The organism is Desulfosporosinus fructosivorans, assembly GCF_004766045.1.
Classification (GTDB): Bacteria; Bacillota; Desulfitobacteriia; order Desulfitobacteriales; family Desulfitobacteriaceae; genus Desulfosporosinus; species Desulfosporosinus fructosivorans.
On the sequence record NZ_SPQQ01000019.1, the window covers coordinates 1 to 57,671 of the forward strand.

General features: G+C 40.9%; 49 protein-coding genes, 5 pseudogenes and 1 riboswitch (1 of these 55 running past the window's edge). Of the genes and pseudogenes, 22 read left to right on the forward strand and 32 right to left on the reverse strand.

Going from position 1 to position 57,671, the window contains the following annotated elements; translation table 11 throughout:
• Positions 1 to 478: 478 nt before the first annotated feature.
• The 4 genes and pseudogenes from E4K67_RS26800 to E4K67_RS31750 all read right to left on the reverse strand — a co-directional run.
• Complete coding sequence (locus E4K67_RS26800; RefSeq protein ID WP_135552400.1) at positions 479 to 1,099, reverse strand: sigma-70 family RNA polymerase sigma factor; 621 nt, start codon at positions 1,097 to 1,099, stop codon at positions 479 to 481.
• A 101-nt stretch (positions 1,100 to 1,200) separates the two neighbouring features.
• On the reverse strand, positions 1,201 to 1,575 hold the full coding sequence (locus E4K67_RS26805) for a DUF6951 family protein (protein WP_135552402.1): 375 nt from the start codon (positions 1,573 to 1,575) through the stop codon (positions 1,201 to 1,203).
• 176 nt (positions 1,576 to 1,751) lie between these two features.
• Positions 1,752 to 3,422 (reverse strand): formate--tetrahydrofolate ligase, encoded by a 1,671-nt coding sequence (locus E4K67_RS26810; protein WP_135552404.1) that lies wholly within the window; start codon positions 3,420 to 3,422, stop codon positions 1,752 to 1,754.
• A 127-nt stretch (positions 3,423 to 3,549) separates the two neighbouring features.
• Positions 3,550 to 4,049 (reverse strand): annotated as a pseudogene (locus E4K67_RS31750) (ASKHA domain-containing protein); the annotation flags it as partial.
• Between the two features lie 757 nt (positions 4,050 to 4,806).
• Here E4K67_RS31750 and E4K67_RS26820 point away from each other — a divergent pair.
• Entirely contained in the window at positions 4,807 to 5,709 is a 903-nt protein-coding gene (locus E4K67_RS26820; protein WP_135552406.1) for a LysR family transcriptional regulator, read from the forward strand.
• 109 nt (positions 5,710 to 5,818) lie between these two features.
• On the opposite strand, the pseudogene E4K67_RS30890 reads toward E4K67_RS26820, so the two are convergent.
• The 6 genes and pseudogenes from E4K67_RS30890 to E4K67_RS26850 form a co-directional block, all read right to left on the reverse strand.
• Positions 5,819 to 5,970, reverse strand: a pseudogene (locus E4K67_RS30890) (pyridine nucleotide-disulfide oxidoreductase); the annotation flags it as partial.
• A 7-nt stretch (positions 5,971 to 5,977) separates the two neighbouring features.
• Complete coding sequence (locus tag E4K67_RS26830; RefSeq protein ID WP_135552408.1) at positions 5,978 to 7,174, reverse strand: MFS transporter; 1,197 nt, start codon at positions 7,172 to 7,174, stop codon at positions 5,978 to 5,980.
• Positions 7,175 to 7,392: 218 nt separating this feature from the next.
• Positions 7,393 to 8,607, reverse strand: a complete 1,215-nt coding sequence (locus tag E4K67_RS26835; RefSeq protein WP_135552410.1) for an FAD-dependent oxidoreductase — start codon at positions 8,605 to 8,607, stop codon at positions 7,393 to 7,395.
• Between the two features lie 43 nt (positions 8,608 to 8,650).
• Positions 8,651 to 8,983 (reverse strand): thioredoxin family protein, encoded by a 333-nt coding sequence (locus tag E4K67_RS26840; protein ID WP_135552412.1) that lies wholly within the window; start codon positions 8,981 to 8,983, stop codon positions 8,651 to 8,653.
• Between the two features lie 42 nt (positions 8,984 to 9,025).
• Entirely contained in the window at positions 9,026 to 10,912 is a 1,887-nt protein-coding gene (locus E4K67_RS26845) for an aryl-sulfate sulfotransferase (RefSeq protein ID WP_135552414.1), read from the reverse strand.
• Positions 10,913 to 10,936: 24 nt separating this feature from the next.
• A complete protein-coding gene (locus tag E4K67_RS26850) occupies positions 10,937 to 11,515 on the reverse strand; it encodes an MFS transporter (protein ID WP_158408587.1) in 579 nt (192 codons plus the stop codon).
• A gap of 510 nt (positions 11,516 to 12,025) precedes the next feature.
• Here E4K67_RS26850 and E4K67_RS30895 point away from each other — a divergent pair.
• Positions 12,026 to 12,173 (forward strand): annotated as a pseudogene (locus tag E4K67_RS30895) (IS5/IS1182 family transposase); the annotation flags it as partial.
• 183 nt (positions 12,174 to 12,356) lie between these two features.
• Here E4K67_RS30895 and E4K67_RS26855 read toward each other — a convergent pair.
• The 9 genes from E4K67_RS26855 to E4K67_RS26885 form a co-directional block, all read right to left on the reverse strand.
• Positions 12,357 to 13,736, reverse strand: a complete 1,380-nt coding sequence (locus E4K67_RS26855; RefSeq protein ID WP_135552417.1) for an aminomethyltransferase family protein — start codon at positions 13,734 to 13,736, stop codon at positions 12,357 to 12,359.
• A gap of 197 nt (positions 13,737 to 13,933) precedes the next feature.
• Positions 13,934 to 14,065: a hypothetical protein gene (locus tag E4K67_RS31225; protein WP_274594917.1), complete on the reverse strand. Its 132-nt coding sequence runs from the start codon at positions 14,063 to 14,065 to the stop codon at positions 13,934 to 13,936.
• Positions 14,066 to 14,128: 63 nt separating this feature from the next.
• Positions 14,129 to 15,295 (reverse strand): uroporphyrinogen decarboxylase family protein, encoded by a 1,167-nt coding sequence (locus tag E4K67_RS26860; RefSeq protein WP_135552419.1) that lies wholly within the window; start codon positions 15,293 to 15,295, stop codon positions 14,129 to 14,131.
• Positions 15,296 to 15,311: 16 nt separating this feature from the next.
• Positions 15,312 to 16,499 carry an MFS transporter gene (locus E4K67_RS26865; protein WP_158408588.1) on the reverse strand — a complete coding sequence of 396 codons (1,188 nt, stop codon included), beginning with the start codon at positions 16,497 to 16,499 and terminating at the stop codon, positions 15,312 to 15,314.
• 521 nt (positions 16,500 to 17,020) lie between these two features.
• Entirely contained in the window at positions 17,021 to 17,656 is a 636-nt protein-coding gene (locus E4K67_RS26870; RefSeq protein WP_135552423.1) for a cobalamin B12-binding domain-containing protein, read from the reverse strand.
• A 127-nt stretch (positions 17,657 to 17,783) separates the two neighbouring features.
• Positions 17,784 to 18,593, reverse strand: coding sequence for a methyltetrahydrofolate cobalamin methyltransferase (locus E4K67_RS26875; protein ID WP_135552424.1), 810 nt, complete (start codon positions 18,591 to 18,593; stop codon positions 17,784 to 17,786).
• 164 nt (positions 18,594 to 18,757) lie between these two features.
• Positions 18,758 to 18,904: a hypothetical protein gene (locus E4K67_RS29970; RefSeq protein WP_158408589.1), complete on the reverse strand. Its 147-nt coding sequence runs from the start codon at positions 18,902 to 18,904 to the stop codon at positions 18,758 to 18,760.
• Positions 18,905 to 18,921: 17 nt separating this feature from the next.
• On the reverse strand, positions 18,922 to 20,067 hold the full coding sequence (locus E4K67_RS26880) for a uroporphyrinogen decarboxylase family protein (protein WP_135552426.1): 1,146 nt from the start codon (positions 20,065 to 20,067) through the stop codon (positions 18,922 to 18,924).
• A 434-nt stretch (positions 20,068 to 20,501) separates the two neighbouring features.
• Positions 20,502 to 21,548: an amidohydrolase family protein gene (locus tag E4K67_RS26885; protein ID WP_135552428.1), complete on the reverse strand. Its 1,047-nt coding sequence runs from the start codon at positions 21,546 to 21,548 to the stop codon at positions 20,502 to 20,504.
• Positions 21,549 to 21,744: 196 nt separating this feature from the next.
• Between E4K67_RS26885 and E4K67_RS26890 the strand changes: the two genes are divergently transcribed.
• On the forward strand, positions 21,745 to 22,218 hold the full coding sequence (locus tag E4K67_RS26890; protein ID WP_135552430.1) for a MarR family winged helix-turn-helix transcriptional regulator: 474 nt from the start codon (positions 21,745 to 21,747) through the stop codon (positions 22,216 to 22,218).
• A 469-nt stretch (positions 22,219 to 22,687) separates the two neighbouring features.
• On the opposite strand, the gene E4K67_RS26895 is transcribed toward E4K67_RS26890, so the two are convergent.
• Together E4K67_RS26895 and E4K67_RS26900 are read right to left on the reverse strand one after the other, a co-directional pair.
• Positions 22,688 to 23,356 (reverse strand): pentapeptide repeat-containing protein, encoded by a 669-nt coding sequence (locus E4K67_RS26895; protein ID WP_243454646.1) that lies wholly within the window; start codon positions 23,354 to 23,356, stop codon positions 22,688 to 22,690.
• Between the two features lie 146 nt (positions 23,357 to 23,502).
• The gene (locus E4K67_RS26900) at positions 23,503 to 24,711 is read right to left on the reverse strand and encodes an MFS transporter (protein ID WP_158408591.1); all 1,209 of its coding nucleotides are present in this window, start codon (positions 24,709 to 24,711) and stop codon (positions 23,503 to 23,505) included.
• 488 nt (positions 24,712 to 25,199) lie between these two features.
• Between E4K67_RS26900 and E4K67_RS26905 the strand changes: the two are divergent.
• Positions 25,200 to 25,394: pseudogene (locus tag E4K67_RS26905) on the forward strand (dihydroxy-acid dehydratase); the annotation flags it as partial.
• 214 nt (positions 25,395 to 25,608) lie between these two features.
• On the opposite strand, the gene E4K67_RS26910 reads toward E4K67_RS26905, so the two are convergent.
• The 11 genes from E4K67_RS26910 to E4K67_RS26960 form a co-directional block, all read right to left on the reverse strand.
• The gene (locus E4K67_RS26910) at positions 25,609 to 26,253 is read right to left on the reverse strand and encodes a flavodoxin family protein (RefSeq protein ID WP_135552434.1); all 645 of its coding nucleotides are present in this window, start codon (positions 26,251 to 26,253) and stop codon (positions 25,609 to 25,611) included.
• A gap of 135 nt (positions 26,254 to 26,388) precedes the next feature.
• Entirely contained in the window at positions 26,389 to 27,597 is a 1,209-nt protein-coding gene (locus E4K67_RS26915; protein WP_135552436.1) for a lysozyme family protein, read from the reverse strand.
• A gap of 336 nt (positions 27,598 to 27,933) precedes the next feature.
• Complete coding sequence (locus tag E4K67_RS26920) at positions 27,934 to 29,010, reverse strand: uroporphyrinogen decarboxylase family protein (RefSeq protein WP_476728674.1); 1,077 nt, start codon at positions 29,008 to 29,010, stop codon at positions 27,934 to 27,936.
• Positions 29,007 to 29,663: a corrinoid protein gene (locus tag E4K67_RS26925; protein ID WP_135552438.1), complete on the reverse strand. Its 657-nt coding sequence runs from the start codon at positions 29,661 to 29,663 to the stop codon at positions 29,007 to 29,009. Before E4K67_RS26925 ends, E4K67_RS26920 begins: the two co-directional genes overlap by 4 nt.
• 23 nt (positions 29,664 to 29,686) lie before the next feature.
• A complete protein-coding gene (locus E4K67_RS26930) occupies positions 29,687 to 30,829 on the reverse strand; it encodes a double-cubane-cluster-containing anaerobic reductase (protein WP_135552441.1) in 1,143 nt (380 codons plus the stop codon).
• A gap of 16 nt (positions 30,830 to 30,845) precedes the next feature.
• Complete coding sequence (locus E4K67_RS26935; RefSeq protein WP_135552443.1) at positions 30,846 to 31,610, reverse strand: acyl-CoA dehydratase activase; 765 nt, start codon at positions 31,608 to 31,610, stop codon at positions 30,846 to 30,848.
• 22 nt (positions 31,611 to 31,632) lie between these two features.
• The gene (locus tag E4K67_RS26940) at positions 31,633 to 32,391 is read right to left on the reverse strand and encodes an ABC transporter permease (protein ID WP_135552445.1); all 759 of its coding nucleotides are present in this window, start codon (positions 32,389 to 32,391) and stop codon (positions 31,633 to 31,635) included.
• Positions 32,392 to 32,506: 115 nt separating this feature from the next.
• Positions 32,507 to 33,580, reverse strand: a complete 1,074-nt coding sequence (locus E4K67_RS26945) for an ABC transporter substrate-binding protein (RefSeq protein WP_135552447.1) — start codon at positions 33,578 to 33,580, stop codon at positions 32,507 to 32,509.
• Positions 33,581 to 33,616: 36 nt separating this feature from the next.
• The gene (locus tag E4K67_RS26950; RefSeq protein ID WP_135552449.1) at positions 33,617 to 34,405 is read right to left on the reverse strand and encodes an ABC transporter ATP-binding protein; all 789 of its coding nucleotides are present in this window, start codon (positions 34,403 to 34,405) and stop codon (positions 33,617 to 33,619) included.
• Between the two features lie 516 nt (positions 34,406 to 34,921).
• Positions 34,922 to 35,425, reverse strand: coding sequence for a hypothetical protein (locus tag E4K67_RS26955; RefSeq protein ID WP_135552451.1), 504 nt, complete (start codon positions 35,423 to 35,425; stop codon positions 34,922 to 34,924).
• A gap of 198 nt (positions 35,426 to 35,623) precedes the next feature.
• Entirely contained in the window at positions 35,624 to 37,573 is a 1,950-nt protein-coding gene (locus E4K67_RS26960) for an APC family permease (protein WP_135552453.1), read from the reverse strand.
• A 1,121-nt stretch (positions 37,574 to 38,694) separates the two neighbouring features.
• Here E4K67_RS26960 and E4K67_RS26970 point away from each other — a divergent pair.
• The 18 genes and pseudogenes from E4K67_RS26970 to E4K67_RS27050 all read left to right on the forward strand — a co-directional run.
• Positions 38,695 to 39,378 (forward strand): response regulator, encoded by a 684-nt coding sequence (locus tag E4K67_RS26970; protein WP_135552456.1) that lies wholly within the window; start codon positions 38,695 to 38,697, stop codon positions 39,376 to 39,378.
• A 24-nt stretch (positions 39,379 to 39,402) separates the two neighbouring features.
• Positions 39,403 to 40,737, forward strand: coding sequence for a TrkH family potassium uptake protein (locus tag E4K67_RS26975; RefSeq protein ID WP_199242665.1), 1,335 nt, complete (start codon positions 39,403 to 39,405; stop codon positions 40,735 to 40,737).
• Between the two features lie 12 nt (positions 40,738 to 40,749).
• Positions 40,750 to 41,400: a potassium channel family protein gene (locus E4K67_RS26980; protein ID WP_135552458.1), complete on the forward strand. Its 651-nt coding sequence runs from the start codon at positions 40,750 to 40,752 to the stop codon at positions 41,398 to 41,400.
• 22 nt (positions 41,401 to 41,422) lie between these two features.
• The gene (locus tag E4K67_RS26985) at positions 41,423 to 43,024 is read left to right on the forward strand and encodes an ATP-binding protein (protein WP_135552460.1); all 1,602 of its coding nucleotides are present in this window, start codon (positions 41,423 to 41,425) and stop codon (positions 43,022 to 43,024) included.
• Positions 43,017 to 43,718, forward strand: coding sequence for a response regulator (locus tag E4K67_RS26990; protein WP_135552461.1), 702 nt, complete (start codon positions 43,017 to 43,019; stop codon positions 43,716 to 43,718). Before E4K67_RS26985 ends, E4K67_RS26990 begins: the two co-directional genes overlap by 8 nt.
• Positions 43,719 to 44,010: 292 nt before the next feature.
• Positions 44,011 to 44,301, forward strand: a complete 291-nt coding sequence (locus E4K67_RS26995) for a tetratricopeptide repeat protein (RefSeq protein ID WP_135552463.1) — start codon at positions 44,011 to 44,013, stop codon at positions 44,299 to 44,301.
• Positions 44,302 to 44,553: 252 nt separating this feature from the next.
• Positions 44,554 to 44,784 carry a hypothetical protein gene (locus tag E4K67_RS27000; RefSeq protein WP_135552465.1) on the forward strand — a complete coding sequence of 77 codons (231 nt, stop codon included), beginning with the start codon at positions 44,554 to 44,556 and terminating at the stop codon, positions 44,782 to 44,784.
• Between the two features lie 13 nt (positions 44,785 to 44,797).
• Positions 44,798 to 45,007: a potassium-transporting ATPase subunit F gene (locus E4K67_RS31680; RefSeq protein WP_199242666.1), complete on the forward strand. Its 210-nt coding sequence runs from the start codon at positions 44,798 to 44,800 to the stop codon at positions 45,005 to 45,007.
• Positions 45,004 to 46,689 (forward strand): potassium-transporting ATPase subunit KdpA, encoded by a 1,686-nt coding sequence (kdpA, locus tag E4K67_RS27010; protein ID WP_135552467.1) that lies wholly within the window; start codon positions 45,004 to 45,006, stop codon positions 46,687 to 46,689. The genes E4K67_RS31680 and kdpA overlap by 4 nt, the downstream gene beginning before the upstream one ends.
• Before the next feature lie 16 nt (positions 46,690 to 46,705).
• Complete coding sequence (gene kdpB / locus E4K67_RS27015; protein ID WP_135552469.1) at positions 46,706 to 48,763, forward strand: potassium-transporting ATPase subunit KdpB; 2,058 nt, start codon at positions 46,706 to 46,708, stop codon at positions 48,761 to 48,763.
• An 11-nt stretch (positions 48,764 to 48,774) separates the two neighbouring features.
• Positions 48,775 to 49,335 (forward strand): potassium-transporting ATPase subunit KdpC, encoded by a 561-nt coding sequence (kdpC, locus tag E4K67_RS27020; protein ID WP_135552471.1) that lies wholly within the window; start codon positions 48,775 to 48,777, stop codon positions 49,333 to 49,335.
• A gap of 35 nt (positions 49,336 to 49,370) precedes the next feature.
• The gene (locus E4K67_RS27025) at positions 49,371 to 52,070 is read left to right on the forward strand and encodes a sensor histidine kinase (RefSeq protein WP_135552473.1); all 2,700 of its coding nucleotides are present in this window, start codon (positions 49,371 to 49,373) and stop codon (positions 52,068 to 52,070) included.
• An 82-nt stretch (positions 52,071 to 52,152) separates the two neighbouring features.
• Positions 52,153 to 52,367 (forward strand): annotated as a pseudogene (locus E4K67_RS30900) (winged helix-turn-helix domain-containing protein); the annotation flags it as partial.
• Positions 52,368 to 52,531: 164 nt separating this feature from the next.
• Positions 52,532 to 52,942, forward strand: coding sequence for a tetratricopeptide repeat protein (locus tag E4K67_RS27030; protein ID WP_135552475.1), 411 nt, complete (start codon positions 52,532 to 52,534; stop codon positions 52,940 to 52,942).
• Between the two features lies 1 nt (position 52,943).
• Complete coding sequence (locus E4K67_RS27035; protein ID WP_243454647.1) at positions 52,944 to 53,381, forward strand: potassium channel family protein; 438 nt, start codon at positions 52,944 to 52,946, stop codon at positions 53,379 to 53,381.
• A complete protein-coding gene (locus E4K67_RS27040) occupies positions 53,378 to 54,043 on the forward strand; it encodes a potassium channel family protein (protein ID WP_135552476.1) in 666 nt (221 codons plus the stop codon). Before E4K67_RS27035 ends, E4K67_RS27040 begins: the two co-directional genes overlap by 4 nt.
• On the forward strand, positions 54,043 to 55,524 hold the full coding sequence (locus tag E4K67_RS27045; RefSeq protein ID WP_135552477.1) for a TrkH family potassium uptake protein: 1,482 nt from the start codon (positions 54,043 to 54,045) through the stop codon (positions 55,522 to 55,524). The genes E4K67_RS27040 and E4K67_RS27045 overlap by 1 nt, the downstream gene beginning before the upstream one ends.
• Positions 55,525 to 55,903: 379 nt before the next feature.
• Positions 55,904 to 55,988, forward strand: a riboswitch (cyclic di-GMP riboswitch).
• Positions 55,989 to 56,101: 113 nt separating this feature from the next.
• Positions 56,102 to 57,671 carry the 5' portion of a methyl-accepting chemotaxis protein gene (locus tag E4K67_RS27050; RefSeq protein WP_243454648.1) on the forward strand. The gene runs 362 nt beyond the window's last position, so 1,570 of the gene's 1,932 nt are visible here — the first part of the coding sequence; the start codon lies at positions 56,102 to 56,104; the stop codon falls past the right edge of the window.

Below are 57,671 nucleotides of genomic sequence, written 5' to 3' on the forward strand. Positions count from 1 at the left end.
GATTAAGGCTGCTAAAATTACATATCAAGAACTATATAGCAACACATCATCATAATAATCTTGTCTTCGGTGACAACAGACTATCCACATCAAGAAGACAGCTGACTGTACCAGTCAGTACCATCAACATTAATAGCATACTTTCGTTGCTAGCCCTCTCTTTATCAAATTCAACAATATAGTCATTTATATTTTTAAAATATCTTGCATTGCAAATCATCTATTGGAGCAGTAACTTAAAAGCTGGGACAAGCCGATGTGTGCACACTTTATATCTGAAACAGTTTATCCAAAGCGCGAAACTGCAATGCCTCAGCTAAATGCTCTGGAAGAATATCCGAGAAACCTCCCCAGTCGCTGCAAGAATCCCAATGGCAATCAGCAGATCAAGGCCTGAACCCTCTGAACTCTCATATGCTAATCCTGCGGTTTGCAATTTTTACAAAAATTTATACTGCTTCCATATCAATTGCCTCCTTTAAACTGCCATTTTTCGAGAGCGATAAAGGATTGTTTTACGCCGAATTCGTTGAATCGTGTTGTCTAAAGACTTCGGATGAAGTCCTAATCGTTCAGCAACTTCACGCTGCTTGAACCCTTGAATAAAATAATAGTCAAACACTAAACGTTCGAGATTTGTTAAGCCGTTACTTAAGGCTTGAATTATTGATTGGGCCTCATCATTGGCGATTACCATCGATGCAGGGTCCTCGGCGTTAGGCAAACGTTCTAAGAAGCTGGTTTCCTCTGACTCTGAAATCACATTGTTAAGGGAGTATGCTTCATTCAAGTTGACATGTTTTTGGCATGTGTATTTACGTATATTATCAATCAGTTTTCTTTTAACAACCATTCTTAAAAAATGTAAAAAAGGGATGTTTAATTTTGTGTCATAAGATAATATGGCCCTATAAATTGCGATTCGCCCTTCTTGAATTAGGTCATCATATTCAGCTCGCGGGAAAAAATATTTACACGCAATCTTACGCACTTCCGGTTCATAATGTTGAATAATCTCGTTTAATGCTTCTTCATCACCAGAGCGCGCTACTTCAAGCAAGGCCCTTTCTTTATCTATGGCATTTATGTTAGAAGTCATGGCACTCAACTCCTTGTCGAAAATAGTTGCAATCATTTCTACTTATAATAGGACCCACCTACTACCGGAGGATACATCCAATTGTTACATTAAGATCTTGGTTAACTTTGGATCTTGCCTACTTCATCTATCGAAGCATTATCCTTTGTCACACTAATACTAGCAGTTTGGGGCAATGCCAAACCCGCTGTCACTTCCAACGTTTTTAGAATTCCGGAAACTCCAGGGCAGCTAGGATGCGGGCTATATTTTGAGAAAACTTCATAAACCTTCCCCGTATGAAGTTTATGCATAATTTCTTTGTAGGCATCTACTTCGGTTAACTCTTCGGCAATCTTTTGGTAATTAGGGCAATCGCTTGTTATCTCTAATTTTATCATCTTACTTCTTCGCGAAGTTGCTAGGGTATCATCGATCACTGCCTTGACATTAATGGTAAAGCCGCAGACCCCTGCGTAAATAATTCCTGTCGCCATCTTAATCCCTCCAATACTTTAATAAGAGTAGGTCTCTAATTAATTTAAGTATTAAAGAGGCCCCGTACAATGCTGGTTGCAGCTGCCGGGGCTTCTTCATTCCTACATGACTTACTAGAATCTTTTAGCGTATGAAGTCTTGACACTCCCATGGATATTTCTATTTTGTGGTTGGATTAGAACAATCCAGTAATTACTCCATCAGCATCAATATCCATTCTCATCGCCGCTGGTCGTTTTGGCAATCCTGGCATGGTCATAATAGCGCCCGTGACCGCTACCAAGAACCCAGCTCCCGCAGAAAGACGGAGCTCCCGAACTGTGATTGTGAAACCAGTCGGCCGGCCCAAGCGAGTGGCGTCATCTGTAAGAGAGTATTGTGTCTTCGCCATGCAGATCGGCAAATCTCCATAACCCATCTCCACATATTTCTTCATAGAAACTTGAGCCACCTTATCAAAGTTAACGCCATCCGCGCCATAAATATCTTTGGCGATTTTCTTGATTTTCTCCTCAATGGACAAATCTAATTCATAGAGAACTTTGAACTTGGATTCTTTGCGTTCGAGAACGGAGAGAACTGTTTCAGCAAGCTCAACTCCACCTTCTCCGCCCCGCGTAAATACTTCGGAAAGTGCTACTTCTGCACCCAACTCCTGACATCTCTCGCGCACCAAGTTAAGCTCAGCTTCTGTGTCTGTTGGGAATCGGTTAATAGCGACTACCGCTGGAACACCAAATTTGGCCATGTTTTCAATGTGTTTCTCAAGGTTGACCACACCCCGCGCCAAAGCCTCCAAGTCTTCTGTGTCTAACTGATCTTTAGCAAGCCCACCATTCATCTTTAAGGCCCGAACCGTTGCCACAATAATGACAGCCTCAGGTTTCAAGCCACCGAAGCGGCACTTCAGGTCAAAGAATTTTTCTGCTCCAAGGTCAGCGCCAAAACCAGCTTCTGTAACGAGATAATCCGCCAGCTTGAGACCAATTTTAGTTGCCATAATGCTGTTACACCCATGAGCGATATTCGCAAATGGCCCGCCATGAATAAACACAGGTGTGTTTTCCAAGGTTTGAACAAGATTCGGTTTAATCGCATCTTTCATGAGCAAGGCCATTGCCCCTTCAGCTTCTAAATCATGGGCAGTTACAGGCTTTCCTTCATAAGTATAGGCCACGACGATCTTGCCAAACCGTTCTTTGAGATCCATGAGGTCACTGGCCAAGCAAAGGATCGCCATCACTTCAGAGGCGACAGTAATATCATATCCACTCTCTCGAGGAACGCCTTCCATCTTTCCACCCAACCCCATGACGATTTTACGTAGAGCACGGTCATTCATATCCACGACCCGACGGAATACAACTTGACGAGGGTCAATATTTAACAAGTTTCCTTGTTGAATACTGTTGTCTAGCATCGCTGCTAAAAGACTATGGGCAGACGTGATTGCATGGAAATCTCCAGTGAAGTGGAGATTAATATCTTCCATAGGAACTACTTGAGCATACCCACCGCCAGCAGCTCCACCCTTAACTCCAAAACAAGGACCTAACGATGGCTCACGCACCGCAATCATGGCCTTCTTGCCCATTTTCGAGAGTGCCTGCCCTAATCCCACGGTTGTTGTCGTTTTTCCTTCTCCTGCTGGAGTAGGGTTAATAGCAGTAACTAAGATGAGCTTACCATTAGGCTTATCTTTTAAGCGATTCCAAACACTCAGATTGATTTTGGCCTTATATTTGCCATATAACTCGACCTCATCCTCTTTTAAATCAAGTTTTTGGGCAATCTCTAGGATTGGTTTCATTACTGCTGCCTGTGCAATTTCTATGTCGCTTTTCATGTTAATTACTCCTTATTCTAGTTGATTTTGATGGATGACTTACCTGACGGTCAACACGTCCATTTCTCTCCAAGCTTCATTTAATGTCAAAATATCTGCATTGACCAAAAATACTATTTAATCTTGGCTAACTGCTCAATTCAACAAATTCGACAACCTCAGCAATCTCCTTCGCTCTACGGAATTCACTTGAAGAAAAACGCCAAGAGGACTTCTTTAATGTCCTGCGCTTGAATTCCATCAAGACTTTGACTCCTGCTGATATCGCTCCTTTGGCCATCTGAAGTTCCCTGATATCACTCTGGGTAATCATAATAGATCTGCCGTGAACAGTAATATCTGCTTCGGCTAGCAAGAATGCTCCTTGCCCCTACTGCTCCCCTCATTCCACTACTGATTTGGGCACCCTCAAAAACTGGGCCTGCGGCAGCCGAATAAGCAACGATCTTGTTTCTTGAGCCAAGTGCAATTTCACCATTCGTACCAATATCAATAACGAGCTTAATCTCTTCACTTCGGTCCAACTCGATGGTCAACAACACGACTACCGTGTCAGCCCCCACAAAACCTGCTATATTGGGGTAGCATGTACACTTTGCCGGCTTGATTGATGAAAACTTTGAGTTCCGATGCATCTAACCAAGGACTCACATCAGGGCCGGTACATACGGGATGCCGCATTACTCTCTCAATTCCCAATTAAGTCCGATGTGAATACCAGTCAGTATGAGCGTTAAATAGGATATGCTGATGTGTGACATCTTAAACCATGCTTCATTACCGATCCTCCTTTATTATTCGCGAGTTAACTTTTTGTCGATTACTTTGTACAACACTAATGGAATTACATAGATCTACGGAATTGTAATTGACAAATATACAGATATATTATAATATTTATTTGTTGCATATGCAACCGTTATTATAGAGGGAGGAAAGCACCGTCAAAAGTAGTGCAGGCATAATTGTAGCGTATGCCTAAATGTCAAATATTTAAATTGCATAATCTTTATCAAACTTTCTCTTCAAAAACAAAATGCGTTGGTGTGAGAATTTCTACCTTCTCTACCACGCATTAATATTTGTTCATCAAATTAAAAGTTTATTATATAAGCAGAACCCACATCATTTCGTAAGTCGCGTCTTAAGTGCAAACTTTCAACTTGAGATCTGTCGTGAATGTCCCTAAAAAGAGAGCTGTAGCCTTAAGTTTTAGAAGAAAGATACCGTTTTGTATGTGAATCAAAAAGCATTGACCTCAGAAGAGACCCGCATAAAAATCGAGAATTCAGAAGGATCTTGGCACCCCCTTTAATGAATCTAAATAATAAAAGCCCAAAAATTCTTTCTGCGAAGCCATTAGACTTTAAACGGAGGTAGGATAATGCATATCAACCATTTTAAATATCTTATCCACATTGCCAAAACTGGTTCAATCAGCCAATCCGCAGACTATTTCTATATTACGCCTCAAGGCCTTAGTCAGGCCATCCACCAATTTGAAAGAGAATTAGGAGTTGAATTACTAAACCGAAATGGAAATAAGATTTCACTTACAATAGCCGGACAAAAGACTGTAGTAAGAGCTGAGGAATTATTTATTATATATAATCAATTAATCACTGATCTGGAACCTTTTAAACCAAAAACAGAACAAGGTTATTTGAATATTTTTACTACAATGTTTATTTGTGGAACCGTATTGCCATTAGCTATACGGCGTTTTTACAAAAAATTTCCTTATGTAAAAGTGACTATCAATGAAAAAATACATTCTGAAATAATAGGACAAGTGAAAAATTCGCAAAATTGTATTGGTATTCAGGGCTTCCCTGATTACGTTTTTGATTGTTCTGGAAGACTTCCAGATCAGGATGTAAGTTTTGAAATACTGCATGAAAGTGAATTTTGTGCATGTATGGCAAAAACATTCCCCCTGGCTAATCGAAAGCAAATATGTATTGAAGAATTAAGCAGTTATCCTCTCGTTTTGTTTAACTTTGATCATAATAAAGATGGCCGAAAAATATTTAAAAACTCAGAAAAACCCTATATCATTCAAAATACCAGCAATCTTAACCTTTTTAAAGAAACAATAGCCAGAGGCTCTGCTATTGGTTTATCCCAAAAATTAATTGAAAAGTTTTATAAAACCGAGGGAACAGTAACAATTCCCATTGTGAATAGTTACAAGTTAATCTATGGCAGTATTACTCCCAGAAACCAACCGGTTAGCCCTTTTGTCGAATACTTCTTACAAATGTTAAAAGAGGCTTTTGACGCTTAGATTAATGTAGAATAGATTATGCCTGCATTTTACTTGGCTTACTGGCATAATCCATTTTCTATATTGATAATGAGTCCAATATTTGAAATTAAGGACCTTTTAAAAAACGTTCTTCAATCGTGGAGTTCCAAACAAACTCCATTTTCCCATTCTTAAAAGCCTTTTCAGCACTGAGTTTGTTGCAATCGAGTATCCATCATCATGCAAGAGAATGACCGTTACTTTAAGGGCAAATTTGGTGATGAACATGTTTTCTTCAACATCGACACTACTGTTGCTCATCTTTCAGTTGTCTAGCTTTACTATTAACCTTCACAAAAGCTATTGCAACTATTAGTGCAAGGATACAAAAAACAGTAATAGGCAGAACAGCTCTGGTCCAATTATTTCCAGCTATAAAATAACCCACAATTGGCGGCGATGAGAAATTTGAAATACCTTGCATTAAAGATACTACCCCCATACCTAAGCCAATATGGATAGGAGAAGACACTATATTAGGAATCATAGCCCAATTTGCGGCACCAATAAAGCCCGTACATATTCCGGTTATTATTAACCATGGTGGTATCAGTCCATACGGAAGCAAATATGCAATTGGATAGAGTATAAGCGCTATAATGGGAAACCCAAGATAAAGTACATTTTTATTTTTTACCCTATTAAAGATAACTGAACAAAGTATTCCTCCGACAGCAGCCGACAAAAATCCAAGACTAGAAACAGAAGCTGCTTGAGCCGCGGTTACCTTAAATGCATCAGCCAAATATTTAGGAGCCCAAGTCATAAAGCCTAGTCTTCCCATAACCAAGAATAAAAAAGTTGTAGCTAAAAGCCACATTCTAGCGTTCTTCAATCCCGCAAAATATGGGACTTTAGGTCCACTCTGTTCGTGCCTCACAGCAGCATTCGCAGGCTTAGTTACAACAACAGCATAAAGAACAAGTGCAACGAGCGCTAATGTAGCGTCAAACCACCAGACACCTCTCCAATTGCCAAATGCTTGTACTACGGGTTGAGAAACATTATAAGCAAGCGTACTTCCTACGGGGTACCAAGTTGCTAGGAGCCCCATGGGTATGCCTATTTCTTTACGATCAAAGTGCATGGCTATTACTGAGGGGGCTATAACACAAAGTAAGGCTAGCCCTGTACCCTCTATTACCCGTCCAGTCAATAACACCGCAGAAGTTGCCGCCATTGCACCAACTGCGCTTCCTAAAACAGTACAACTCAACGCAACCATTCCACTTATTTTCGGTCCAAAACGTTTCAAAATCATTGCCGCTGGAAAAGCCAGGATTATTCCCATCACAGAAAAAACAGACATAAACCAACCTGCTGTTACCGCATTGACATGAAATTCCTTCATCAACACACCCATGACAGGCGGGACTTTAAATTGACTCATAATAGCTACTATAAGAGCTAAGTAAACCACACCAAAGATAGTCCATTTACGCATTAAATCGCACTTCCTTTTTAATTTTTTAAATACTCAACATTCGCACCCCGGATGTGCGAAAAAAACCTGATATGAATGATGCGAAGGTTAAGATTGGGTGAGTTCTATAAATAATGATAAGCTCCTAACTATGACATACGAGAATGGTCGCCGGATCATTCGAAGATTGTGAAGAGAGTAACTTCAAAGATATTAGCAATTATCTTCTTTAAATTCACTTATAATAATTGTGCTTTAAGCTTCGCTTTGTCCATACTGCATTCTAGTTCTTTGATTTTTTCCCCTTTATCTAAAATAACAACTGCAGGTACTGTCTTTACCTTATACATTTCAGCAAGGTTTTTCTTGGTCGCCATATCAACTTTAACGAGGTTAAATTCCTCGCTAAACTCTTGTTGAAGTTCTTCCATACAAGAACTGAACTCCAGGCTTTCCGTACACCAGGCACTAAAGAATACAAGCAAAACTTTTTTATCGTTATTCGCTATATTGTTCTGGAAGGCATCTAATTCTTCAATGTAGCGTTCGGCAGCTACCGCTGCGCTTGCCCCATCTCCTGCTGCTGATACAACTTGTCTCAGATATTTCACCCGATTATCGCCCACGGCATAAACTCCGGAAAGATTCGTTTCCATAAGTTCATTAACTGGAATATACCCTCTAGGGTCCATTTCCACGCCACTCTCTTTAAGAAATTGAGTGGCTGGGATCATGCCCACGAAGAAGAAGACACCTTGACATTTCAATATGGAAGAGGAACCGGTCTTTAAGTTTTTAATTTTCACTCCTTCAACATTGTCCTCTCCTAAAACTGCTTCAATCGTGGAGTTCCAAACAAACTCCATTTTCTCATTCTTAAAAGCCTTTTCAGCACTAAGTTTGTTGCAATCGAGTATCCCTTCATTATGCAAGACAATGACCGTTACTTTACGGGCAAATTTGGTGATGAACATTCCCTCTTCGATAGCCTGATCCCCGCTGCCAATAACAACGACATCTTCCCCTTCAAAGAATTCCGCATCACAGGTAGCACAATAGGCCACTCCGTTTCCACGTAGTTCCTTTTCACCTGGTATATTGAGAAGTCTCGGAGTATTTCCTGCAGCAATGATAACCGCTTTTGCTGAGAAGTCCTTTTTCTTTTTTGTCGTGACCTTTTTTATCGGTTGGGGAAAATCTGTATTTACGACTTCATCTTTTAAAAACTCTACCCCAAAACTTTCCGCGTGTTTCTTGAAATCCCTCATGAGATCCGGACCACTTATGTTGATATAGCCCGGATAATTCACGATCTCTCTCGTGGTGTCAACCATTCCGCCAATGGGTCCTTTATTAATAATCAGAGTTTTGAGTTTTGCTCTTCCTCCATAAATTGCTGCCGATAGTCCAGCCGGTCCCCCGCCAATAATAATTAAATCATAGGAGTTATTCATTATTTTCCTTCTCCTTCTTTCTAACCTCAAAAGAAAGTTAAAATCAAAGATTATCTTCCAGATTCTCCGCTATCTTTTCTTCGATTTCCTCTTCTTCGACTTGACCGGAGAGCTTCCCTTGATATATCCCCTCTTTAAAAAAGAGGATCTGAGGAACTCCTTTGAGGGAAAGGGATTGATACAGCGATTTGTTCTCTTCAACATCGACATAGTAAAATCCAAACTTACCTTCATATTTGGAGTGTAGTTCTTCTACGATGGGGACGACTTCCTTACATACATGACAGCTTTTCCTAGAGAAAACGACTAAACACGCTTCACCGCTGTCATAGACTTTCTCTTCAAAGCTCTTGGAGTTTAACTGAAGTAATGACATCTTATCCTCCAATCCTGCGAAACTTAATTTTCATTAATACCCTTATGCTTCAATTATTACACTGGTTTCAAAAATTTTTTCTTGGGCAATCAGTTTAACTTGGTATTTACCCGATAATCCCGTCTTATTGATAAAGACATCGACATTACGCGGATCTGATTTCTGGAAGGTCCCCACGCACATCGCTCCGTAGGCTTGAGCCACAGTATTGATTGGGTATCTCAAGATATCACCGGCTTCATTCAGAAGAAGTAATTGAGCTGTTTCGCCACTTTCATAGATTGCATTAAAACAGAAGCGATCTTCCTCTTCAATGATCTTGGCTTGATAATGTTCCGGTATCAATTCCCCGGTTTCAGTTGCCTTAATTTTCATTCGGGTCGTTTGGGTTTCAACCAGTTGTCCGAGTATTTTGCCTTCACCCAACTCGGCCACTTCATTTGCATAATAGATAGGAAGTTTCTCAGCCCGATAAAAGTTAGCAGGAACTTGTAATTCATAGACCAACTCATCGTTTACAAGCTCACACGTGATTGAGTTGAAGGTGTAAACATTATTTTTAAACTTTGGATTTTTAGCTTTACTAACAGTTAAACCTTCACAAGTCTCTCCGTTCTCATATCCGATACCCCCGGAGTGCACCATATAATGCCCCTCATTGTAATATTCTACATTACAGATATAAGGGGAGAAAAAATCAGTGCCCCGCTCTTTGCCATACTGCCAAACTTGCTGAATCGTCATCTTCTCCGTGTCAATCCGGTAACGGACCCCGCGTGAGAAGTTGTCTTTGTTAAGCCGATACTTCTCCTTATTCTTAGACCGGCCTTGTCCATTGTCGAAAAGCATGATATCCCCATCGGGAAGAGCCACGCAACCGTGCTGTTCATACTGCCAGTCAAAATCCCCGTCGCCTACAGGTGTAAAGAAGTATTTGTCCACAATCTCCTGGGGCCAGCCCTCCGGATCGCCAATAATCCAATTGAGTTTGCCCGTTTCAAAGTCGATGTTGATGACGGCATCCTGGTGACGTCCGGAGAGGGTAAGGCTATGGGTCCTCTTGTCATACCAAATAGCATTATTATGGAACCAATCATGGGCCGTCTGAGTGCAAGAGCCAGCAACATCTTGGGGAAGTATCGTTTTAAAATCCCACTTTTTAATAATCTCCCCGCTATTCGGATCGATAAGCACGCATACATCTTCAGCAGTCTCGGCGTAGTAATCTTGTGTAAGCACCAGAATATTGCCATTTTCCATGACAAACTGGTCATGATGATACCCGCCCGGTATGACATATTCCTTGAAGATCTTGCCGCTAAAAGCCATTTCATACAAGCCGGATGTATGATAAGGCACTTTTACTAAACGGCCTGTACCGATAAGTAAATGTCCGCTAGCCATGCGTTTTAAATCGAAGACTAAGTTTAATGTGCAATACCAGCGTACATCACCGGCATAATCATACCCTACAATCAAAGATGCCATAGATGGCGAGAGGAACATTATGTTATTCCCCATATAGCCAGGGGTAGTTTTAATTGAAGCGGCAACCGGGACGTTGGATGGCAATGGGGAGGTTTTAATACTGACTGTATTTCTTTCCGAATTTGATAGGATAATTTCTACGGTGTTCTCATGGTCGGCGTAAAGGCCATAGACAGGAAGAATATGTGTTGTCGTGCTGGGGAAGGTATGATGGATATCCCCAGGATGTTTTTTCCCCTTTACAATAATTCTGGCTTCGCAGGCAACAGGTGTATTAAACAAAATCATAGCGGTCAATGGAGCAATTTCATAAGGGTTTAATATGATCAATGGATTGGTGAGAGTATAATTACTTGCTACGTACTTTGCCAGGAATGCTTGTTCAAGCTCATTTTGTCTTGTAATAATATGACGAACCTGCTTGTAGTTCACGTTTTCCATCTTATTACTCCTTCATCAACATTTTTAAGTATTTTGCTCACTTTTGCCATTCATTGAATGCAAATTCTTACTTTGAACAAGAAAACCAAGAGCGCAAACAGTACTATAGATTTTTCCTCGACTTTCTTTGGGGGTCATTTCGGACATGTAGGCACCGGCGATTGTCATCATACAAAAGATACCGAAGCCTGTGACTACTCTGGAAAGCATAAACACTCCAACGCTTGAGGTTAAGCCGTTCATGACAGATGCACAGGGGGCAAGAAGTAGGCTAAGCAAGAACGCTTTGCGCCGACCTAAAAAATCGGATATCAGACCGCCGGTAATCCCACCCAGAGTCATTCCTAAGAAGAACATAGAACTGATTTGAGCAATTACCATTGGTGTAACTCCCCAAGTCTTGATTATTGCCGGTGCAATAAATGAAAAGTTTTGATTGTCCAGCTGTTCAAAAAAGAAAGCAATGGAAATAGTAACAAATAGTAAAATTTGTTTTTTGGTAACGGGCAAACCATCAAAATAGTTGTTTACCAGCCTTGTTGATGTTACTGTTTTCACAGTTCCTTGGATTATTGTTGATTTATTTCCAAGTTCCGTATCCACTTTAACACTCTCCTTGTAAATGATTTCGACTCGGATAGGCGATAGCTTCACTTTTGAACATATCCATTTAAACCCTTCAAATAAGTTTTAGTTTTGATACACTAACCCGTCCAACCCTCCTCCAATGGTGAAAAATGGTTATGGGATTTCGATTGCAAGTTTACTTTGTGTTCACTATCACTAACCCGATTATAAAGAAAATTAGAAATATTTCAAACAATACTCTGTTTAAAGCGAACAAGATTTTCTTTAAGATTAAATAAAACCACAATAACTGGTTTTATCGCAACTAGTTATTGTGGTTTTATTTAATTACAAGATATGTGACAATCTGTTGAATTTAATAGATATTTAAAAATTATTTAACAACAATAATCTACAAGGTCTAAATTAGCTGGCTGCGGTTTGGCATTGGGGACCAATCATTTTCAGAATGCTCTTCTTTTCAGGTTACCTTGCAAAGGTAACAACCATTGCACTCCGCCACATCAATGATTACCGTCAAAAATGCAAAATGGCTCAGTGTACCAAGCGTTTCAAGAGGGTTTTATCGATGGTGATGTTGTAGCAATCGATGCCACTCATATTGAAGCGAGAGATCGATTGCGTGAGAAAGTAGGAAGATGAGGTTCCCGTTGAGCAATCTCCATTAAAACGTCAATTTTGAAGTTTTTATCTTGGCCTATACGCTTGGGAAATTAGCAGTTGATCGTGTTCGTGTTGACCTCAAGATCACCTATTGATGTTGTTACCCGGTTTATTCTGCACGGGAAGTTTTATCCCACACTGGATCAGATTGATCGTGGAGAATTGCTTTCGCAAGTCAACACGACCGGTTTCATTATTTCTTGTGAGCCTGGCAAGGAATTGTACTTACATCAACGTGTTCATTACGGTTTTCATCCAAGTAAGGGAACCGAGATACCGTAGCACTGATCGTTTTTTGCCGAGTGCCTGGATTACCCCAGAGGATAGAAACCTCGGTGCCAAGTTCGCTATATTCCGTATCTATTGAGCATAGAGAAATCATTTGGCGATAGTAGTAACTTAAAATTCGACCCGAACTGGCCCCAACAAGTTTACCGTCCTTTAGCACCTGGTCCGCATGTAAAACATTACGTCCATTTTGCTGGGTGAAATGGCTTGGTTCCATAGGCATGTAGTGTTCACCGGTTTGAAACTGTGAAGCATATACATCGACTATATCCTCAGGGTTCCAAACCAGCGTGACCGTTTTCCGGCGTGGGTTTGCCACTTCTCTTTCAAGAGCCTTGCGGCCGATAAAGTCGTGGTCAAACTTAATCATCTTATCCCATCCTAGCTCGACTGGGTTACGGTAGCGCAACCGCATGTCTGTACCCAAACTTCCTGCCAAGATCGGTGGCTGCATCTTTTGCCTCCTGCTCAGGTATTCCGCAAAACCTCTGTCTTCGAACCACGGAAATTGGAAATGGATGAAGGCCTGCGGGAAACCGCCCTCCGTATGGTTCATCTGATAAGCGCGAATGCCTAATTTCTTTATTCCGAAGGATTCACCTGCTGCTATGATCATGTTGTAGATAGATCTGGCATCGATATTCAGGCCATGAATCTCGTAGGCAAGAGGTCCTGCCATGCCCACCCGAATAATCTCTATATCCATATCTTCAATAATGCTTTTCTTAAGACGGCCAAATTTAATGTCGTGCAGGCATTCTCCAGTTACGGTTTCTAATATTTCAAGCGAGCGAGGACCAGCGAGTTGGAAGATGAACGTATCGAAAACATATTCGCCTTTGGCATTGTAGTTACCTGTTTCCAATTTATAAGCGGCATACGGGGCCAAATAATACGAGATGAATTCTTCTTCGCTGACTCGGATCAACACGCCGTCGGCCATGTTCAGACCTTCCTCATTGCACATGATGCAGTGCTTTATAGCGCCGATGGGGAATTTAGCAAAGCTGTTGACGCTAAGGTCAGCAAAAAATTTCATGGCATCAGGTCCTTTGACTCGATAAGTAGGAGCAGGGTTCAGACCGGCATGAAGATAGCAAGTCTCTTTATATGACATTATTTCGTCTCTCCAGCCACTGTATTCGTAAGGCACAGCATGCTCAAATCCTAGGGTCGACCTACTGTAAAGATATAAGTCAACCTTGGTATCGAAAGGTGCATAAATTGGAAGAGGAAAGGACTTCTCGACTTTAACTTCAAGATCGTTTTTGCATGTGTTTTCCATGGATAATACGCCTCCTATTAAAAATACTTTGGTTTCCTCAACTCTGACATAGAACAATAAAGAAGTGTGCGGACTGCCCACTTCTTTATCTTTAGTTGAACGAGTTCACTTTACAACTCCATAAATCTGCTTGCGACTGTTGATCTTTTTGGTCAATTCATTTGATTATTTAAAGTACTGGAATATAATTGCATAATTCAACTGAAAAGCATTAATAAAGTAATCCCAAGCTCCATACCCTCTTGGGCTTGCTCATTAGGCAAGAACTTAGAAAAAATGTTTTCTCTCGTCAGTTGGAAGATGATTTCCATATCACTTTTCTCGGTCATAAAATAATAGCCTCCTTATACATAAAATCATACAGTTTATTCTGATGAAAAATCTCAATTCCCCTAGCGTGCACCGTATTCTACGGCAAATTCAGTGACTGCTCTAAGGTTTTCCGGCTTGGCATCATTGATGGATATTAGCCCTTTATCAGTAGTCAAGACAAACCCTCCGCCCGGCGCCAAATCATCAATTAGTCCCTTGACGATATCAATGCATTTTTCCTTGGTTGCGTAGCATAGATCGTTCGTCTTTAGCCCACCGGCAATGCACATGTTTTTCCCCAAAATTTTCTTTGCCTTCCGCAGATCGTCTTCTTCGAAACATCCTAGAATTGAACCTTTGGGTAACTCTTGAATATACTCATATAAATGTTCCCAATTTTTTTCGAATAAGATAACAATCTTATGTCCCCTTGCTGTAACCGTATCAACATATTTTTTAAATGACGGCCAATAGACCTTTTCAAACTCCTTTGCCCTGATAAATTGTGGCAAATGCAAAAACAGCTGTACGTATCTGTCATCAGCTGGTTGGGGCGCCGTTCCAAATGTTTTTCTGATAAACAGGGGGAGCAGTGCATCGCAAGCAGCTGCTAGTTTGTCAGGACATATTTTAATATCCCGCATAATCCCCTTAAAATCCCTTAGATAGTCCATGATCGCATCCGCGGGCATATTACCGCAAGCACCATTATTGAAGATCGGAAGACCGTGTTCCTGTTTATACCGTTCAGCCATCATACCCCTCGACTGAGCGTACTGTAAAAATCGGGAAACCGCATGGGCATACTTACCAAACTTTTCTTGAACCGTTCCCTCCTGAAAGATTTTGTGCTTTCTCGGGAGGAGCGTATCGCGAATAAATTTTATAGGGTCGGCAATAAGTTGATCATACTCATCGACGCTCATAATCTCCGAATGTCCTGTGGCAATTTGAAGTGTTTCCGTCTGATTGTTGTAAATTCCGCCCCCCAAAGCATGAACAAAATTAAGCGGAAAAGTGATCCCTCCAGCAAGAGCGCCATCAAACGGAAAATCTGTTAAAGCCTTAGAGTAAGCTTTATATTCCAGCTCTACGTCTTTTAACGCCTCCTGCAATGTAGTGCCATAATAAGAAAGCGCCCAATTGTCTATTTGTGATAAAATAGGTACTCTGTCAGGTTCCCTCAATTCGATGGCATCTTTCATCCTTTGAACGCGTTCCTCATACAATTTCAACTTGTCTGTCATCGATATAGACCCCTTTCTAAAAGTATCTATGACCATATCTCTTAGTCCTAACAAAAGCGATAGCGCATATTACTCCTAAGATCTGAATAACGGCTGTAGGCATCACTGCTTTTGTCCAATTATTTCCATCTACAAAATAACCCCAAAGTGGTGCTGCAAGGAAATTTGACAAACCTTGCATTAAAGCAATTACACTCATACCTAATGGAATAAAGGCAGGAAAAGTCATAATCCCCGGAACCATTGCCCATATTGTTCCACAAAGATAGCCGGTTACTAATCCGATTGCGGCTAGTAGAACATACATATATTGCAGCGACACTAAAAATCCGGGTGTATAGGCTAAGGTAGCTAAGACAGCACAGATAACTATAATGATGTCTTTATTGCCCTTTATCTTATTAAACATAATTCCAGCAATGATTCCTCCGGGAGCACTCCACATAAATCCTATACTTGCGGTGAAATTTGCGGTACCCATGTTCATTCCGAATACATCCATGAAATATTTAGGAGCCCATGTTAAAAAGCCCAACCCTCCCAGGATCGTGAAGAAAAAAGTTAAACCCAATAGCCAGATTTTCGGATTCTTCAATCCCTCTGAATAAGAAACCGATCTACCGCGATGTCCGTAGCCCGCTTTGCCTCTCTGAGGAACACTTACAACGATATCAAATAAAATAAAGGCAATGAGCGCCAGAGCTCCGCCAAACCACCAGGAGGCCTTCCAGCTGCCAAATGCTTGGACTATGGGGTGAGAAATATTAAAAGCAATCGCACTTCCTACCGGAAACCAAGTTGCCAAGATCCCCATGGGCAAGCCCACTTCATCACGATCAAAGATCATAGCAACTACAGCAGGGGCAATAACACCAATTAAAGCTAACCCAATACCCTCTATTACCCGGCCAGCCATTAAATTTGACGGGCCTGGCGAAAGTGCACCAACAACACAGCCTAAAACAATACAGCCCAACGCTACCATTCCGCTTCTTTTCGCTCCAATGCGCTTTAAAAACGCTGCCCCCGGAAAAGCCAAGATTATCCCCGTCACTGAAAAGAGGGACATCAACAAACCAGCTACTACTGTATCAACATGAAATTGCCCCATTAATATACCCATGACAGGCGGTACTTTAAATTGATTCATAATAGCAACTACACAAGAAAAGTAAATCACACTAAAAATGGCCCATTTCCTCATTAAAGAGCACTTCCTTTTCATGATCACTAAATCTTTATGATTGTTTCTGTGTATCAACTTAAAGAAAATTTTAACTAATTGATTTTTTAATGTTGATTATAGCTAAGCCATCATTAATAACTCGAAACATTTCAATTGGAAGCCACTCTTGCAAGACAGGAAGGCGCAGAAGAGCTAAATCTACTCCCACTTCAACCGTACCCTGTAACTTCTAATCTGTGCTGACCTTCTGATAATTCAAGTTTTCATTGTCTTTTGGTTTTTTAAGAACAATTTGGCGTTTATTTGTACCTGGAATCGTGCCTAACTAGTCAACTTAACCAAGCGTTCTTGGCACAGATTTGGTGAAGTTGACATCCCTGATCACTAAATAACACCTCCTCTCACCTATTTTGAAAGAACCAATATAATAATATGATTGCATGTGCAACTTTATTATACCAAAACCAGATAAAACCAGTTGTATTTATAACTAGATTTTTATCTAACATTATTTTTAAGAATGGACAATTTATTTAATTCTATATCCACCCTTGGCATATTTTTACACCCTCGGCAGCATTGGTTGTAAAGGCATCAGCGCCGATCTGGTCGCAGGCTTCTTTGGTAACCGGATTCCCACCAATGATAATTTTGATGCCGTCTCTTAAACCCGCCTCTTGCAAAGCGTTAACGATAGCTTTCATGGATTCCAACGCTAGGGATAAGACACCGCTCATGCCAACGATTGCAGGCTTGATTTCCTTCACTTTGTCCACAAATACGCGGCCAGGTACGTCAATGCCTAAATCTACAACTTTAAAACCAGCGGCCTCAGCCATACTCCTGAAAATATTCTTGCCGATATCGTGCAAATCACCTTCAACCGTACCTAAAACAATTGAACCAACCTCTTTCCTACTGGCGGAACCTAATATAGGTTTCAGTTCTTCAATAGCGTTGTTTAGCAGGTCTCCGGCAAAAATTAAATCACCGACAAAGTATACCTTTTTCTCAAAAAGATCACCGACAATAGCCATGCCCCCCTGGCAGGCTGCAACAACTTTTTGAGCGTCTTCCTGAGACGGATTGGTTTTAACGAAATCACCAAGCATACTTAAGACTTTATTCTCGTCCAGTTCCCCCACTGCAGTTGTCAAATTATCCAGATTTATCATTATTCTCTCGCCTCCATGATTTAATAATTGCCTCTCGGCATTCGCCGAGGCTGTTGGGACTTTCGTTCTATCCCAGTTATTTTTTGAGAATCACCCCCTTTTAGGTAATTCCGAGACACTATATAATTTAGTCAACTTTAACTGGGCCTATCTTATTCTTACGGAATGCATTTGAATAATTACGACAGTAGCGATCGCGTCCTAATAATGCGTCGGTTACTAAAAGTGTTGTCACCAAATCGCGATTACATGGGTCTAGAATAGCAGAGTCCATTCCTACATAAGTCGCTAAGATCAAGAAATGCTGATTAACCACTTTTCGGAGCGGCATACCAAAAGAGATATTGCTTAAACCCGAGGTCACTTTAATCGTAGGATACAACTTCTTCACTTCTTTTAATGTCTCTATAAAGTTCATGAGCGAGCTATTATCTGCCGATAACGCCATGACGAGGGGGTCGATATGAATTCTTTCTGGGCTAATATCATATTTTTGCGCTTTTTCAACCAGTATTTTGGTGATATCAATGCGTGTTTGAATATCTGAGGGAATCCCTCTATTGTCACAAGTTAGCGCGATGACCTGCCACTCTGTCTCCTTAATGAGAGGATAAATAACTTCACATTTTCCGCCTTCTTCAGATACAGAGTTGATTAATCCGGGTCGTTTAGCATAGGGGATAATTTGTTCGATAACTTTTGCATTTGGGCTGTCGATACACAAAGGCGTATCAACTGAGTTCTGAACAATGTCCATCAGCCATTTCAGTGTTTCCACTTCAATATCAGGTGATGTACTTGCACAAATGTCAAGATAATCTGCTCCCGCTTCAGCCTGTTTGATAGCAAGATTGTGGATGAATTGTTCATCTTTTTCCTGAATGGCCTTTTTTACACTAGGAATTGTTCCGTTAATCTTTTCTCCAATAATTATCAAGTCTTAACTCACTCCATCACGTTTTATTGTTTCGATATGATTTGACCTTCCTCTTTTGACTCACCTAACTGACCTTTCACGTTGTCTATGATGAAGGTGGCTTCACTAAAGACGTGCCATTTTCTACACAACCGCTGCAATATTGATAATTAAGATATTATTGTTTAATAGAATAAGCGGAAGATGAAGACCATCATTGCATCTTCGTAGTTTTGTATTGTACGTGCTTCTTCTATATCAGCAACAATTGGAAATTGCTCTTTATAATCATTCCATTTCGTATAATATTTTGATTGAATATTGCATTCCATATTACTGTCCCTCCCTTTTAATACACGCCATATTCGCGTACGGTTGCAATAACGGCCCTCAAATTCTCCATGGAATTCCGTTTCAGGGATAAAATCGGCTTGTCAAAATTGAATATATAGTTGCCGTTACGGCCAAGGATATCAACAGCTTTTTTGGCGTAATCAATACATTCCTGTTTAGAGTTAGTTTCAAGCATTGTTACAGGATACAAGCCCGTTATAATATGCTTTTTATTCGTTCTGAGGGCAACTTCTTCCATATCTCCATACTCATGTCTTACATCAGGGTTTCCGGGAAGTTCGTTGATATAATCAATATACCTTACCATATCCCCTTGTAATAATAACTGGCTATTCGAGCCGCTTTCATAGATAAATTGACACAGTTTTAAGAATGACGGCCAATAGTATTTTTCAAATTGTTTCGTATTCATAAAAGCCGGCATATGAATGGGTATCATCGTTCGGCAATATTTTGATGACATACAGGATACCGCACACTTCTCCATATAGGGTAATACCGCATCGCACGCTTCAGCAATTTTTTCCGGACAACGCCTGATATCCTTTGCTATCTCCGTAAAAGATCTCAGTACATCGGCCAGAAAATCATAAGGCGCCTCTGTTATTCCTCCCAGTGGGAAGTGGGCATAACTATACTTTTCATTGATTTTTGCCATCGCAATTAATTGAGCTTTCTTATAATCTTCATCCGCTTTCATCGCCTTAGCTAAATTAAGGCTGGCTTTAATCCGATCACCACCAAACCCTGGATAAATTCTAGGTAGTGCTTTTTCCAATAGAAAAGCATAAGGATCAGCAATAAACTCGTCGTATTCTTCAGGTTCCATTGATTTAACTTCAGGATGCTGCATTACACCGCTTGAGCTCATGACAAAAGCTTTAGACTCCAAAATTTGATAATAGGCCGGCGTTCTTACATTCATTGAAACAGGGGCTACATCACATCCTAATTGTTCAGATACAGTATCCATAAAGGAAAAATAGGCATTTGTGTCCCACTGCGTCTTTTTTAAATCCATTTTGCAATAATCTATGGCTGCTTCTTGACTTACACCAACACGAATCGGAATTCGGCTAGGTTTGACCCCATCATAGATGTCTGTAAATAATTTAGTACGTTCTTGTTTCAATTCGTTCATCTTTGTTATCCGCTCTCCCTTCTTTTTAGCAAGGTTTTACTATTTTTTTAATAACGGGATAAACAATATTCTTGATTCAGGTGGGGTTCTACCCCCTCTGAGTCTTACAGCCATGATTCGAACACGATGTTCGAGGTTAGAACACCGCCATGGCTGGCAAGATGCGACCCTCCGCTTGCAGAAGTGGGGGTGTTAAAAGAGGCCTTTAAAAGCGATTGCAGCTAATACGCCGGTGCACAAGACACCAGCGTATTATTAGGATGGATAAGGTTTAGACTTTTTAACAGTGACAATGCCATGGCAGATGCTGACGATAGCCATGCCAACCGAGATGGTTGCTCTCCGCAACATGGTGATGGGCACGTTCGCCTACATGACAGATGCGACATAACCGGTCACACATCCACGTCGAGGACTTCAATCATTGCCTTATGCTATACGTTGAGATTGAAGAGACGAATAGCATTCCCGTTCATGATGAGCTCGCGTTCCTCTTCTGTGATATCCAAGGTTTTGACAAACTCGACACCTTGTGACATCCAACCGTAGAACACCGGGAACGAACTGCCAAACAGGATGTGGTCGGCGCCGCAGACCTTGATCGCACACTCGACTTCTGCTTTGCCCCAAGAGGCCGGGTGAGTCATATCGAAGTAGATATTATTCTTCAGATAGCCTAAAATCCTGTCGGCATCGGAGGTATCCAAACGCGACAGAGTAGCTTCCTTCTTATTGCTCTTGTGGGGCGCAAGCAAGTGGTAGTTCGCAAACCAGTTGCCGCCGAACATAGTGTGGATAAGCTTGAGGTTCGGGAATTCTTCGAACATGCCACTGAACAACTCGCGTCCCACAGCAGTACCCTGGTCAATGATACGACCGAACTCACGGCGCAGATTCGTGTAATCATAGATGGACTGCCAATAGACCGGCAGTGGGGTATGATGAACAATGACCGGTACGTTCATCTCGTTAAGAACCTTCCAGTAGGGCTTAAAGGCCTCATCGTCGAGGTAAAGCTGGCCGTAATGGCAGGCCAGTTGGACGCCGACCATTCCAAGATCCTTTACGCAACGTTCGAGCTCATAAAAGTTCTCCTTACCGCCCCAGGGCGGAAGACAAGCGTTCGCATAGAGACGGCCACCTGATCGCTTGCACATGTCTGCAGCGTTGTCATTTACGATCTTGCAGGTGTCAAGCCGTAGCCACTCCTGCCAAACCGGCACGCGAAGTATAGCCTTGTCGACGCCGGCGTCATCCATCGCCTGAAGCTTAGCCTCGAGTGAATAATCGCCTTCAACGTAGTTAAGGTTCTGATAGCCTTTTGGTTTTTCGAGAATAAGCTGGCGGGCGCCGGACTCTACTGCACCCAAAGACGCGATCTCTCCAAATGAGCGGGGAGCCGTGCTCAAGAAACCATCCAGAACCTTCTCGTTGGTAAACAGATCTTCGGGAAGGTGGTGCATATTGATGTCAATAATCACTGTTAAACACCTCTACTCTTAATTTTTTATTTGGGATCTTAATTATTAGTTGCTCACACAACTATATTAACAGACATTAGTTGCCAACGCAACATTATTATTTTTTAATTTTCAATTGATTCAATAATTATTTGGATATATAATGATATGATATAGTTGCATTTGCAATAATTCTTTTATCTAGGGGGACTGTCTCTTGTCTCAGGAAAGATTCGGTAAACATATTTCTTTAATTTATAGGTATAGTCAAATATTTATGGATCAAAATTTAAGTAACTATAATCTCGGAAGTGGTCAATATGTCTTTCTATTAAATTTACTTCAAAACAAGGGAGTAAATCAGGAGAAGTTATCAAATATCTTAATGATAAACAAGGCAACCACAGCTAGGGCCATCAAAAAGCTTGAAAAAGAAGGTTATGTTGTAAGGAATACTTCTAATGAGGATAAGCGATCTTATGAGTTGTACCCCACTGAAAAAGCAGAAGCAATTGAGGCTGTTTTAATGAAGCTTTTAGATACCTGGAATGGAATCTTATTGAAGGATTTTTCTGATGAAGAAAAAGATCAATTATTTATCTTAATTGAGAAAGTTGGAAATAATCTTTTTAATAACTTGGAACATTTCGGAAATCACGATGAAGATATGGACCTTGAAAACATTGATTAACTTTAATTATCCTTTTCTGTCTCAGGCAATGGTTCTGAGCATTTTTTACAAATCTTATTGACAAGTGGATTCATCGTATTACACTTTGGACACCGGATTGGTTTTTTAGTCTTTGGCGGACGAAAACACATAGATTTATTCCTTAAATTTCAAATTACATGTATTCTATTTGTTAGCTCAGTACCGCCTTAATAAAATCATGAATATAAATACCCCTGATCTCAGACGTATTGTCCGAACCTCAGGGGTATTTTAGCATCGTCACTACGAGGGCGGTGTGATTCACGCACGGCATGAGCTTGTCGTTTCTATATCGTTGACTTGTCGCAGGGGTTGGCGCAGACCACGACGGCAACAGGCATTCCACCATCGATAGTATGCGGCGGGACGGCAATTTCGCACTGTATTTTCGCATTATCTCCGACTCGTTTAATAAAAGGAACAGAGTATTTAAGCGTGTTTAGCAGAACTAGCTCTTAATTATTAGCCCTAAAAGATTTGAAAAAGACATTACTTGTTCAGGAGAAACGATACATCCATCTAGGTCATCAACGGTTACCCCTAATCCTTCTAGTTTACAACTACTCAAGTCAATGCCTTTTAGCTTTGCTCCAGACATGCCAGTTTGTTGTAAATTTGTATTGTTAAACCCAACTTTTAAGAATTTAGCTTTGTAGAAATCAGCGTTGCATAATGAGCTATTCTTGAAATTAACCTGTTTGCAATTCAAGAAACGAAATAAAGCATAACTTCCATTACAGTTATCAAACTGCACATTCCGCAGAGTAGATTCACTCATATTCGTCCCGACCATTTTACAATTGACCATCTCTACTTTGTGTAGGACAGACTCCCTTAAATCCATATTTGATAAATCACAGTTTTCAAACCTGACATCGACTAGATCGAGGTACTTTAAAGATACGTTATGAAAAGTCACGTTTTTAAAGATAATTTTTTCAAAGGATACATGTTCAGCAATTTGATTCTCGACCAAAGCATTGCTAATAATCCCCATAGTAAATGAATCTTCTGATTGGATATTCTTATCAAAAATTGTAAGCCTATCTAACTCATTCGGAAGATTAGGTGATATTATTTCCAAGCTTGATTTCTTATCCTCCATACTACGCCCCATCAGTCAACCTCCATTTGAAATTCCTTTGTCACTCGCCATTATGTCAGTAACATTTGCTTTTCTATTTACTCTAAAAGCATTAAGCCATGACAAAAAGATCTAGCACGGGAGGGCTACGCACCGTTCGTTTTCCATAACGCTCATAATTAATTATTACTATTGATTTCCCGAGTCTTAGATGGATTACTGCTCTTGACCATAACAAAAGCTATAGCGAATATTACTCCTATGATCTGAATAACGGCAGTAGGTATGACAGCCTCATTCCAATGATTCCCAGCTATAAAATTACCCAGGAATGGAGGCGAAAGGAAATTTGCCAAACCCTGCATTATAGCAATTACACTCATGCCTAGTCCAATAAAGTAAGGAGAAGTCATTACTCCAGGGACCATGGCCCATACTGTTGCAGCAGTAAAACCCATAATTAATCCGGTTACTGCCAAATACTCAAACATAATTCCTTGCGGCACAATAAATCCAAATGTATAGGTCATAGCAGATAAAATAGCACATGTAACTATAAGTGCATTTTTATTTTTTATTCTTTTAAAAACAATTCCAGCAATTATTCCTCCAGGAGCACCCCACATAAATCCTAAACTCGCAGTGAAATTTGCAATTCCAGGGTTTATCCCGAATGCATCAGCAAAATATTTAGGCGCCCATGTTAAAAAGCCCATTCTTCCCATAACCACGAATAAAAAGGTTAAACCTAAAAGCCAGATTTTAGGGTGCTTCAACTCCTCTGAATAGGAAATTGAAGCACCACCGTGGCCGTTACTCGTTTCACCATCCGAAGGACGCCTTACCACACAAGCAAATAGAACAAAGGCAATAAGCCCCAGTACTACGCCAACCCACCAGTTACCTCTCCAGCTGCCAAATGCTTGTGTTACGGGGTTAGAGATATTATAAGCAATCGCACTTCCTACAGGATACCAAGTTGCCAGAATCCCCATGGGCAAACCTATTTCATTACCTTTAAAATGCATGGAAATTATAACAGGTGCAATAACGGTAAGTAAACTTAACCCAATACCCTCTATTACCCGTCCAGTCATTAGAAACGGGGAATTTGTCGCAATTGCACCAACAACGCATCCTAAAATAGTACAACCCAACGCTAACATTCCGCTTTTTTGGGGTCCAAAGCGTCTCAAAATTACTGCAGTTGGGAAAGCCAATATTATTCCTGTCAGAGCAAATATCGACATCAACCAACCTGCTGTTGTTGAATTGACATGAAATTCCTGCATCAATATACCCATGACAGGTGGAACTTTGAATTGATTCAAACAGGCAATTACATTGGAAAGATAAACCACAATAAAAATAGCCCATCTACTACGCATTAAATCACTTCCCTTTCCTTCATTGGCAATACGGCACATTTCAATTGGAGGCCACTCTTGCCAGACTGGTATCTGACGGAGATCCTCCGGCTTCAGACATGTCCAGTTACTTTACTTCTTAATTGTACGAGCCTTCTGCATAATTGAGTTTCTACAACCCTTTGGTTTATCAAGAACAATTTGGCGGTATTTGTGCCTGGAGCCACGCCTTTATATACATTTCACTAAATGTTCTTAGGACAAAAACCTTTAATTTTTTTCATTAGTTAAATTTTCAGGACGGCAGTGTGCATATTCACAAATATTTTTAACACCTCCGTTTATTCAATAAAGATATTGCACGCAACCATATTATATATAGAAATAGTTGTTAATGCAACTATTTCTATATATAATATGTAATTTAATATCCTAGATCAGTCCACGTTGGCTTTTCCCGCTACCCCTCTTACCTATTCAGACACTGTTTGCACGTGTATCCTATTGAATTAGAGGACGGAGACATCATCCAAATTGACATTATGGCCAATGAAATCAACTTCGTCATAAGTGATACCGAACTGGAAAAACGCAGAGCCAACTGGAAGCCCAGAAAGCCGAACATTACAACTGGATACCTTGCTAGATATGCCGCCTTGGTTACGTCGGGAAACAGAGGCGCTATTTTAGAGATTCCGCAATAGCACAGAATTAAAAGCAACCAACAAACCGTTTTTAAACGGTTCGTTGGTTGCTGATATTTTCCTTCCACTTTGCCAGCACAGTATAAAATGCCGTATGGCAGCCACTCAGCTGAATAATCTAAATTACGAGGGGACTGGGCTAATCTGTGGGTCTATGGTCTAAATATTAAATAGTTTTCTCCAGAAAGACTAGGAAGATCCCAAACAGAGGGACTTAGAGGCTTGCTAATCTAACACCCATGTCAAAGGCTTTCTGACTATCAATTGGAAATTGTTCAGCTTTCACTTGAGACTTATGTTTTTCGTCAAACATAGATGCTTCATACTTGGAGTAATCTTCAAACTGGTAGGTATCTGTGGAGATCATAAATTCAGAAGTTCCCTTGAATATTTTCAGTAAGTTTTCGTTTTGTTGAAATAAAGCTTCGTAGTTAACTTGCTTCACAAAATCTTCCGGAACGTTCATTGTATAAATGAAACCCGATGATAGCTTACCTTGAAAAATAGATGGATGACCTTCATTATAGGAAAGGTTAGAAAACAGCAAACGTTCTAAAAAAGAACGCATTACTCCGGTAACATTGCCAAAATAGATGGGTGAACCCAACAAAAGAACATCAGATTCTAAAATTTTCTCAAGAACATTTGTCAGGTCATCCTGCATAGCACAGTGTCCGGCATGCTTGCTATTTTTCCTTTTACAGGCAAAGCAGCTGATACAACCTTTAAAATTCAAGTCATATAAATGTATGACTTCCGTTTGGGCTCCCATAGATTTAGCTCCATCGAGAGCTTTTTGTAATAATGTATCGGTATTCCAGTTCTTTCTCGGACTCCCATTGACAGCAATTACTTTCATAGCAACTATTCATCTCCTACTAATTAATTTAAGCTGACAATAGAATTATACTCACAAGAAACTAATATACAAGTACGCACTTTTTTGTGCCTTTAAACTTTTTAGCTAAGGAGTATCCACTAATGCATCTCATATTCACAACGAGTTTCTCTCAACTATTACTTCATTATTTAGCTCTTCCATTAGTAATCTAACTCCAACGTGCCACGTCTTGTCCTCTGCATATTTTGTATTGATCCAAACTATCGGGTCAATCGACAATGGTCTATCTTTCCTAAGAGTTGCCACCAAATTTGCTGCAATTCGGGACGAATCTAGTATATTGGTATTATAAGCTTGCCAACTACCATAGACATTAAAAGGGTTGTTGGCAATCATTTTAGCATTTTTAGCATTTTTAGGAACGAAAGATTGTTCCTGGCCTGTGATTGCAAATAATAGTAATGGATCAATATCATATTCATGGGAGGCTTGAATTATTGAAGAATAATACGGTTCTTCGCACAGTATCGAACCTTTTCTTGATAAGAACTGAATTAAGCTTTTCTCATCTAATTGCCTATATTGCAGTTTATACATTAGTTGCTCTTTATTATCTTGTTGATGAGTATTCTCTTGGGTTGGGACAACCTCATCATTCTTTTCTTTATATTGTAGTCCAGCAAATATCATTTGAGGGTTAATTCCGGTAACGCTATTAATTTGCCTTACAACTTGGCTTGAATTAAATATGGCAGTCAACATTAAAGAGGCAACTAGTACTTGATAAAGAATATAGTCTCTAATTATCTTGCCTTTTAAATAATCATAATTTGCACGAAATCTCTCAACCAAGAAACCTCTGAAATATGAGGTCTCTATCACAATCGTTGGATTAATACGGCAATCATCTTCCTGATTGAATATGGATTTATCGATTATATATTCCAATTCATAATTAAAGTACTCATTATATGAATTAGCGACCTTTATTAGTAATAGATCAATATGTTTTTCTTCGATTGGACTGCAGCACTTATTATTTAGCCAATTAATAAGTGCTGCATTAAAGTTCTCCCCAGTATCCTTTATAAATAGACATGCACGAAATATATCCGACCCGCAAATGTTGTAATTATCAGTTATTACAGCCCGTCGAAGAACTTCAACTTTCACCTGATCTCTGATTCTTTTATTGAAGTCTTGTATATACTTATCAATAACTTTATCAATTGAATCAGCTAGGATTATAGATCGTTGCTCAATACTGGCAGTAGGATATTTTCTTTGAATATAATTTCTAAATGATATTATTTGATTACTTTGTAAAACTTTAAATTGTTTAAGTTCAGCTACAAACTCCACAAAATCATCCTCAACATTAATTTAAGACGGCCCGTATACCCGTCAATCCTCACGCACCGTCCGTAAAGGCTATGTTCAGTAACGGCAATGTTTAGTAACGGATCTGCAGCCCATGATAACTTTATCACCGAGGATCGCCACGGAGACCCTGTGTTAGAGTCAACCTGATTATAAAGACTTTCATAGTTAACTTTCTGAATTCAACTTCTATTTTGAGGTGCTAATTACCATACTTCTAGTTACAATCCCACATCTTCCCTATTATAATTCCACATCTTTCCTATATCTCCTTCTACGATTGCCTAAATAATCCGCTCCAATTTATTATTCAGTCATTTAGGATGATCCTAACATACTGTTTAACTTCTCAGGATCAATGGGATAGCCTATCTCTCTTGCTGCATCCATCATCGCTTCGATGTTTCTAAGCGGCGTTTCTACCGGCAAACTACAGCCTGACATAATAACATATCCTTTAGGCGAATCCCAGGCTTGCTGCACGCAATTAATCACTGCCTCGCGCACATCGGCAGGAGTGCCAGCGTACATCACTGCTGAAGGATCTACATGTCCAAGTATTTTAACTCTATCGCCAATCTGTTCCTTGCATTTTTGAAGATTTACGACATTGTCGACACTGAATCCAGCGACGCCCATAGCGACTATATCTTCCCATATTTTATCTGTTTTTCCGCAAATATGCATCGTAACAGGCTTTCCTTTAGAAGTGATATATTGCACTAATTTTTTCAAATAAGGCTCACCAAATTCTCGGAAATGTTTGGGACCCACAATCGTGCAGGAAGACATGGGCTCGGAAATTGTTGGGGTCAGACCAAGGTCAATGATCGCCTGAGCATATCTGATACAAGTTTCCAAGGAAACTTGGCAAGCACGATGAACGTCCTCCGGATTAGTGAAGAATAACTTACTCATCTTCTCAATTCCCAATAGAAAAAAAGCATTAGTAAAAGGACCAACAAGCCCACCTGCACAAGAAACTTCTTCTCCCAATTCATCGATTAGATATTTCATGGCTTCGATATGGATAGGTAACCGACCATCTTTATACGGATCGGCTGATTCTAGACTGTCAATTTGGCCGATATCTTCAAGAGCTGGAGCAGCCAGATCGGCTGTATTGTCTGCTGGAAAATTAATTTTCGCGCCCATTGCTTCTGCCCAAGGAAACAAATCCGTAAATATTCTTACCCCATCATAGCCAAAACGGCGGTATGAAGCAATTTGGGCATCGGCAATAATTCTGGCACTATGATTAAATTCAGATATTCTACAACCATAAATCCGAGCAACCCCGTTGGCTACATTCGGATTGCAGGGAAGGCGATCCGCCATTTCCCCTCTTGCTATGGCCGTAGCTCTTTCAATCGGGGTCATTTTGTCCTTCATCATAGTTGCTCCTCCTGTACCAAATCTTGGGCTAATTTAGCTGCCTTAGAGGCATCTTCCGCATAATAGGCACCAATTTTATCGGCAAACCTTTTGGAGATTGGCCCTCCACCGATCATAACTTTGATCTTATCCTGCAACTTATCTCTTTCTAAGAGCTGCATTACTTCTTTCATACCTTCCATGGTCGTAGTCATCAAGGTTGATAACGCGATAAGATCTGCTTTAATTTCTTTGGCTTTCTCGACAAAGTCTACAGGCGGCACATCTCTTCCTAAATCAACCACCTCAAAGCCCAAGGTTTCCAACATTATTTTAACGAGATTTTTCCCAATATCATGCGTATCACCTTCAACAACCCCTATTACGACTTTGTGTTTCTCTCCGATTTTATCTTGCTTTAAATGGGGTCTTAAAACGCCCAGTCCTGCATACATAGCATCTGAACACATCAGCAATTCAGGAATAAAGTATTCTTCCTCTTCGTACAATTCACCGGCTCGATCCATCCCGTGTGCTAACCCTTTAGTAATGGCTTCATAGGGGTCAAAACTATTTTTTAGATACTCTTGAGCCAGTTCTACCGTCAGATTTTCATCCATATTTACAACTGAATCAGCTAATTGCACTAATAGCCTTTGCCTTAGATCTGACATACCCCGCCTCCTCCTCTCTTCCCCTAGTTAATCATTTCTAGGAACGCTTCGATCCGAACCTTTAATTGCTCCACATCGGATTCTGAATAGTCGGTTTCGATTTGCAAAAACGGACGACTTCTCTTCTCCTGAAGGTATTTCTTCAAGCTATAAGACTCTATGTTATAAGTATGACATCCTTGCCAGGTGAGATCCACGACACCATCCACGTCAAACTCGTCCGCTAATCTCTCGACAAGTTCAAACCGAGCAAGGTTCGGAGACATACAGGAACAAGGCGTTCTGAGATATTTCTCGGCAATCGCTAAAAGAGGTTCTTTCTCTTCATCTACTTGATCATAAACTGCTTTATACCCTTCGCAGCTTTCAAAACAGACAACATTTCCGCCATTCTCTTCAATAATCTGGACAACCTTATGAGACCCGATCCCTACTGGAACCCCAGTTAAGAGTATTCTTGGCGTCTTCGTCGTAAATGGGGTCACCCCCTTGCCGTGTAATGCCTTCAATTCTAACGTTAAACGATCGACCATGAGCACAACTTCCTGCTTGTCAACACTAAAGCTTCGATTATAAAGCACCATCAGCAAATCTATGCCACTGATCGGTGCGGGCTTAAGTTTAGCAATATCCTGTAAGGCTTTAAGTGAACGCCGCTCTTCATTCATCATTTGGATAGCTTCACGTAAATCGTGATCCGTTATGGTTACGCTGAATTCGACTTCCAAACGATTTTTCAGTCTAAGTATTTCTCCATACCAATACTGTAAAGCCTCTTCGTCCTGCTTTTGCGGAAGCTGCAGTAAGTGAAGAGGCTTTATTTCGGAAAGCAACTCATACATTTTTTTCTTACCATCACAGGTTGTTTCAGCAATCAGAAGATCAGATACATTAAAGAAGGGACATGCGCCAGAAGCTGCATACCCATAGCTTGATTTAATAAGAGGACAAAGATTTCTGGGCAGAACCTTTTCGGCTACGGCAATAGGGTCCTGTTTGGTACTACATAGAGGAATGGGAATTGCTCCGGCCGCTAGGACTAATTCCATGGGCGAATATATACAATACTTCCCTACAACTTTCCTACCCTCTTCTTTGGCAGCTTGTAACGCAGTAATACCTTTTGCGCGCAAACCCTCAAATTCACATAATAGATCGGATTCCATTCTAATTCCTCCTTCACTACAATTTTTCGAAGCCTAGGATTGCAGCACCAAGCGCACCGACAATCTGAGGTTGATGGGCAATATTAAATTTAGCACCGAAGGCTGAGGATAGAATAGCACAAATCTCCGGATTGTTTGCCACCCCACCAGAAAACGTAATTTCTTCTAGACAGGTAACTCTGGACGTTAAACTCATCATTTTATTCGCAATGGTTTGAACGATTCCTGAAGCAATTGCTTCTTTCGTCACTTCTTGGGCAAGGAGACCAATGATCTCTGACTCGGCAAAAACGGTGCACATACTGTTAATACTTACTGGCTTGCTCCCTGATGCCAGTCGTCCTAATTCATCTAACGTGATATCAAGAATTCCTGTCATGACTTGTAAGAATCGCCCCGTACCAGCAGCACATTTATCATTCATGATAAAATCGACAACCGAACCATCTTCGGCGACCGCGATCACTTTGCTATCCTGACCTCCAATGTCTATGACGGTTCTGGTTTGCGGAAAGAGAAATCTAGCGCCCTTAGCATGACAGGTTATCTCGGTCACTTTTCTATCAATAAAAGCAAGTGACACCCGTCCATAACCAGTACCAACGATCATAGATATGTCTTGTTCTTGTAAGCCAGCTTTGTTTAGTGCTTCAAGAAATACATTTCTTCCAGCTTCTTTAGGGTTCCAGCCAGTTGGGATAATAGCCATACTTCTTATCGTTCCATCGAAAATGACTGCCTTCGTTGCAGTTGAACCAACATCAATTCCAGCGGTTATCACTACTTCACCTCTTCCCCCAATATTAGTTGTTTATAGTCCAACGCAAAATTCTCACTTTCATGAGATCGAACAGGTACATTATCCCAACCAATATACACGCCATAAAGATAAAGCCGGCAATGACAAGATCAAAGCGTGCGAAATCAGAGTAATATTGAACAAAATAGCCCATGCCGGAGGTCGCTCCAAACATTTCCGCCACCACAAGCATTACAAAAGAGAATTTAAGGGCGATAGTGCACCCTGAAAGTATAGTGGGAGAAGCGGCCGGTAGAATCACACGGAACAATTTCTCCACTTCGCCTATTTCCAGAGTAGCTGCATTTTCCAAATATCTCTTATCGATTGTCATTACTGCATTTACAGTGGTTCCCAGTGTTGGCCAAAAGGCGCCTATAAATATAATAAATATTGACGCCGATCGAAACGAGGGAAAAAGGTGAATTGCAAAAGGGGTTAATAGGGGCGCGGGAATGGCACTGAAAGCATTGATAAATGGGGTTGTATTTTTACGCAATGACTTTTTTAAACCAATTAGCACACCGAGGCTTATTCCACTAACTGTCGCCATAACATATGCGGGAATTAGCAATCCAAGAGAGCTTATCAGCCCTTTCATCAGCATATCAAAATGTGAGCCAAACGCTGGTATGACCATGCTAAGTCCACGGAATAAGAACGGATCAAGTATGCCGAAAACATCTGTCAAAAGCTCGTAGGCGATTACTAATCCGCTGAAGATTAGCACTATACCCAACCTATCCTTTATAAATTTATTCATGGTAACGCTCCTCTTTGGAATACAAACTACTCTATGATTTTTCAAAACTTATATAAAAGGCATACTGGACAAATGTCTATATGCCCAGTATGCCTTTGTTTAGCAAAAACTGAAATTACAGGTTGAATTCGATGAACTCTTTTTGTTTCTCCTTATAGAAGTTACTATCAGGATACTTTGCTTGCAAATAGTCCAAAGCTGCTTTGTAATTAGTGGTATCAATATGATCTTGAATGTCCACCGTAGGATCAACGATATAATCGAATTTCTGCATCTTCTCCCACATCTTTACTACACTGTTCTTATATGGGTCCGTTTCATATTTGATGTGAGGGCTTAACAAAAAGCTTTTTGCAGTTTCAACTGACATATCCAAATTTTTAACGGTTAGTTCTACAACGCGATCCATATTTGAGGGCATAATTTCTTCTGCTCGCAAATAGGCACGGAGCAATCTCTGTGCTGCTTCTGGGTTTTCTTTAAGCCAACTTGTTTTGGCAACCATACGGCAGCAGGAGTGATTAGGCCACAATTCATCTGGCCACATAACAATGTTCATACCTGCATCTTTAATCTGAAGTTCAAAACCTGTGGATACCGCACCGAAATCCGCTCCACCGCTACGTACTGCTTCCATTACATCTGTATTCTTTTTCATTTCGACAAACGTGACATCTTTTTTCAGATCGAAGCCCGCGTCATACAAAATACCCTTTAGCACGATGTCCGGAGTGCCACCTCTCATAATAGCAATCTTTTTGCCACGGAAATCTTCCACGCTGTTATATTTTGTGCCGGGCATAGCAAAGACAGGCGTTGCCCCGATAATCATATAGCCACCGAAAATGGTGAATTCTTGGCCATTTGCAATTTGAATCAGAGGGCCACCAGTACCATAGGTGGAAATAACATCTACCTGACCAGAACTTAAAGCGGAAAAGGCGTCTGTTCCGTTATTAATATAAACGAGATCAACGTCAATCCCCTCTTCTCCCAGATATCCCTTGTCCTCTGCAAGATATTGGAACACTTGACCGGATGTTGCCTGTGCTGCTAATTTTACCTTTAACTTCTCGGACGGTGCTGCCTGGTTACTAGTGCTACCTGTGCTGACCGAGCCTTGGGAGCAACCAGTCAGCAACAGCATTCCTACTATTAATAGCGAAATTAATTTTACTACTTTTTTCATCAATCTCTCTCCTTAAATTGTATATATAATAGCCTTTTATAAATTATACGACTTCATTCTAACCTCATCATGGATGATTTTTATGAGGTTGTTTCGTAGTTGCATAGTCTGGGGATCGTCAAGCATCGTAGTCCTATCTGATTTCGACTTATCCTTAAATGAATAATTATAAATAACTTTGCTGGGCGATTGCCCAAATACAATAATATCCGTTGCCAAAAGCAACGCCTCATCCACATCATGGGTAACAAAGAAAATGGTCTTTCGACTTTCAGTCTCCTTATCCCACAAATCAAAAACCAAATCTTGCAGTTTAGCTCTTGTTACCGCATCTAACGCACCAAAAGGCTCATCCATCAAGAGAATCGGTGGATCTATGCCAAAGGCGCGTGCTATTGCACAACGTTGCTTCATGCCGCCGGAAAGTTCCTTAGGCAACTTATCAAAAACTGACTCTGGAAGTTCAACATCCCTGATTCTCCTAAGTGCTTCGGCTTTGCGCTCACTGAAGCTCATCTTCTTAAATCTCTGTTTAAGTGCTATCATGATATTTTCTCCAGCACTCATCCATGGAAAGAGACCGTAATCCTGAAACACAACTCCTCTTTGCAACCCTGCTTTCATTACTGGTGCATCATCTACAAAAATACTTCCAGAGCTTGGTTTTTCTAAGCCCGCTAGTAAACGAAGGAACGTGCTTTTTCCACAACCAGACTGCCCAAGCAAGCAGACAAAGGCTCCAGCTTCGACTTTCATATTAATGTCTGCTAATATCAAATCCTTGTCATAAGAAAAGCTTACATGGTTTACCGATACCTCTAGCATAAATTCCCTCCCTTTTCTGCGATTTCATAAATTCACCCTCCTATCGATCAACGTTTTACGACAGCATCAGTCTTTAGCACACTTAGATATAAGTATACATTATCTATATATTATAAGTCTATATAATTGTTAGCTAATGAATCGTCATGGAAGTGAGCGATAACTGGATAACAGATCCAGCGTTCTTGCCTGTCCAGAGTAGACGAATAATCACCACGACATCATCCTTGAAAAAAGAAGAAAGATGTCTCTAGTGTTACTGCAAAAACAGTAACACTAGAGACATCTTTCATGAAATATCCTTTATAAAAATACTCGCTGGTTGATAGTGTCCGACTTTATTATTTTACCTCATCAATTTCTTTCTCTAAATCAATAAGTCTACCTGAACCATTTGCTTTCACTCCACGTGCCCAGTCGCCCAATAGAGCTATATTTATTATAGTCATTTTGCTGTGACCAGGCCTAATGTAACTCTACAAACTATTTCTGCAACGGTATAAAGAACATTTGACATTATAAATGCTTGAGAAATAAAGATCTGAGTAGTCTTAATGCAGTAGCTATATCTCTTGACAGCTCTTTAAATACTAAAAGACACAAATAACATATTAAAAATATTATTATAATGCGTATGATTGTCGGATATTTTTTAATCCTTATTAGCAAAAGATTTAATCTCGTCCCCATAAATCCTATGATACCACCAATGGCCCCTCCAGATATTAATATTAGTGGAATGCAGCATAGGAAATATTCATACCAGTGAAGTGATTGAGCAATATCAAATTCCGCTGAATCTAATATGATTTTCGGTATCGGATCAAGTCCAAATAACTGTCGTTTAGTCTTCAATAGTTGAAATCTATCATGCGAAATTTCAAGTTTATACTCATTAAGATTTGGTTGTCGAATTACTCTAAGTTCATCTGAAGTGATTTTAACAGCCCCAGACCAAAAGGAAACGTTAATATCAATTTCTGTATCACCTAGATTATTTAACATAAACTTATATTTCATAAAATCAACCCGCTTTATAATTGATTTATTAGTGTAACATTCTACTATCTTGTTCGCTGGATTAATCGAATGTTTGTTTAGTTTCCTCCACCCTAATCACCGCTCTTCTCCAAAAACGAATGCGTTGTGTTAGAATTTCTATCTTTACAACAAACATATTCTTATGTGGCTCGGATAATTGCCTATAAATAGGTTAAGTCAGTTTTTAGGATTAACCTTTGAATCAATCAATAAACTTTTTTTCGGAATGGGATGGTAAGGAACACTCGTCACAAGAATACTTTTACGGAAAAGCAACATTAGCTTCATCAATTGTCCTGTCTGATTATGCAGAATGTTATGCCACAACTTTTCCGGGACGTATTCCGGAATTGCAATGGTTATTGTATCAAAATTACCATTCTTCTCAACTTTATCTATATAGTTCAATAAATCATGAACTGTTGCCCTATAAGGAGACTCTACAATTTCCAAAGGAATTTCCATATGTTGTTCTGCCCAATGCTTTATTAGTTTTTCAGTTCGATTAGGGTCTGAAGCAATATGAACAGCCGTGACTTGGGGGGTTAATGCATACGCGTATATTAAAGCTTTCAAAACGATTAGGTTTAAGTCGTAAACTGGGACAATAATTTTATTACGATAATCTGATATTTCAATTTGTGACCTTCTTCGATTTATTTTTTGCACATGCTTATGAAAATCGTCTGCGGCTTCCAGAGTAATCTCTAAATTCTGTATTTCAATATTGTAGACATAATGAACACCACGGAACATTAACACGAGGAGTGGCATAATGATTAGAATAATCCAAGCTCCTTGCATGAACTTAGTCGTAACGAAGACGAGTAAAACAAAAAATGAAACGATCCCACCAAAACTAAAGATTGCAAAATCGGACTGCCACTTCGGTCCTCTTTCCTTCCAAGTATGCTTGGCTAGCCCCGCTCCAGTAAGGGTAAATGAAATAAACACACCAATTGCGTATAGAGGAAGCATTGTATGAGTATCTCCGTGAAACACAATAACGAGAACACTGGAAACGAGGAACAACGTCCAAATTCCCACACTATAAACCAAGCGATCTCCTAAATTCTTAAAATACCTAGGAGTGTATCCATCTCTAGCCATTAAGCTTAATAAGATGGGTAACCCCGCGTAGGGAGTACTTGAGGCAATAACCAGGATCGCAGCGGCAGTCCCCATAAGGACAAAATAGGGAATAGTTTTTCCGAAGATTATTAACCCTAACTGATTAAGGACGGTATTTCCTTCAGCGGGAACAAGGTGGTAAGCACCCGCTAAATACGTCAACCCAATCAGCCCAATAGAAACAATAATGCCTAAAATTAACAAGGTTTGAATAGCGCGCTTCTGGGAAGGGTTCTTGAATGCTGTGACCCCATTGCTCACGGCTTCAAACCCTGTCAAAGCAGTTGTTCCCCCTGCAAACGCCCTTGCTAAGATAAACCAGGTCATTCCACTGACAGAGGACGATGCAATATGCCCTGTTGCTACTGCCGTTGGTGTTACGCCATGGACTAGAATCTCCACTAAGCCAGTTCCGATCAAGAGTGCCAGGGTCGCAATATACAGATACACTGGGAAGGAAAATAGGCGGGCTGATTCCTTTAAGCCACGCAAATTAATCCATGCCATGAACATTATGACCAAGCAATCTGCTAAAACTTTGTGTCCAGTAGGAGCTAACCAAGGGATAATCCCCGTTAAGTTTTCTACCGCAGAGCTGACACTGACTGCGACTGTCAAAATATAGTCTAGAGTTAAGCTAGCACCAGCAATAAGACCAAAGTTTTCGCCGAGATAAGCCTTCGCGATCGTGTAAGATCCCCCGCCTTGGGGGTATTTCTGGATCGCTTTGCGGTAAACTAGGAAAATACTAATCACCAGTAACACGATGACCAACGAAATCTTTAAAATATAAGCGTATCCCAATGTTCCAGCCAGAAGAAGGACATACAAAATCTCGTCCGGAGCATATCCCTCGGAAGAAATAATGTCAGAACCAAAAACAGGAACCCCTCCGCCAACACCGACTTTTGCCTCCTCGGCATTATGTGACGATAGCGGATGACCTAAAATAAGAGTTCGGATTTTCAGTGAGAAAAGTTTATTTATATTAGCCATCAGAACATGATGCCTTCCTTTCTTAACAAGATTAAAAGATAATAGTTACTATGATGATCTAAAATCATAGTAACCATATATCTTCCTTTAATTATGATAATTGTGTATAAGCTTATTTTCTTTTGATATCTTTCCTGTTAAGTGTTATTACCTGTCCTTTAAAAAGTAAATCTGATTCTAACCAATCAACTTCGCTGTCTTCAATAGGAGCAGACCGACAATAGATATCTTGAAGGTACGATATCAATTTATCGATAAGCATTTCCCTACCAGTAGTCATCCTTACCATTTCAATGAGCATGAAAATGATAAGAAATGAAACTCCTAAAGTTAACACTTGAAATAATAAGGTTAGCATATTATCCCCCTTTATTTTCGTCATTTGGCACTAATCACTCAAAGACAAAACAACCTCTGGTAAAGAGCTTGATTAACCATAACTATATTACATATAATTATAGATCTATCTCTAGTAAAAACAGTGTAAAGAATAATGCAGCAACCATAAAAAATAGGTAAAGAAAAATTAAAGTGTCGTTAAAACCACCTTAGTTACATTTTCCCCATTTGACGCTTGAATATCAGCAATCTAAATCCATTAAGTTAATCATATGCAGAAAATAATATGGGGAAAACATATCGTGTTTTTACTAAAGTGGGCTGTAACAAAAGTTTGTTACAGCCCTGTTCATTCACGGATCACTTTGATAAGATACCAGGTTTGCTAGACCTATTCAATTCAGATAAAAGGTATAGGGTGCAGAATGTGAGATAATCTTTAGGTTTTCTTTATGGTTTTTGATGCTTATTTAACACTGTTTTTATAGACAAACATCTATAATAAGTACTATATCCGGTTGATAAGTCCTCTATCGAGAGGAATAATGTTAGTTTTTACTACCCAGAACTGAAGATTGGAGATACATTTGGTGAAATTTGTCTCTACTCGCCTTCATGTGAGTAGAACGTGGCTCAGTTAAGGTATTTGCAAGGGAATAATTGAAGCGCAAATAGGCAAATCCAGGAATAATCATAAACTTAGACAATTCTCAATCACGTTAACCTAACCTTTACCGAATAATTCAAAGGTGGAGTTCCAATGATGAAAGAAGGAGTTCAAGGTGGAGACCAAATTACCAAGAATTTTAATTATTGATGACGAAACGCAAATTCGGCGGTTTTTGCGAGTGACTTTAACCAGTCATGGGTATAGTGTAAAAGACGTCGGGACAGGCAAGGCTGGTCTTAATTTGATAACCAAGTTTTGCCCGGATTTGGTTATCTTAGATCTAGGATTACCCGATATTGACGGACTAGACGTACTATGCCAATTACGGGAATGGTCCAAAGTGCCCATAATAATACTTTCGGTAAAAGATCAGGAGTCAGTTAAGATGACCGCCCTTGACTCTGGAGCAGATGACTATGTAACAAAACCTTTCGCCATGGGTGAATTATTAGCCAGAATTCGTGCGGCAATGCGTCGCATTGTCGGGGTAGACGAACAACCAGTTATGAATTTTGAAGACTTGACCCTTGATTTATTACATCGTCGGGTTACTAGGGATGATAACGAGATAAAGCTCACCTTAACCGAATATGAGCTGTTAAAAATTCTTGCGATTAATGCGGGGAAAGTAATGACCCACAATTATTTACTTCGTACTATATGGGGACCGTCTTCTGAGAAGGAAGTACAGTATTTACGAGTTTACATTGGTCAAATCAGGCGAAAGCTGGAACGTGACCCATCCCGTCCAAGGCACATTATTACCGAACCTGGAGTTGGATATCGCTTGCTATAATGAGTTAAGTGGAGGGAAAAGGGATTGAACACACTTGGGGAAATCATGACACCAGCTCGAGTTTTAGTTTTTGGCTTTGCTACAGTTATTCTGTTGGGGGCTTTATTACTGGCCTTACCACAAGCAACTCAGGATGGATTGGGCTTACCTTTTTTGAATGCCGTCTTTACAGCCACCTCGGCCGTTTGTGTTACAGGGTTAGTGGTTGTAGATACAGCGACTACCTTTACGCACTTTGGGCAATGGGTCATTCTTTTGTTAATTCAAGTGGGTGGTCTCGGCTTTATGACTTTTGCCACCCTGTTTGCTATGATTTTAGGGAAGAAAATCACCTTTAAGGAACGCTTGTTGTTGCAAGAGGCCCTAAACCAAGTTTCAGTTGAAGGTATTGTTCGATTAACGAAGTCTGTCCTACAGATTTCCTTTGCTATTGAAGCGATGGGTGCCCTCATTCTAACCTTACGCTGGTATTCTGATTTTGGGTGGAGTAAAGCACTTTATTATGGTGTCTTTCATTCTATTTCAGCTTTTAATAATGCAGGGTTTGATCTCTTTGGTAACTTTTCCAGCCTTACTGCTTTCGTCGGTGATCCCATTATTAATATTACCATCATGCTTTTGATCATATTGGGAGGGTTAGGCTTTATTGTTTTGGCGGACCTACTAGCACCTCAGAAAAAGTTAAGACTTCATACGAAAATAGTCTTACAGGTCTCTGGGGCTTTGATCTTATTTGGGGCGGCGTTTATTCTAATCATGGAATTTTCAAATCCCAAGACTTTAGGCCCTCTTCCCATAAGCACAAAAGTTCTCGCCGCTTTCTTTCAATCGGTGACTACTCGGACGGCAGGATTTAACACCATAGACATTTCAAATATGTATGGGACTACCTTACTATCTATGATTGTCCTCATGTTTATTGGAGCTTCCTCTGGTTCAACGGGCGGGGGGATTAAAACTACGACCTTCATAACGATAGCTCTATCCGTATTGAGTACCTACCGAAGTAATCTTCATGTCGTTTTAAAGGGCCGAACTATACCAAGGGAGGTAATTACAAAGGCCTGGGCAATTACTACGTCAGCTGCATTTTTGATCTTCATAGTATTATCGATACTTTCCCACTCGGAAAATTCAGATTTACAGACCTTGCTTTTCGAGGTGACCTCCGCCTTCGGGACCGTTGGTCTCTCTCTGGGAATTACACCCCATCTTACCGTAATTGGTAAATCGGCCATAATATTAACGATGTTTATTGGGCGAGTCGGGCCATTAACTTTGGCGTTTTTCCTAACCCAAAAACGAAACAAGTTAACCACCCAGATCAAATATCCCGACGAACGAATTATGATTGGATAGGAGGATACATTAGTGCGCAAACAATTTGTGGTGATTGGCTTAGGACGATTCGGAACAAGTGTGGCTAAAACTCTCAGTACATTAGGCCATGATGTTTTGGCGCTGGATAAGAACGAACACGCCGTTCAGGTCATCATGCAGGATGTAACCCAAGCGATACAGGCCGACGCGCGTGAGGAGGAGACGCTACGGGCATTGGGCGTTCGGAATTTTGATGTAGCTATAGTAGCAATCGGGGATGATCTTGAAGCAAATATTCTAATCACCCTAATGCTCAAAGAAATGGGAATACCCTATGTTGTCGCAAAAGCCCAATCAGTCCAACACGGAAAGGTGTTAGAGAAAATTGGTGCGGATAAAATCGTTTATCCAGAACAAGATATGGGCATTCGCCTAGCCAATAACTTAATTAGAACCAACGTCATGGATTTTATAGAATTGTCCTTAGATTACAGCATCTTCGAAATCATTGCTCCACCCCAGTTTGTCAATAAAACCCTCGGAAAAATAAATTTGCGGGCAGTTTATAAACTCAATGTGGTGGCGATCAAAAAAAGCGCTGATCAGATTGTTATTGCGCCAGGAGCTAACGCTGTCATCGAGGAAAAGGATATTTTAGTAATTGTCTGCAACAAAAAAGCTCTTTCTAAGTTACCAGACTAATGTTGACAATGAGGGGCATTCTATGAAAAAAAGACAACCTGATAATTTCTCTTTAGACAAATTAAGTAAAGAAGAATATTATAGTTTTACTGAACTGCCCAAAGTAATGTTAACGATATTTGATGTAGTAGTAACCTTAGGCATTATGACATTGGCAACCTTATTATCTTTTTTCTTCAGGCATATAGGCTTTCACGAATCAAACTTTATTATGGCCTATATCTTAGGTGTGTTAATAGTCGCGAAACAGACAAACGGTCATGTTTATGGTATCCTGGCTTCTGTCATCGGGGTTTCGTCATTTAATTTCTTTTTTACAGAGCCTTATTATACGTTTGTGACCTACAGGCCTGATTACCCTGTAACCTTTATGATCATGCTTATAGTAGCAATCATCACAAGTACGTTAACTGCAAAGGCAAAACAAGAGGCAATGCTATCATCTCTGCGTGAAAAGAGGACACAGATCCTTTATGAAATTACCAAAGGTCTGTTAAAAGTTAGAAACTTTAATCAGATCGCAGAGGTTGGAGGCAGGGATATTGCGAAGTTGTTTAACAGTTCCGTCATTATAGCAACGGTTAATTCATCAGATGGTTTGGAAGAACCCATAATTTTTGCTTTTAATAATGATGAACGTGCCAATATTTTTAAATCCTACCCTGAAAGGCAGGCGTTAGCAGAGACATTTCGAACAGGTAACCCGGTCGGAGCGGGCACTGAGGTGTTTGTTGATAGTCCTGCCTATTATCTTCCGGTCAAAGGTCAAATCGGACCTCTCGGTGTTGTAGGTGTCTCTTGCTTTGACAGCAAGTTCTTATCAGAGGAGCAAATAAGACTCTTAGAATCGGTGACGACACAAATTGCACTTGCTATGGAACGGGAAAGGTTGTCGGAAAAACAGCAAAAGGCTAAAATGGACGTGGAGCGGGAGAGGCTGCGCGGCAATCTTTTAAGGGCAATTTCCCATGATTTAAGAACCCCTCTAACTGGAATTCTGGGCGCAACCGCCACTATCCTTGATCATGAGGAGGTTCTTGATAAAAAAGTGAAAAGGGAGCTTTTACAAGGCGTTCACGAAGACGCAAGCTGGCTTATCCATTCGGTGGAAAATATCTTGAATATAACCCGCATTGATGAGGGAAGAATTGAGTTGAAAAAAAACATGGAAGCGGTGGAGGAAATTGTTGCCGAAGCGGTATCAAGGATTAAAAAACTCGCCTCCAATCATATTATAATGATAGATATCCCTACTGATTTAATCCTGCTACCGATGGACGGGACGCTTATTGAACAAGTGCTTGTAAACCTTATTGACAATGCGCTAAAGTATACCCCCTTTGGTTCGACTATAGGGATTAAAACGCAGATTGAAGGCGAAAAGGTTATGTTTGAAGTGTCGGATAATGGAAAGGGTATACCGAAAGAGGATATCCCCTTCATCTTTGACAGGTTTTATACTGCTCCAACCATCAGTGCAGGAAGGCGTGGCACCGGGCTGGGGCTTGCGATCTGTAAATCAATCATAGCCGTGCACGGCGGTGAAATCTCAGCGTTTAATAATACGTCCGGCGGCGCAACATTTAGATTTAGACTACCTTTGAAGGATGATACTAATGGATAACAAACCGCTAATTCTCGTTGTTGAGGACGAAAAACCTATTCGTAATTTTATGTGTGTATCCCTTGAAGCACAGGGCTACAAGTGTATTGATACACAGCATGGTAAAACAGCCATTTCCCTTGTTTCCGCCCATAATCCGGATATTATAATTATTGATCTGGGACTTCCGGACATTGATGGTATCGATGTTATTGCCATGGTTAGGCCGCATACTAAAGCAGCCATCATTGTGGTATCGGCGCGTGGACATGAACGGGAAAAGGTTGAAGCCTTGGACAGCGGCGCAGATGACTATTTGACAAAGCCTTTTAGTGTCGTGGAGCTTTTGGCTCGAATCAGAGTAGCACTTAGACATTCAAATCAACGCAGTCAACCTGAAAACCAATCTCCTGCTGTATTTTTAATTGGCGTCTTAAAAATTGACTTTGAAAAACGCCGTGTTTTTCTTGCCGACGATGAAATACACCTGACACCTATGGAATATAGGCTGATGGCGTTAATGGCAAAGCACTCAGGAAGAGTTTTAACTCATAAATTTATACTTGATGAAATTTGGGGTGCATTTTCGGGAAACGATACGCAATCACTCCGGGTCTTTATGGCGAATATCCGTAGAAAAATCGAAAAGGAACCTGCTCAGCCGAGATATATACTAACAGAAGTTGGTGTGGGATATCGACTGGCGGACGAATAGACGAATAGATAAATAGACGATAGTTCGATGTAAGCCTTGCTTAAAGGCTTCTTTTTTTTGTTTAAAAATCTTAACACATTACTTATACCGGTCATGATGTTCTTAACACTGTCTTTATAGGTTTTCTGTCAATATATGAATTGTAGAAATTCATTTATTAAGGCGATTCGAGGTGAAATTGATGAAAGTCGACACAGGTGCACGTGGTTCTTTTGAAAAAAAGATTGAACAGGCTGTAAATGCCTTGCAAGCAAAGGATTATGTTGCCGCACGGGAGTATCTCCGATAGGCAATGTTAGAGAATGAGAATAATAACGCTCCTGAGGTTCACAATCTCTATGGTGTACTTGCAGAGCTTACAGGAGACTTGGGTTTGGCTGGCAAGCACTACCGGGCCGCTTATGCGCTTGACCCGGCCTATAAACCGTCAAGCAGAAATTTAGAGAGGATAACATCGTTTTATTACAGCCCTTGGGATACGAACCCGGATTTTGGCGACCAGCCCGAAACGGAAGAAGTCACAAATTATGTCCTTGAGTTTGACAACAGGAATATTGGGCATCTAAGAAAAAGGAGCCAATAAAATGAAAAAAACAATTACAAGTATATCATAGTAGCAGGCTGTAGCAGATTTGGCGCAAATACTGGGTCCATTCTGTCAGCGAAGGGCAAGGACGTTGTGGCTTGACAGCGATAAAATACACTAAACAGGGATGTTATTGCATTGAAAGCGAGATACTATTCTCAGGCGGAGGAAAATATTAAGCAAGCCATGCTTATAAATCCTCATTCACCTATTGTCCATAATTTATATGGTTTATTGGAGGAACTTCTGATGGATGATGATTTAGCTCGCAAACATTATCGGGCAGCATATGCTCTTGATCCAACATTTAAACCTGCAATTCGAAATTTGGAGCGGATATCAACCTTTGATAACCGTTATGGCAGGGATCATATTGATTTTGGTGACCAGCCTGAGGGAGACGCTGGAAATCCATATGAAATTGTATATGACAAAAATTATGTTGAACACTTGATGAATAAGGAAAAGAGGGATTTTTAGATATGTAACGTATATGCAACACTATCAAGGAAGCATTACCTACTATAGTCTTCTTTGCGGTCGCAATAGTTACCGTTTTTCTGGTAAGAATGGCTATGATTACGAACAAAAATATAGTAAGGAGTTGATAAGAGTGGGAGCAGTTTTAGCGATTTCAGCGCTCATTGCACTGGCGTTGCTCATTTATTTATTCTATGTCTTATTTAGAGGTGAGGAACTATGAGCCATATTGTATTAGAGGATATACTCTATTTGGTCCTATTGATTGGGCTTTCCATTCCCTTGGGCATTTATATGTACAAGGTTATGACAGGGCAAAAGGTGTTTTTAACTCGTGTGCTTTCCCCCATTGAAAAGGGAATCTATAAAATCATGGGGGTTCGTGACGATGAGGAGATGGGGGCGAAAAAATACGCTTTGGCGATAATCGTCTTCAGCACCATTTGTCTTATTTTTCTCTGGGGGCTGCAAATGCTGCAAGCATTTTTGCCTTTAAACCCCGAAGGAATTGAAGGAACAAGCTGGCATTTGGCGTTCAACACATCTGCAAGCTTCGTTTCAAATACAAATTGGCAGGCTTATTCCGGCGAATCTGCGTTGTCCTATCTGTCACAGGCGTTGGGACTTACCGTCCAGAATTTCGTGTCGGCAGCGGCAGGAATTGCCGTATTGTTTGTCTTAATCAGAGGATTTATTCTCAAAAAGAAGACTACCGTCGGAAACTTTTGGGTGGATTTGACGAGAACAACACTCTATATTTTGATTCCGCTTTCATTAATCGTCGCGATTCTGATTACATCTCAGGGCGTGGTACAGACTTTCAGCCCCTATAAGGATGTTGTGACGCTGGAAGGCGGAGCTGTTCAGACCATACCGTTAGGTCCGGCGGCAAGCCAGATCGCGATTAAGCAGCTTGGAACAAATGGCGGTGGATTTTTCGGTGTCAACTCAGCTTTTCCTCTTGAGAATCCGACGCAGCTCTCCAACTTGATACAGCTTTTGTCCATCCTTCTGATTCCAGCGGCACTTTGTATATCTTTTGGAAAAGCGGTAAAGGACAGTAAGCAAGGCAGATCAATCTATATTGCCATGATTATTTTATTTGTGGTATCCCTTGCAGCTGTAACAGTCAGTGAACAATTTGCTGCTCCAGGCTTTGCGGGTGTAACAGCATCGGCCAGTATAGAAGGAAAAGAAGTCATTCACGGCATGGGAACATCGGCATTATGGGCTACGGCAACTACCGCAGCTTCCAATGGTTCGGTAAACTCCATGCATGACAGCTTTACTCCCTTCGGCGGGATGGTCCTCATGTTCCTGATGCAGCTTGGTGAAATTGTCTTCGGAGGGGTTGGGAGCGGACTTTACGGGATGCTGGCTTTTGTCCTTCTCACGGTATTTATTGCCGGATTAATGGTTGGCCGGACGCCCGAATATTTAGGTAAAAAGGTTGAACCCTTTGACATGAAAATGGTTTGCCTGATTGTTTTGACTCCTCCGCTGTTAACGCTCCTTGGTACGGCTGCCGCCGTTATAATGCCCGACGCGGCGTCATGGCTGACAAATTCCGGTGCTCACGGATTTTCGGAGATTCTATATGGCTTCTCATCCATGGGCAACAACAACGGAAGTGCTTTTGCAGGGTTTAACGCGAACACGATATTTACCAATGTCACAGGTGGGATTATCATGTTGTTGGTTCGCTTTATTCCAATGGTGGCGGCAATTTTTCTCGCAGGGAATCTTGCACAGAAGAAGACAGTGGCTGCCGGCGAAGGAACGCTGTCAACCACCAATACCATGTTTATCGGGCTATTGATTGCCGTAATATTCATTATCGGAGCACTTAGCTTTTTGCCCGCCTTAACACTTGGCCCGGTAGCGGATTATTTTACAAACCAATAGAATGAGGTGACAAGATATGAAAGAAAAAAGTTTCAACAAAAGTATCTTCAGAGACGCGATACGCCAGTCCTTTATAAAGCTTGCGCCTCGCGTACAGGTTAAAAATCCTGTCATGCTGGTAGTGTATATAGGGGCTATACTGACAGCCGCTTTGTATATACTATCATTTACAGGAATCAAAGATGAGAATTCAGGATATATCCTTACTATATCCCTTATATTGTGGTTCACGGTGCTGTTCGCCAATTTTGCGGAAGCTATTGCGGAGGGACGCGGACGTGCGCAGGCCGACAGCCTTAGGAGCGCCCGAAAAGATGTTAAAGCTAAAAAGCTAAAATCGGCATCCAACATAGAAGAATATACCGAAGTAATATCCAGCAATCTGAAAAAGGGTGATATCGTCTATGTAAAAGCCGGTGAACAGATACCGATGGATGGTGAGGTAATTAAAGGAGCCGCGTCCGTGGATGAAAGCGCCATTACCGGTGAATCCGCTCCGGTCATCCGTGAATCCGGCGGCGACAGAAGCGCAGTTACCGGAGGTACAACACTTGTTTCCGATTGGCTGGTCATCCAGGTCACTGCTGAGCCGGGGAATAGTTTTCTTGATAAAATGATCGCTATGGTGGAGGGAGCCTCTAGAAAGAAAACACCGAATGAAATAGCACTTCAGATACTGCTTGTAACGCTCACTGTTATTTTCCTTGTGGTAACCGCGACACTGTTGCCTTTTTCAGGTTTCGCAAGCAGTCAGGCAGGAGCAGGCTCGGCAATTTCTGTAACAAATGTGATCGCATTGCTCGTATGTCTGGCACCGACAACCATCGGGGCACTCCTTTCCTCCATCGGCATTGCAGGTATGAGCCGCTTGAATCAGGCCAATGTGTTGGCAATGAGCGGCCGCGCTATCGAAGCGGCGGGTGATGTGGATGTGCTCTTATTGGATAAGACAGGTACTATTACACTTGGAAACAGGCAGGCCAGTGAATTCATCTCATTAAAAGGGGTAAAAGAGCAAGAGCTTGCCGATGCCGCACAGCTTTCCTCCATAGCGGATGAAACTCCCGAAGGCAGAAGCATTGTAATACTCGCAAAAGAACGCTTCGGCATCAGGGGACGCGATCTATCCAAGCTTGGCGCAACCTTTGTTGGATTTACGGCCAATACAAGAATGAGTGGAATCGATTATCAGGGAAATGAAATTCGCAAGGGTGCTGCCGATGCGATAAAAACTTTTGTAATTGACAAAGGCGGCGATTATCCTGAGGAATGCGAGAGGATCGTCGAACGGGTTGCCGGTGAAGGCGGGACTCCTCTTGTGGTTGCTAAAAATAACATCATATTAGGCGTTATTTATCTGAAAGATATTGTAAAGAACGGCGTTAAAGAACGGTTTGAAGATTTACGGAAAATGGGCATTAAGACGATCATGATAACTGGAGATAATCCGATGACGGCTGCCTCAATTGCGGCAGAGGCGGGCGTAGATGATTTTCTCGCCGAAGCAACACCGGAAGCCAAACTGACACTGATTCGGGATTATCAGGCGAAAGGCCATCTTGTGGCAATGACCGGTGACGGTACCAACGACGCTCCGGCACTTGCGCAGGCAGATGTGGCAGTGGCGATGAACACGGGAACCCAGGCCGCCAAGGAAGCGGGAAACATGGTGGATTTGGATTCAAGTCCCACCAAGCTCATTGACATTGTGAGGATTGGAAAGCAGCTTTTAATGACAAGAGGCTCTCTTACTACTTTTAGTGTGGCAAATGATGTAGCAAAGTATTTCGCCATCATCCCTGTGCTGTTTTTCGGTATCTTTCCTCAATTGACAGCGCTTAATATTATGGGTCTTACCAGCACTACAAGTGCTATACTTTCGGCTATTATCTACAATGCGCTGATTATTATTGCACTGATTCCTTTGGCACTGAAGGGTGTTAAATATCGTGAAATGTCGGCTGGAAAGCTACTCAAACAGAATATACTGGTTTATGGATTGGGAGGGATTGCCGCACCCTTTGTGGCAATTAAACTGATTGATATGTTGCTGACCGCATGCGGCATTGTGTGAGGAGGATGGATATGAGTAAGATTATAAAAGTGTTAAGACCTGCGATTTTATGCTTTGTTGTGATGACAATACTCTGCGGTGTCATTTACCCCGGTGTTGTGACCGTTATTGCACAAGCGGTTTTTCCAAATCAGGCTAATGGCAGTATCATTACCGTGACATTAAAAGATGGAACTAAGAAAGATTTTGGTTCCACATTGATCGCCCAAGAATTTACAAAACCTGAATATATAATCGGAAGACCAACGGGTACGACAAATCTGTCGCCTGTCGGAGAAGAACAGGAAAAGCTTGTGAAGGAACGGATCGATTGGTGGCGTGCCCTTGACCCAAATAATACTGCGGATATTCCTATGGACTTGGTGACCGCATCCGGCAGCGGCGTTGATCCTAATATTACGCCGGAGGCTGCTGAATATCAGGTTGCCCGCATCGCAAGGGAAAGAGGTATCAGTGAAGACGCGGTAAGAGAAATAATAAATAAAAATACTACAGGAAGATTTCTGGGCTTTTGGGGTGAACCGGCGGTAAATGTTCTGAAAGTTAATCTAGCGCTCGATAGCTTGCTTTAGAACGAATATACTGAAATACTTAAGAGGGTGATTTTATGGTAAATTATGATAAAGAGCGACCGAATCCGGACATTCTCTTAGAAGGTATTCGTTCTAATGAATCACGAGAAACAGGAAAACTGAAAATTTTCTTTGGTTACGCTGCAGGTGTTGGAAAAACTTACGCTATGCTTGATGATGCCAGAGAGCAATTAAAAAGTGGCATTGATGTGGTTGTCGGGTATGTGGAACCGCATACTCGGCCTGAAACGATGCAATTGCTTGATGGATTGCCAGTATTGCCACCAAAGGTTGTGGAGCATAAAAATATTCAACTTAAAGAATTTGATTTGGACGCGGCTCTTAAAAGAAAGGCTCAACTGATATTGGTTGATGAACTTGCGCACTCCAATGCTGATGGAGTGCGCAACAGAAAACGATATCAGGATATAGAGGAGCTTCTCAATGCAGGTATTGACGTCTACACAACAATAAACGTTCAGCATATCGAGAGCCTGAATGATGTGGTGCAGGATATCACAAAAATAAATGTGCGGGAAACCGTTCCTGATTATATTTTTGACAGCGCTAACAAGGTGAAATTGATAGATATTGAACCGGATGAATTATTAAGGCGTTTTGAGAAAGGAAAGATTTACCGCCCGGAACGGGCCGAAACAGCTCTAAACAATTTTTTCACCAAGGAAAATCTGCGGCTTCTGCGTGAAATCGCCATGCGGAAAGCGGCGGACAGGATTAGTCATGATAATCAGAATGAGCGGCGCATGGCTGAAAAGATGGCCAGTATTAAGCTGCTTGTTTGCATCAGTACCTCGCCATCCTCCGCAAAATGTATTCGTTGGACGGCAAGAACCGCAGAAGCATTTCATGCGCCATGGATAGCGGTTTATGTGGAGAACATGGAAAGCCAGTATTTTACTGAAAGCGAAAATAAAAACATTCGGGCTAATTTGGATCTGGCGGCACGATTAGGGGCCGAGATTGTGACCCTCAATGGGCATGACGTTGCTACTGTTGTCGCGGAATATGCAAAACTTTCTGGAATCACTAATATTGTCATAGGAAAAAGCAGGAATAAAAAAACCCTGAAGAACATATTTGAAATGAATCTTGAGGATAAGCTCATTTCCTTGCTGTCAAGTATTGAAATTCATATCATTCCAGGCGATCCCACGCAAAATCCATATCGAAAGCCAAGAAGGAAGCAGATTAGGAAAAATCTGTTTCTATCATGGTATGATACGCTCAAAACAAGCGGCCTTTTGACGGCAGCTACCTTGCTTTCCATGGGTCTGCGCGCTCTAGATATCGGTGACCATAATATTATTATGGTGTATATCCTATCCGTATTGGTTGTTTCAAGGATTACTATGGGATACTTTTATGGCATTGTAGCCTCTATATTAAGTGTGATTGCGTTTAATTTCTTTTTTACTGTCCCGTATTATACACTTAATACAATACAACCAGGTTATCCGATTACCTTTGTCATCATGTTCCTCGTGGCATTTATTACAAGCGCGTTGACCGTCCGCATTAAAATACAGGCGCGGCTTGCAGTGGAAAGAGAGCACCGTACAGGAGTGTTATATGAAATCAATAAAAAGCTTCTCGTAACCAGGGGACTTAAAAATATCGTAGCATTGACTAATGAATATATTACAAAGCTCTTTGTCCGTTCTGTAATTTTTTACACACAGGATCCTGGAAATAGTTCGACAGGAGCCTTAATGCAACCGCCTTCAGATACAGACGCTTCTTTCATGTTATCGGAAGATGAGCGCGCGGTTGCTCATTGGGTATTTATTAACAAAAAGCGAGCGGGTGCGGGTACGGATACCCTCATGGGCGCAGGCGCTTTTTATATGCCCGTGATCTCACAAGGTAATGTTCTTGGTGTGATCGGCTTATCCTGTACAAAGGGAAACCTCAGCCAAAGTAACCGCTCGTTTTTACGGATGATTGCTTCACAGGTGGCAATGGCCTTGGAACGCCAGTACTTATCGGATGAACAACACCGTATATTACTGGAATCTGAAAAGGAAAAAATGAGAAGTAATCTGCTTCGTGCGATTTCACATGACTTGCGCACTCCTCTTACGGGTATTTTGGGTGCCAGCTCTGCCATTCTTGAAAACCGTCTGGATCTGCAGACGCATGATAAACTGGTTACGGATATTAAAGAGGACTCTCAGTGGCTTATCCGCATGGTTGAAAATCTCCTCTCCGTCACGCGTATCAATGAAGGTACAATGAATGTCGCAAAAGCACCTGAAGCCGCAGAGGAAATCGTGGCGGAAGCCATCAGCCGCATCCGAAAAAGGTTTTCGGATCAGAAAATATCCGTAAGGGTTCCCGATGAACTGTTGATGGTTCCCATGGATGGCACACTTATTGAACAGGTCCTGATTAACCTTATTGAAAATGCCATCAAGCATTCACCGGAGGACTCTGTGATTGAGGTGAAAGTGGAAAAAAGCGGGGGCCATGCAGTGTTTGAGGTAATCGATAACGGCAATGGAATTGCCGAACAGGATTTTCCCTATTTGTTTGAGAGCTATATCCCCAATGGGCAGCGAAGTTCAGATTCTTCAAGAGGAATGGGAATCGGCCTAACTATCTGCATGTCCATTATAAAGGCGCATCACGGGAAAATGGAAGCAGCCAATAAAAAGACAGGCGGCGCGATCTTTCGGTTTACATTACCTCTGGAGAGAGGTGAAGATAATAAATAATAAGCCGCTGATTTTAATTGTTGAAGACGATGAGGGAATATGTAACTTCATTTCCGCGATATTGACTCAACGCACTATGGGGTATCGACTGATGACGTTAATGGCCAAGTATCCGGGAAGAGTTTTATCTCATAAATTTATATACTGGATCAAATTTGGGGTACATTTTCGGGGAACGATACGCAATCACTTCGGGTCTTTATGGCGAATATCCGTTGAAAAATCGAAAAGGATCCTGCGCAGCCGAGATATATACTAACAGAGGTTGGTGTGGGATATCGACTGGCGGACGAATAGACGAATCGACGATAGTTCGATGTAAGCCTTGTTTAAAGGCTTCTTTTTTTTGTCTAAAAATCTTAACACAATACTTATACCGGTCATGATGTTCTTAACACTGTCTTTATAGGTTTTCTGTCAAAATATGAATTGTAGATATTCATTTATTAAGGCGATTCGAGGTGAAATTGATGAAAGTCGACACAGGTGCACGTGGTTCTTTTGAAAAAAAGATTGAACAGGCTGTAAATGCCTTGCAAGCAAAGGATTATGTTGCCGCACGGGAGTATCTCCGATATGCAATGTTAGAGAATGAGAATAATAACGCTCCCGAGGTTCACAATCTCTATGGTGTACTTGCAGAACTTACAGGAGACTTGGGTTTGGCTGGCAAGCACTACAGGGCCGCTTATGCGCTTGACCCGGCATATAAACCGGCAAGCAGAAATTTAGAGAGGATAACATCGTTTTATTACAGTCCTAGGGATACGAACCTGGATTTTGGCGACCAGCCCGAAACGGAAGAAATCATAAATTATATCCTTGAGTTTGACAACAGGAATATTGGGCATTTGAGAAAAAGGAGCCAATAAAGTGAAAAGAAACAATTACAACTATATTATAGTAGCAGGCTGTAGCAGATTTGGCGCAAATATTGCATCCATTCTGTCAGCGAAGGGCAAGGACGTGGTTGTGCTTGACAGCGATAATTTAGCGTTTAGAAAATTAGCACCCGAATACAGCGGTTTTACCATCCAGGCGGACGCTACCGACATTGACGCACTAACGAAAGCCGGTATTGCCAAGGCCGATGTGGTGGTTGCGGCCACCAATGACGACAACACAAATATAATGATCGCGGAAATTGCCAGTAAATTATTTAATGTATCTCAAGTGATTTCACGTCTTTATGATACGGAAAAAGAGATAGTATATCAGGACTTCGATATCCAGACCATCTATCCATCAAGACTGTCGATATGTGAGTTTGAAAAGCTGATTTCTACAGATTTGCTGGAGGGATTAAAATGAATATAGTCATGGTAGGAGGACGAAAAAAGATAGATTTTCTGGCAAAATCTCTACTCGCTAAAAAACACAATATAACGATTATTCATGACAATGAGAGCTACTGTAAATATTTATCGCGCACCCATGATGCACCAGTAATTTGTGGGGATGGCAGCAAGTCCTATATCCTTGAGGACGCTAATATTCAGGGTGCTGATATTGTGATCGCCCTAACGCCAAAGGATGCGGACAACCTTGTTATCTGCCAGCTCGCCAAAAAAGTTTACGGTGTTAAGCGGGTATTTGCTACGGTGAGCAACCCTAAAAACGTGGAGGTGTTCAAAAAACTCGGGATTAATTCGGCTATAAGCTCGACCTATATTATGGCGGGAATCATTGAACAAATGGCCGCCATTGATGAGATATATGATTTTATGCCGATTGAACAAGGACAAATTGTGATGATGGAGATAGTGGTGCGGGACCATTATCCCGTATGCGGGAAGACTCTTGCTGAGATTGACATTCCTGAACAGGCCATCATCGGATGTATTATCAGGGGCGTAAGCAGCATTATCCCCAAGGGAAAAACTATAATTCAGGCCGATGACAAACTCATTATCTTGTCCCCTCCCCAGGCACAGCGGGAGATGGTGAAGCTTATAGTGGGGAGAGATATTTAATGCAGTTCAATCGCAAAATTATTGACAGCTATAAGATTACTTTGGGATATATCGGGATATTAACCATGATTATTGGTGGTATGTTGCTGCTGCCGTTACTGGTTTTGGTTGCCTATCCAGATGAACTTCGTTATGCCATAAACTTTATTATACCTGCCGCAATAGCGCTTCTGATAGGCTATTTATTAAGTTTCCTAATCCGAGGCGAAAAGAATCACAAATTAACCCTTAGGCAAGATACGGTTATCGTTGTTAGCGTTTGGCTCATGGCCACCTTTTTTTCGGCATTACCATTTATGTTATCTGGACAACTCAATTTCACGCAAGCCTATTTTGAGGCGGTTAGTGGTTGGACTACCACAGGCTTATCGGTTGTTGATGTTACTGTTACTCCCAAAGTTTATTTGCTGCATAGAAGTATCATGCAGTTCTTCGGTGGGGTAGGTCTTGTTTTGGTAATGCTTTCGGCCTTATCGGGGACGTATGGAATGAGGCTTTACAATGCCGAGGGGCACTCCGATAAACTCTTACCGAACCTTGCCAAGTCGGCTAGAATAATTATGTCGATTTACGCAGGGTATGTTTTGGCCGGAGTAATCCTTTATGTGACTTTCGGTATGCCGTGGTTTGATGCGATAAACCATTCAATAGGTGCCTTGTCAACGGGTGGATTCTCAACCCAAACAGATAGTATAGGTGCGTATAAGAGCTTTCCCATAGAACTCATAACGATAATCTTGATGCTTTTGGGAACAATAAACTTTGCCGCCCACTTGCTTCTAATCAAAGGAAAGTTTAGGAACTTTTTTAGAGTTGGAGAAATTCGATTTATGTTTGCTTTTTTGGGATTCTCGATTCCAATAGCAGCCTTTGTTTCCTTAAACGGGATTTATGGGAGTGTATCTGAAGGATTCCGGATTTCTGCATTTCAATTGGTATCAGCGCTTACCACAACAGGCTTTTCAACGGTCACTTACAATAGCTGGTCTCCGTTTTCCATTTTTATAATGATTATTGCCATGCTGATCGGAGGAGGAACCGGTTCTACCGCAGGTGGAATCAAGCAGAATCGAATCTATTTAATGGTTAAAGCCTTTTATTGGAACTTAAAAAGAAAATTTCTACCCGAACATCTCGTTCATGAAGACTTCATTTATCGACCGGAGGGCAAAGTATATATTGATCAAAAACACTTAACAGAGGTTTATAATTTTACCTTTATATATATGGTTCTATTTTTTCTGGGTGTGAGTGTACTGGTTGCCTACGGTTATTCTTTACAGGATTCTTTATTTGAATTTGCTTCCTCATTAGGTACAGTTGGACTCTCGGTCGGAGTTACACTTCCCACAACTCCGTCGGTTGTATTATGGACAGAAATAGTGGGTATGTTGTTTGGCAGACTTGAGATTTATGTCATACTGATTGCTGTTATTAAGTTCTTTAAGGATGCCAAGAGCATAGTTGTTACAGAAAAATAAAGCATTGATTTGTTTAACGTTCCTGCAAACATCAGTTTGAGTCATTTATTGTTCATTTACCATTCCCTCCTATTTCCTCCCTCCTCATCCCACTCTTCAACTCAAAACAAAATGCGCTGGTGTGAGAATTTCTGATATGCTACCCCCAGACTGAGCAGTTTTTTATTTCACTGTCCTGTCTGGGGGTAGCATATCACTTCTCAACCAACGCATTAAATATTTGATCATCATATGGTCAAATGCCTCTTCAAAAGATCTTGAATCTGATATGAATTTAGCTACTTCCAAATTGTTAAGATTTGTAGTAAAATTAATCATGATGGTAATACCACATACAACATACCAGTCATATTAAAAAGATACTCTTTATCTTATATTGTCGCGACAATGGCAAACTTGGCGGAAGCTAAGGACGCAAAGCTATGGACCTTCCAGGTAATGCTGATGGTTGCCAGGCTACCGAACTATTTTTTCTGTCGCAAAAGCGACTTTTTTTATTATCCGATTATATTTTTAATTCTCAACTAAAAAATAAGGGGGAAAATTAAATTTGAAACTCAGGACACGATTATTCTCTATGCTCTTGGCAACTAGTTTAATTCCACTATTAGTTTTTTCAGCAATATCAATACCCTCGTTTATTTCAGCCTCTCAACAGAGTACCTATCAGCTAAGCCAGGACAAAATCGCAATTGCTGAAGCCAAAATTAAAGGTATGTTAAAAAATAATTTCACTACTCTACATATGGTAACCGGTCAACCTGCAATCCGAAATTTTGACTTAGCTAATGCAAAAAATATACTGGTTGAAGCAGTAAAAGCAAATCCCGACCTTATTATTGCTCTCGATGATACAGAAGGACAACAAGTCGTTAAAAGTAACAATGATGCTTTAACAAAAATTAGTGACCGGGAATTCTTTAAGCAAGCTATAAACGGAACTGAGGAATATGTATCCGATATTCTTGTCGCCAAGGCTACAGGTCATTTAATTGTCGTTATCGCTACGCCTGTTCGTGATATAAATAATAACATTATCGGGATTCTTCAGGCGAACATTGAGCTTACAAAAGTCACTGACTTTGTCACAGATCTTTCAAAGGACGGTTCAAACGTCTATGTGCTTTCAAGACAAGGAACGGTATTAGCACATCCAAATGAGGAATATGTGACAAACCAAGAAGATTTCAGCAAGTTGGATTTCGTAACAACAGGATTATCAGGTAAAAATGACACCCTCCAAACGACGAATATACAAAGCGAAAAAGTCATTGTTAGTCATGTTTATGATGAACTTACAGGTTGGTTAATTGTTGTTGAGACCCCTTATTCTATCGCCATGGCTTCAAGCACTCAACTTTTGTACATCTCAATTGGCTTACTATTAGCGGTTATTGTTGTTGTTGGACTATTAGGGTTTTACTTTGCAAGACGGTTTACAAAACCGCTCGTAGACTTATCCTCCGTTGTTGAAACTATTGCGAGTGGAGATTTAAAAGACTTTGAAATAAAAATCAAGTCGCAAGACGAAATAGGCCGACTTTATAAGAGTCTTAAAACCATGAATCAAAACTTAAGAGAACTTGTAAGTCATATCCAATCGAATGCGACAAGGTTGGCCTCTAGTTCTGTGGAATTAACGGCAACTACCGAAGAAACCACTCAGAGCTTAACGCAAGTGGTTACAACCATCACTGAAATGGCTCAAGGCAATAGTAACCAAGCCCTAATGATTCAAAGTTCAAACGATGCTATTAACATGGTTAGTGAAATAGTCAGCCAAGCTACGGAAAAGACAGATCTTGGAGTAACCAAAGCCAAAGACTCCTTAGAGCGTGCAAAAGATGGTCAAAGAGCTCTTGAACACCAAGGTCAAAAAATGCTAGAAAACAATAAATTTTCAAAGGCAGTTGATGATTCGATTCTTCAACTTGCCACAATGACCGATGAAATCCGCAACATCATTGGCGCAATTAACAGTATCGCAGACCAGACAAATCTTTTAGCTTTGAATGCTTCGATTGAAGCGGCCCGAGCGGGTGATGCAGGACGGGGATTTGCAGTTGTAGCCGAAGAGATTCGCAAACTTGCTGAACAATCTAGTGATTCCACCAAAAAGATTGAAGAGATTGTTAATGACATTAATG

Coding starts and splice junctions, on each gene's coding strand:
- E4K67_RS26800 (WP_135552400.1), bottom strand. CDS start 1,099: ATGACTTCTAACATAAATGCCATAGATAAAGAAAGGGCCTTGCTTGAA.
- E4K67_RS26805 (WP_135552402.1), bottom strand. CDS start 1,575: ATGGCGACAGGAATTATTTACGCAGGGGTCTGCGGCTTTACCATTAAT.
- E4K67_RS26810 (WP_135552404.1), bottom strand. CDS start 3,422: ATGAAAAGCGACATAGAAATTGCACAGGCAGCAGTAATGAAACCAATC.
- E4K67_RS26820 (WP_135552406.1), top strand. CDS start 4,807: ATGCATATCAACCATTTTAAATATCTTATCCACATTGCCAAAACTGGT.
- E4K67_RS26830 (WP_135552408.1), bottom strand. CDS start 7,174: ATGCGTAAATGGACTATCTTTGGTGTGGTTTACTTAGCTCTTATAGTA.
- E4K67_RS26835 (WP_135552410.1), bottom strand. CDS start 8,607: ATGAATAACTCCTATGATTTAATTATTATTGGCGGGGGACCGGCTGGA.
- E4K67_RS26840 (WP_135552412.1), bottom strand. CDS start 8,983: ATGTCATTACTTCAGTTAAACTCCAAGAGCTTTGAAGAGAAAGTCTAT.
- E4K67_RS26845 (WP_135552414.1), bottom strand. CDS start 10,912: ATGGAAAACGTGAACTACAAGCAGGTTCGTCATATTATTACAAGACAA.
- E4K67_RS26855 (WP_135552417.1), bottom strand. CDS start 13,736: ATGGAAAACACATGCAAAAACGATCTTGAAGTTAAAGTCGAGAAGTCC.
- E4K67_RS31225 (WP_274594917.1), bottom strand. CDS start 14,065: ATGACCGAGAAAAGTGATATGGAAATCATCTTCCAACTGACGAGAGAA.
- E4K67_RS26860 (WP_135552419.1), bottom strand. CDS start 15,295: ATGACAGACAAGTTGAAATTGTATGAGGAACGCGTTCAAAGGATGAAA.
- E4K67_RS26865 (WP_158408588.1), bottom strand. CDS start 16,499: ATGAGGAAATGGGCCATTTTTAGTGTGATTTACTTTTCTTGTGTAGTT.
- E4K67_RS26870 (WP_135552423.1), bottom strand. CDS start 17,656: ATGATAAATCTGGATAATTTGACAACTGCAGTGGGGGAACTGGACGAG.
- E4K67_RS29970 (WP_158408589.1), bottom strand. CDS start 18,904: ATGGAATGCAATATTCAATCAAAATATTATACGAAATGGAATGATTAT.
- E4K67_RS26880 (WP_135552426.1), bottom strand. CDS start 20,067: ATGAACGAATTGAAACAAGAACGTACTAAATTATTTACAGACATCTAT.
- E4K67_RS26895 (WP_243454646.1), bottom strand. CDS start 23,356: ATGGGGCGTAGTATGGAGGATAAGAAATCAAGCTTGGAAATAATATCA.
- E4K67_RS26900 (WP_158408591.1), bottom strand. CDS start 24,711: ATGCGTAGTAGATGGGCTATTTTTATTGTGGTTTATCTTTCCAATGTA.
- E4K67_RS26910 (WP_135552434.1), bottom strand. CDS start 26,253: ATGAAAGTAATTGCTGTCAATGGGAGTCCGAGAAAGAACTGGAATACC.
- E4K67_RS26920 (WP_476728674.1), bottom strand. CDS start 29,010: ATGATGAAGGACAAAATGACCCCGATTGAAAGAGCTACGGCCATAGCA.
- E4K67_RS26925 (WP_135552438.1), bottom strand. CDS start 29,663: ATGTCAGATCTAAGGCAAAGGCTATTAGTGCAATTAGCTGATTCAGTT.
- E4K67_RS26930 (WP_135552441.1), bottom strand. CDS start 30,829: ATGGAATCCGATCTATTATGTGAATTTGAGGGTTTGCGCGCAAAAGGT.
- E4K67_RS26940 (WP_135552445.1), bottom strand. CDS start 32,391: ATGAATAAATTTATAAAGGATAGGTTGGGTATAGTGCTAATCTTCAGC.
- E4K67_RS26945 (WP_135552447.1), bottom strand. CDS start 33,580: ATGAAAAAAGTAGTAAAATTAATTTCGCTATTAATAGTAGGAATGCTG.
- E4K67_RS26950 (WP_135552449.1), bottom strand. CDS start 34,405: ATGCTAGAGGTATCGGTAAACCATGTAAGCTTTTCTTATGACAAGGAT.
- E4K67_RS26955 (WP_135552451.1), bottom strand. CDS start 35,425: ATGAAATATAAGTTTATGTTAAATAATCTAGGTGATACAGAAATTGAT.
- E4K67_RS26960 (WP_135552453.1), bottom strand. CDS start 37,573: ATGGCTAATATAAATAAACTTTTCTCACTGAAAATCCGAACTCTTATT.
- E4K67_RS26985 (WP_135552460.1), top strand. CDS start 41,423: ATGAAAAAAAGACAACCTGATAATTTCTCTTTAGACAAATTAAGTAAA.
- E4K67_RS26990 (WP_135552461.1), top strand. CDS start 43,017: ATGGATAACAAACCGCTAATTCTCGTTGTTGAGGACGAAAAACCTATT.
- E4K67_RS26995 (WP_135552463.1), top strand. CDS start 44,011: ATGTTAGAGAATGAGAATAATAACGCTCCTGAGGTTCACAATCTCTAT.
- E4K67_RS27000 (WP_135552465.1), top strand. CDS start 44,554: ATGGATGATGATTTAGCTCGCAAACATTATCGGGCAGCATATGCTCTT.
- E4K67_RS31680 (WP_199242666.1), top strand. CDS start 44,798: ATGCAACACTATCAAGGAAGCATTACCTACTATAGTCTTCTTTGCGGT.
- kdpA (WP_135552467.1), top strand. CDS start 45,004: ATGAGCCATATTGTATTAGAGGATATACTCTATTTGGTCCTATTGATT.
- kdpB (WP_135552469.1), top strand. CDS start 46,706: ATGAAAGAAAAAAGTTTCAACAAAAGTATCTTCAGAGACGCGATACGC.
- kdpC (WP_135552471.1), top strand. CDS start 48,775: ATGAGTAAGATTATAAAAGTGTTAAGACCTGCGATTTTATGCTTTGTT.
- E4K67_RS27025 (WP_135552473.1), top strand. CDS start 49,371: ATGGTAAATTATGATAAAGAGCGACCGAATCCGGACATTCTCTTAGAA.
- E4K67_RS27040 (WP_135552476.1), top strand. CDS start 53,378: ATGAATATAGTCATGGTAGGAGGACGAAAAAAGATAGATTTTCTGGCA.
- E4K67_RS27045 (WP_135552477.1), top strand. CDS start 54,043: ATGCAGTTCAATCGCAAAATTATTGACAGCTATAAGATTACTTTGGGA.